Origin of the sequence: Streptomyces sp. NPDC127119, from assembly GCF_042677425.1 — a bacterium.
In the GTDB taxonomy this organism is placed as follows: domain Bacteria; phylum Actinomycetota; class Actinomycetes; order Streptomycetales; family Streptomycetaceae; genus Streptomyces.
Map to the genome: position 1 here is coordinate 1 of NZ_JBHXTO010000060.1, position 50,337 is coordinate 50,337.

At 71.8% G+C, this 50,337-nt stretch carries 47 protein-coding genes and 1 pseudogene; 26 read left to right on the top strand and 22 right to left on the bottom strand.

Features of this window, described 5'->3' with window-relative positions:
- Positions 1-32: 32 nt before the first annotated feature.
- Together ACFVH5_RS24055 and ACFVH5_RS24060 are read right to left on the bottom strand one after the other, a co-directional pair.
- The gene (locus ACFVH5_RS24055) at positions 33-809 is read right to left on the bottom strand and encodes an ABC transporter permease (RefSeq protein WP_385835747.1); all 777 of its coding nucleotides are present in this window, start codon (positions 807-809) and stop codon (positions 33-35) included.
- Positions 806-1,807, bottom strand: a complete 1,002-nt coding sequence (locus ACFVH5_RS24060; RefSeq protein ID WP_385835748.1) for an ABC transporter substrate-binding protein — start codon at positions 1,805-1,807, stop codon at positions 806-808. The genes ACFVH5_RS24055 and ACFVH5_RS24060 overlap by 4 nt, the downstream gene beginning before the upstream one ends.
- Positions 1,808-1,962: 155 nt before the next feature.
- Between ACFVH5_RS24060 and ACFVH5_RS24065 the strand changes: the two genes are divergently transcribed.
- On the top strand, positions 1,963-2,520 hold the full coding sequence (locus ACFVH5_RS24065; RefSeq protein ID WP_385835750.1) for a hypothetical protein: 558 nt from the start codon (positions 1,963-1,965) through the stop codon (positions 2,518-2,520).
- Positions 2,521-2,552: 32 nt separating this feature from the next.
- Positions 2,553-4,046 (top strand): hypothetical protein, encoded by a 1,494-nt coding sequence (locus tag ACFVH5_RS24070; RefSeq protein ID WP_385835752.1) that lies wholly within the window; start codon positions 2,553-2,555, stop codon positions 4,044-4,046.
- A 112-nt stretch (positions 4,047-4,158) separates the two neighbouring features.
- Here ACFVH5_RS24070 and ACFVH5_RS24075 read toward each other — a convergent pair whose 3' ends face one another.
- A complete protein-coding gene (locus tag ACFVH5_RS24075) occupies positions 4,159-4,836 on the bottom strand; it encodes an AIM24 family protein (protein WP_385835754.1) in 678 nt (225 codons plus the stop codon).
- Positions 4,837-5,152: 316 nt separating this feature from the next.
- Positions 5,153-5,758 carry a TetR/AcrR family transcriptional regulator gene (locus ACFVH5_RS24080; protein ID WP_385835756.1) on the bottom strand — a complete coding sequence of 202 codons (606 nt, stop codon included), beginning with the start codon at positions 5,756-5,758 and terminating at the stop codon, positions 5,153-5,155.
- Between the two features lie 138 nt (positions 5,759-5,896).
- Here ACFVH5_RS24080 and ACFVH5_RS24085 point away from each other — a divergent pair, with 138 nt between their 5' ends.
- Positions 5,897-6,892, top strand: coding sequence for an NADP-dependent oxidoreductase (locus tag ACFVH5_RS24085; RefSeq protein ID WP_385835802.1), 996 nt, complete (start codon positions 5,897-5,899; stop codon positions 6,890-6,892).
- A gap of 93 nt (positions 6,893-6,985) precedes the next feature.
- Here the strand turns inward: ACFVH5_RS24085 and ACFVH5_RS24090 are convergent.
- A pseudogene (locus ACFVH5_RS24090) lies at positions 6,986-8,766 on the bottom strand (ABC transporter ATP-binding protein).
- A gap of 101 nt (positions 8,767-8,867) precedes the next feature.
- Between ACFVH5_RS24090 and ACFVH5_RS24095 the strand changes: the two are divergent.
- Positions 8,868-9,569 carry a TetR/AcrR family transcriptional regulator gene (locus ACFVH5_RS24095; protein ID WP_385835757.1) on the top strand — a complete coding sequence of 234 codons (702 nt, stop codon included), beginning with the start codon at positions 8,868-8,870 and terminating at the stop codon, positions 9,567-9,569.
- Here ACFVH5_RS24095 and ACFVH5_RS24100 read toward each other — a convergent pair.
- The 3 genes from ACFVH5_RS24100 to ACFVH5_RS24110 all read right to left on the bottom strand — a co-directional run bounded on the left by ACFVH5_RS24100 (position 9,545) and on the right by ACFVH5_RS24110 (position 14,094).
- Positions 9,545-11,248 (bottom strand): hypothetical protein, encoded by a 1,704-nt coding sequence (locus tag ACFVH5_RS24100; RefSeq protein ID WP_385835759.1) that lies wholly within the window; start codon positions 11,246-11,248, stop codon positions 9,545-9,547. The genes ACFVH5_RS24095 and ACFVH5_RS24100 overlap by 25 nt on opposite strands.
- Positions 11,248-13,128 (bottom strand): flavin-containing monooxygenase, encoded by a 1,881-nt coding sequence (locus ACFVH5_RS24105; RefSeq protein WP_385835760.1) that lies wholly within the window; start codon positions 13,126-13,128, stop codon positions 11,248-11,250. Before ACFVH5_RS24105 ends, ACFVH5_RS24100 begins: the two co-directional genes overlap by 1 nt.
- Positions 13,129-13,296: 168 nt before the next feature.
- Positions 13,297-14,094 (bottom strand): response regulator transcription factor, encoded by a 798-nt coding sequence (locus ACFVH5_RS24110; RefSeq protein ID WP_385835761.1) that lies wholly within the window; start codon positions 14,092-14,094, stop codon positions 13,297-13,299.
- A 110-nt stretch (positions 14,095-14,204) separates the two neighbouring features.
- On the opposite strand from ACFVH5_RS24110, the gene ACFVH5_RS24115 reads away from it, so the two are divergent.
- A complete protein-coding gene (locus ACFVH5_RS24115) occupies positions 14,205-14,651 on the top strand; it encodes a MarR family winged helix-turn-helix transcriptional regulator (protein ID WP_385835762.1) in 447 nt (148 codons plus the stop codon).
- A 140-nt stretch (positions 14,652-14,791) separates the two neighbouring features.
- On the opposite strand, the gene ACFVH5_RS24120 is transcribed toward ACFVH5_RS24115, so the two are convergent.
- From ACFVH5_RS24120 to ACFVH5_RS24135, 4 genes are all read right to left on the bottom strand, one after another.
- Complete coding sequence (locus ACFVH5_RS24120; protein WP_385835804.1) at positions 14,792-15,544, bottom strand: DUF1775 domain-containing protein; 753 nt, start codon at positions 15,542-15,544, stop codon at positions 14,792-14,794.
- Positions 15,478-16,221, bottom strand: a complete 744-nt coding sequence (locus ACFVH5_RS24125) for a hypothetical protein (protein WP_385835763.1) — start codon at positions 16,219-16,221, stop codon at positions 15,478-15,480. Before ACFVH5_RS24125 ends, ACFVH5_RS24120 begins: the two co-directional genes overlap by 67 nt.
- Before the next feature lie 325 nt (positions 16,222-16,546).
- Positions 16,547-17,017 (bottom strand): hypothetical protein, encoded by a 471-nt coding sequence (locus tag ACFVH5_RS24130; RefSeq protein ID WP_384809956.1) that lies wholly within the window; start codon positions 17,015-17,017, stop codon positions 16,547-16,549.
- Entirely contained in the window at positions 16,995-17,645 is a 651-nt protein-coding gene (locus tag ACFVH5_RS24135; RefSeq protein WP_385835764.1) for an ATP-binding protein, read from the bottom strand. The genes ACFVH5_RS24130 and ACFVH5_RS24135 overlap by 23 nt, the downstream gene beginning before the upstream one ends.
- A 308-nt stretch (positions 17,646-17,953) precedes the next feature.
- Here ACFVH5_RS24135 and ACFVH5_RS24140 point away from each other — a divergent pair, with 308 nt between their 5' ends.
- The 9 genes from ACFVH5_RS24140 (at position 17,954) to ACFVH5_RS24180 (ending at position 26,786) form a co-directional block, all read left to right on the top strand.
- Positions 17,954-18,829: a helix-turn-helix domain-containing protein gene (locus ACFVH5_RS24140; protein WP_385835766.1), complete on the top strand. Its 876-nt coding sequence runs from the start codon at positions 17,954-17,956 to the stop codon at positions 18,827-18,829.
- 1 nt (position 18,830) lies between these two features.
- The gene (locus ACFVH5_RS24145; protein WP_107021994.1) at positions 18,831-19,067 is read left to right on the top strand and encodes a DUF397 domain-containing protein; all 237 of its coding nucleotides are present in this window, start codon (positions 18,831-18,833) and stop codon (positions 19,065-19,067) included.
- Between the two features lie 70 nt (positions 19,068-19,137).
- Complete coding sequence (locus ACFVH5_RS24150; RefSeq protein ID WP_385835767.1) at positions 19,138-19,956, top strand: SAM-dependent methyltransferase; 819 nt, start codon at positions 19,138-19,140, stop codon at positions 19,954-19,956.
- A 351-nt stretch (positions 19,957-20,307) separates the two neighbouring features.
- A complete protein-coding gene (locus ACFVH5_RS24155) occupies positions 20,308-21,324 on the top strand; it encodes a substrate-binding domain-containing protein (RefSeq protein ID WP_385835768.1) in 1,017 nt (338 codons plus the stop codon).
- Positions 21,325-21,563: 239 nt separating this feature from the next.
- On the top strand, positions 21,564-24,077 hold the full coding sequence (locus tag ACFVH5_RS24160; RefSeq protein ID WP_385835770.1) for a nitrate- and nitrite sensing domain-containing protein: 2,514 nt from the start codon (positions 21,564-21,566) through the stop codon (positions 24,075-24,077).
- An 11-nt stretch (positions 24,078-24,088) separates the two neighbouring features.
- A complete protein-coding gene (locus tag ACFVH5_RS24165) occupies positions 24,089-24,514 on the top strand; it encodes a roadblock/LC7 domain-containing protein (protein WP_107021990.1) in 426 nt (141 codons plus the stop codon).
- Between the two features lies 1 nt (position 24,515).
- Entirely contained in the window at positions 24,516-24,872 is a 357-nt protein-coding gene (locus ACFVH5_RS24170; RefSeq protein ID WP_385835771.1) for a DUF742 domain-containing protein, read from the top strand.
- The gene (locus ACFVH5_RS24175) at positions 24,859-25,473 is read left to right on the top strand and encodes an ATP/GTP-binding protein (protein ID WP_385835773.1); all 615 of its coding nucleotides are present in this window, start codon (positions 24,859-24,861) and stop codon (positions 25,471-25,473) included. The genes ACFVH5_RS24170 and ACFVH5_RS24175 overlap by 14 nt, the downstream gene beginning before the upstream one ends.
- A gap of 269 nt (positions 25,474-25,742) precedes the next feature.
- Positions 25,743-26,786 (top strand): YbhN family protein, encoded by a 1,044-nt coding sequence (locus ACFVH5_RS24180; protein ID WP_385835775.1) that lies wholly within the window; start codon positions 25,743-25,745, stop codon positions 26,784-26,786.
- A gap of 24 nt (positions 26,787-26,810) precedes the next feature.
- Here the strand turns inward: ACFVH5_RS24180 and ACFVH5_RS24185 are convergent, their stop codons facing one another.
- On the bottom strand, positions 26,811-27,266 hold the full coding sequence (locus ACFVH5_RS24185) for an RpiB/LacA/LacB family sugar-phosphate isomerase (protein WP_385835776.1): 456 nt from the start codon (positions 27,264-27,266) through the stop codon (positions 26,811-26,813).
- Positions 27,267-27,338: 72 nt separating this feature from the next.
- Positions 27,339-28,187 (bottom strand): LysR family transcriptional regulator, encoded by an 849-nt coding sequence (locus tag ACFVH5_RS24190; protein ID WP_385835777.1) that lies wholly within the window; start codon positions 28,185-28,187, stop codon positions 27,339-27,341.
- A 105-nt stretch (positions 28,188-28,292) separates the two neighbouring features.
- On the opposite strand from ACFVH5_RS24190, the gene ACFVH5_RS24195 reads away from it, so the two are divergent.
- On the top strand, positions 28,293-28,667 hold the full coding sequence (locus ACFVH5_RS24195; protein ID WP_385835778.1) for a DoxX family protein: 375 nt from the start codon (positions 28,293-28,295) through the stop codon (positions 28,665-28,667).
- Positions 28,668-28,673: 6 nt separating this feature from the next.
- On the opposite strand, the gene ACFVH5_RS24200 is transcribed toward ACFVH5_RS24195, so the two are convergent.
- Positions 28,674-29,666: an ion transporter gene (locus tag ACFVH5_RS24200; protein ID WP_385835779.1), complete on the bottom strand. Its 993-nt coding sequence runs from the start codon at positions 29,664-29,666 to the stop codon at positions 28,674-28,676.
- A gap of 127 nt (positions 29,667-29,793) precedes the next feature.
- On the opposite strand from ACFVH5_RS24200, the gene ACFVH5_RS24205 reads away from it, so the two are divergent.
- Positions 29,794-30,249, top strand: coding sequence for a tellurite resistance TerB family protein (locus tag ACFVH5_RS24205; protein ID WP_107021983.1), 456 nt, complete (start codon positions 29,794-29,796; stop codon positions 30,247-30,249).
- Positions 30,250-30,358: 109 nt separating this feature from the next.
- On the opposite strand, the gene ACFVH5_RS24210 is transcribed toward ACFVH5_RS24205, so the two are convergent.
- From ACFVH5_RS24210 to ACFVH5_RS24220, 3 genes are all read right to left on the bottom strand, one after another.
- Positions 30,359-31,693 carry an LCP family protein gene (locus tag ACFVH5_RS24210; protein WP_384810043.1) on the bottom strand — a complete coding sequence of 445 codons (1,335 nt, stop codon included), beginning with the start codon at positions 31,691-31,693 and terminating at the stop codon, positions 30,359-30,361.
- A 251-nt stretch (positions 31,694-31,944) separates the two neighbouring features.
- Positions 31,945-32,877 (bottom strand): M56 family metallopeptidase, encoded by a 933-nt coding sequence (locus ACFVH5_RS24215; RefSeq protein WP_384809979.1) that lies wholly within the window; start codon positions 32,875-32,877, stop codon positions 31,945-31,947.
- A gap of 6 nt (positions 32,878-32,883) precedes the next feature.
- The gene (locus ACFVH5_RS24220) at positions 32,884-33,273 is read right to left on the bottom strand and encodes a BlaI/MecI/CopY family transcriptional regulator (protein ID WP_384809981.1); all 390 of its coding nucleotides are present in this window, start codon (positions 33,271-33,273) and stop codon (positions 32,884-32,886) included.
- Between the two features lie 1,039 nt (positions 33,274-34,312).
- Here ACFVH5_RS24220 and ACFVH5_RS24225 point away from each other — a divergent pair.
- Both ACFVH5_RS24225 and ACFVH5_RS24230 read left to right on the top strand, forming a co-directional pair.
- Positions 34,313-34,888 (top strand): TerD family protein, encoded by a 576-nt coding sequence (locus ACFVH5_RS24225; protein ID WP_384809983.1) that lies wholly within the window; start codon positions 34,313-34,315, stop codon positions 34,886-34,888.
- A 146-nt stretch (positions 34,889-35,034) separates the two neighbouring features.
- Positions 35,035-37,935 (top strand): NACHT domain-containing protein, encoded by a 2,901-nt coding sequence (locus ACFVH5_RS24230; RefSeq protein WP_385835783.1) that lies wholly within the window; start codon positions 35,035-35,037, stop codon positions 37,933-37,935.
- 16 nt (positions 37,936-37,951) lie between these two features.
- Here ACFVH5_RS24230 and msrB read toward each other — a convergent pair whose 3' ends face one another.
- The 4 genes from msrB to ACFVH5_RS24250 all read right to left on the bottom strand — a co-directional run bounded on the left by msrB (position 37,952) and on the right by ACFVH5_RS24250 (position 41,609).
- Positions 37,952-38,359 (bottom strand): peptide-methionine (R)-S-oxide reductase MsrB, encoded by a 408-nt coding sequence (gene msrB / locus ACFVH5_RS24235; protein ID WP_384809985.1) that lies wholly within the window; start codon positions 38,357-38,359, stop codon positions 37,952-37,954.
- A 29-nt stretch (positions 38,360-38,388) separates the two neighbouring features.
- On the bottom strand, positions 38,389-39,789 hold the full coding sequence (gene murC / locus ACFVH5_RS24240) for a UDP-N-acetylmuramate--L-alanine ligase (RefSeq protein ID WP_385835785.1): 1,401 nt from the start codon (positions 39,787-39,789) through the stop codon (positions 38,389-38,391).
- A gap of 338 nt (positions 39,790-40,127) precedes the next feature.
- Entirely contained in the window at positions 40,128-40,601 is a 474-nt protein-coding gene (locus ACFVH5_RS24245) for an indole-3-glycerol phosphate synthase (RefSeq protein ID WP_385835786.1), read from the bottom strand.
- 153 nt (positions 40,602-40,754) lie between these two features.
- The gene (locus tag ACFVH5_RS24250; RefSeq protein WP_385835788.1) at positions 40,755-41,609 is read right to left on the bottom strand and encodes a pyrimidine reductase family protein; all 855 of its coding nucleotides are present in this window, start codon (positions 41,607-41,609) and stop codon (positions 40,755-40,757) included.
- A gap of 37 nt (positions 41,610-41,646) precedes the next feature.
- Between ACFVH5_RS24250 and zapE the strand changes: the two genes are divergently transcribed.
- From zapE to ACFVH5_RS24290, 8 genes are all read left to right on the top strand, one after another.
- Positions 41,647-42,750 carry a cell division protein ZapE gene (zapE, locus tag ACFVH5_RS24255; protein WP_385835789.1) on the top strand — a complete coding sequence of 368 codons (1,104 nt, stop codon included), beginning with the start codon at positions 41,647-41,649 and terminating at the stop codon, positions 42,748-42,750.
- 231 nt (positions 42,751-42,981) lie between these two features.
- Complete coding sequence (locus tag ACFVH5_RS24260; protein ID WP_385835791.1) at positions 42,982-43,380, top strand: hypothetical protein; 399 nt, start codon at positions 42,982-42,984, stop codon at positions 43,378-43,380.
- A 169-nt stretch (positions 43,381-43,549) separates the two neighbouring features.
- Entirely contained in the window at positions 43,550-44,140 is a 591-nt protein-coding gene (locus tag ACFVH5_RS24265; protein ID WP_385835792.1) for a carbonic anhydrase, read from the top strand.
- On the top strand, positions 44,137-45,651 hold the full coding sequence (locus tag ACFVH5_RS24270) for a SulP family inorganic anion transporter (protein ID WP_385835793.1): 1,515 nt from the start codon (positions 44,137-44,139) through the stop codon (positions 45,649-45,651). The genes ACFVH5_RS24265 and ACFVH5_RS24270 overlap by 4 nt, the downstream gene beginning before the upstream one ends.
- A 190-nt stretch (positions 45,652-45,841) precedes the next feature.
- Positions 45,842-47,203, top strand: coding sequence for a PhoX family protein (locus ACFVH5_RS24275; RefSeq protein ID WP_385835795.1), 1,362 nt, complete (start codon positions 45,842-45,844; stop codon positions 47,201-47,203).
- A 126-nt stretch (positions 47,204-47,329) separates the two neighbouring features.
- Complete coding sequence (locus tag ACFVH5_RS24280; protein WP_385835797.1) at positions 47,330-48,292, top strand: PPK2 family polyphosphate kinase; 963 nt, start codon at positions 47,330-47,332, stop codon at positions 48,290-48,292.
- Between the two features lie 108 nt (positions 48,293-48,400).
- The gene (locus ACFVH5_RS24285) at positions 48,401-49,252 is read left to right on the top strand and encodes a polysaccharide deacetylase family protein (protein ID WP_385835798.1); all 852 of its coding nucleotides are present in this window, start codon (positions 48,401-48,403) and stop codon (positions 49,250-49,252) included.
- Positions 49,253-49,369: 117 nt separating this feature from the next.
- Complete coding sequence (locus ACFVH5_RS24290; RefSeq protein WP_385835800.1) at positions 49,370-50,230, top strand: aldo/keto reductase; 861 nt, start codon at positions 49,370-49,372, stop codon at positions 50,228-50,230.
- Positions 50,231-50,337: the final 107 nt, after the last annotated feature.

The window sequence follows — 50,337 nt, forward strand, 5'->3', positions numbered from 1 at the left end:
GGGTTTGGGGGCCAGCGCCCCCGAGAAGATGCTCATCGCTCACCCCGATGCTCCGGCGTCCAAGGGAACAATCGCCTCTCCCCCCACACCAGCACGCTGTTGATGACCAGCCCCAGGGCCCCCGCCCACACCACCCCCGCCAGCACGTCCCGCGTGCCGTCCGTCGCCAGGCCCGCCTGGGCGATGAAGATGCCGAGCCCTTCCCCGAACCCCGCCAGGATCTCCGTGGCGACCGCCAGGATGAGGGCGACGGCCGCGGAGATGCGCACGCCGGCCGCGATGAAGGGCGCGGTGGCGGGGAGTTCGACGCGCAGGAGGACCGACAGGCGGCCGAAGCCGAACGCGCGCAGGGTGTCCTTGGCCAGCGGGTCGGTCTCGCCGAGGCCGTAGACGGTGTTGAAGAGGATCGGCCAGACGGACGCGTACGTGATGAGGGCGACCTTCGTCTCCGTACCGGACCCCAGCAGCAGGGACACCAGCGGGATCAGTGCGACGGACGGCAGCGGGCGCAGGAACTCGACGACGGCGCGCACCGCCTCGTCGACGACGGGCACGCTGCCGAGGAGAAGGCCCAGCGGTACGGCGATCGCGCAGGCGAGGCCCAGGCCGAGGGCCCAGGCGCGCACGGTGGCGCCGATCCCGTCGAGGAAGAGCGGGTCGCCCGCCAACTCCACCGCCCGTGTGAGGACTTCGGAGACGGGTGGGAGGTAGTCGCGTCGTACCAGGCCCGCCCTGCCGACGGCCTCGCACAGGCCGAGGGCGAGCAGCACACCGAGCGCGCCGAGGAGCAGTTCCTGTCGGCGCCTCACTCGACCAGCAACGTTCCCGGATCGATCGGCTTCTCCAACAGGCCCTGTTCCTGCATGAGTTCGGTGAGGCGGCGCAGTTCGGCCGCGTCCGAGGTCGCCGGGTAGGCGGGCAGCCGGATCGATTCGGCCTGGGCCGCGGTCACCTTGGTGTATTCGGGCAGTTCCTCGCGGACGGCGTCCGGGTCCTGGATGGCGATCTGCGCCGCAGCGGCGATCGCCCGCCGGAAGGCCGCCGCGGTCTTCGGGTTCTTGGAGGCGTAGTCGCCGGTCGTGACGTATCCGCTGATCGGGATGTTCTCGACGGGGGCTGAGCCGCCGTCGACGAGGACGCGGGCGTTGAGCTGCTTCTGGATGGCGCTGTTGAAGGGTTCGACGGCGTGCACGGCGTCGACCTGGCCCTTCTCCAGGGCGACTCCCATCTGGGGGAAGGCGATCTGCCGGTACTCGGGGAGGCCGGCGCCCTGTTGGCCGAGGATGGCGTTCAGGGTCAGCGACTGAATGTTGTTGAGGATGTTGACGGCGACCTTCTTGCCCTTGAGGTCGGCGACGCTGCGGATGTCGGAGTCCTCGGGCACGAGTACGTCCATCATGTGCGGCGCGACGCGGGCCCCTTCGGCGAGGATGCGCAGGTCCAGCGTGCCTTTCTCGTGGGCCTGGAGGAAGGTGACGTAGTTCGCGCTCGCGATCACGTCGACCTGGCCCTTGGAGAGGGCGGGCAGTGCCTGGATGGACTGCTGGACGGGCTGGATGCGTACGTCCAGTCCCTCCTTTTTGAACAGCCCCCGGTCCCGGGCGAGATAGAGGGGCGCGTCGTCCGCCAGGGGCAGCGCGGCGACGGTGACGCTCGACCGCTCCAGCCCCTTTCCGTTCCCGTCCTTGCCTGCGTCCGTGTCGTCGGAGTCGCCGCCGCACGCCACGACGGTCATCACCAGGGCGACCGCGAAGGTGATCAGCTTGCCCGTGCTTCCCGCGCGGGAACGGTCTTGGAGCGTCGGCATGGGCGCATGATGACCTGCCGATTGACATGATCACTACACATCTTTGCGCCGTTCCCGGCACTTGCGACCCACGAGGCGCGGGTTGACGATCCGTTGACCTTCAACTTAGGTTTGCCTTACCTAAGTGGTTCTCGCCTCCGAAAGGCCAACTACCCATGAGATCCGCCCTGTTCTCCCGTGCCGCCCGTATCGCCGCCGTCGGGGCCACCGCCGCCGCGCTGACGGTCGGGCTCGCCACCTCCGCCTCGGCCGCCACCGCCACGCGGTCCGTGACGGTGAGCGGTACGACGTACAACCTGTCGCTGACGGCCCCCGACAGCCTGTCCGCCGCCGGGCAGAACGTCACCGTCTCCGGCAGCGGCTACAACACGCTCCAGGGTGTCTACGTCGGTCTGTGTGTGATCCCCGAGGGTGTCGAGCCGGGCAACCCGTCGACGTACACCTCCCGGCCGACCCCCTGCCTGGGCGGCGCCGACCAGTCCGGTACGACGGGTGCCTCGCACTGGGTGTCCAACCTCGGCGGCGGCACGGTCGCCAACAGCTCCGCCTACGGCACCGGCGGCTCGTTCGGCGTGAGCGTGCACGTGAACCCGAACATCGCCGCCGGCACCGTCTGCGGCACGGACGTCGACTGCGCGATCGTGACGCGCGCCGACCACACGGGCAGCAGCAACCGCTCGTACGACGTCTACCTCCCGGTCACCTTCTCGTGACCGCGCCCCTCAGAACCCGGGGGCGGAGCGATGTGCTCCGCCCCCGGGCGGCGGGCGCCCTGGCCGGCATCACGGCGGTGGTCCTCTCGGTCGTCGCGGTCGGCACGCCCGCGGCCGGCGCCGACGACCCGCCCGCGGCCGACGGGTACGAGCAGACGGCCCGCCTCACCACCGTCGGCAAACCGCTCGACCTGCTGCTGCACCCCGGGTCGGACAAGCTGTACGTCGGCTCCGACACCGTCGCCGGTACACCGGACGGCAGCCTGGCCGGGGTCTACGCCGTCGACCCGGCCTCCGGCACCGTGCTCAGCTGGGTGAAGACATCTCCCGGCAGCACGGGCGCGCCCGCCCAACTGCCGGGCAAACGCCTCGCCGGACCGCTGCCGGGCGACGGGGTGCACTACCTCGTCGGACTGCGCGGGATCGCCGCCGCAAAGGACGGAGACGCGTCGGGAAGCGGCGGCTGGCTCACCGGTACATCGATCACGCAGGCCAAGTCCGGTGCGAAAGCCGGCACGGTGGTGATCGTACGCGGGACGAAACTGGAGGAGGTCGCCGTCGGCGGGACGACGGTGACCGTGGAGCGTTCCCTCACCCTGCCGGCCACCGGCGGCCCGCTCGCCGTGGACACCGCGGCCGGGCAGATCTGGGTGACGGACAACACCAACGGCGTGCTGCGCAGGGTCGGTTCGGCCGACTTCGCGCCGGACGGCAAGGAGATCGCGCTCGGCGCCGGAGCGGCGGTGTCCTTCCTGGAGTGGGACACCGGGCGCGGGGTGCTGTGGGCGGGGCGCGGGACCGTACTGGAGGCGTACGACATCGCCTCCGGGAAACTGGCCGCCTCCTTCGACGCGAAACCGGGCGACACCATCGCCGATGTCGCCGTGGACCCGCGCTCCGACCGGGCGTTCGCGGTGTGGCAGGACTGGGGCAACCCGCCGGAGGAGGGGGACGGCGTGGGGCAGCTCGCGGTGTACGACACGGCGACGCTCAAGGATCTCGACCTGGGCGCCGAACTGCCGGGTGTCAACGGCCAGTTGGGCAGTTCGTCCGTCGCGGTGACTCCGGGTGGCGACGCGGTGTTCGTGGCGAGTCCCTCGGACGCCTCGCTCACCGTGTTCAAGGCGCCGGTGCCGCCGACCCCCTCGCCGACACCGACCCCGACGGACCCGGAGTCCCCGCCGCCGTCGCCCGATCCGACGCCCGGCGACACGGACCCCGCCCCCGACCCGAGTGACGAACCGACCGACCCGTCCGACTCGGGCACCACGGTTCCCGTCGACGGTCCCGCGGACGACGACAACAGCGCGGGCGGCACGGTCGACATCGGTGACACGAGCGGCGGAGCGGGTACGACCGGTGGCTCGGTGAGCGGTGGCTCGTTCGGCACCACCGGCGACGGGTCGCTCGCCTCGACCGGCTCCGACCTGCTCCTGCCCGCCGCCGCGGGCACCGCCGCCCTGCTCGCCGCCGGCACCGCCGCGATCCTGTGGCGCCGGCGGACGAACGGACGGCTGGAGCCCTGAGGGCGGACGGGCCATGGAGGGCAGGGGCGCAGTTCCCCGCCCTCCATGAGCGCGGGGAACTGCGCGGCCGGCCCCCACCGGCCCGCGGACGGAGGCTGTCGGGTCGGCCGTGTCAGTGCTGCTGAGCCTTCTGCGGTGTGGCCTCGCTCGGCCGCACGACGACGAATCCCTCCCCCTGGAGCATCAACTGCACGGCCTCGCCCGAGCCGCCGCGGATCATCGAGCCGATGGACTGCGAACGGTGCAGCGAGGTCTGGAGGTTGGCCGTCCAACCCACCACCGCGTCCGTGTCGACGTACACCGGCCACTGCGGTGAGACCGGGATGACCAGCGGGTTGCCGTCGCAGACCAGTCCGAGCCTGCCCTGTCCGGTGAAGACGCTGTTGAACAGGCCGCCGCCGGACATGCCCGCGCCCTTCACCGTCTTGATCTCGTACTTCAACGAGGCGTCGAAGCACAGGATGTTGCGGCCGTTGACGGTGAAGACGTCATCGGGGTCGATGTCGATGATGAAGCAGTTCTGCGCCTCGTGCGCGAACCACGCCTCCCCCTGCCCGCGCACCGCCATGAGCGGCAGGCCCTCGCCGGTCATCGCACGCTTGAGCATGCCGCCGACGCCCTGGCCCTTGCGCTCGAACTGCAGACTGCCGCGGTAGGCGATCATCGCGCCCTGCCGGGCCAGCATCTCGCCGTTGACGGCGTACCTGATCGACTTGGCGTTCTGCACGCTCATGCCCGCGGTGGCGGCCGGCTGCACCATGTACTCGCTGGAAAACAGATCACCCTTCATCCGGGCATCCTGTCCCGCGAGGCTTCGGTTGCACCATCCCTCAACAGGAGAAAAGGCGCCGCCGAAAGTATGCGCCCGCCCGGCGAAAGGCAGGGGCGGCCGACACCCGCTCGCGTCGGCCGCCCCTGCGGGGCCTTTCGGCCCCACCCTGTGGGGGGTGGCATCGGTTCCCGGTCAACCGTCCACCGGCTGTGCGCGGCGACCGTTCAAGGTGTTACCCACGGTTCGGACGTGGCCCGAACGACGATAGGCGGCATCCCCGCCCCCCGATACGGGGAAAACCCTCGATCCCGCGACCCGGAACCCTGGCCCTCCCCTAGGGCCTGCCCTCCGCGGCGCCGCCGCCCGCCGCCGAGCCCGTCACCGAACCCGTTGCTGCGCCCGTCAGGATCGCGCCCGCGACCACGTCGAAGAGATGGTCGGCGCGTGACGCGAGCGAGGGCTGGTCGCCGAGCCAGGCGAGCGCCGCGATCAGCGCGAACAGATCGGTGCCGTCGAGGTCGCCGCGCGCCGCGCCCACGGCCTGGGCGCGGGTGAGGAGCCGCGCCCCGGCCGCGCGCAGGGTGACGCACGAGGCGTGGAGCGCGGACCCGGTGTCCTCGATGGCGGCGGCCATCAGCACGGTCACACCCCGGTACTCGGTGGTCCATCCGACGCAGTCGCGCAGCCACGAGACGAGAGCGTCCTCGGGCGCGTCCGACGTTTCGAGGGCGTCCGCCTTCGCGGTCAGCTCCTCGAAACTCGTGTGGAGCAGGGCTTCGAGGAGCGCCTCGCGCGTCGGGAAGTGCCGGAGCAGCGTCGCGAGCCCGACGTCCGCCTTGCGTGCGATGTCGCGCAGCGACACGTCGACACCCTGCTCGGCGATGGCGGCACCCGCCACCGCGAGCACATGGTCGCGGTTCTTCCTGGCGTCGGCGCGCACCTGTCCCCCTTGACTATCCGGACCAGTGGTCCATATATTCGGATCAGTGGTCCAGTTATCTGGATCGCTGATCCGGATAAGTCTATCCCGCGACATGGACAGGGGAAAATGATGCCTGCGCGTACGACCGCACACACGATGAGGGCGATCCGGCTGCATGAGCACGGCGGCCCCGAGGTGCTGCGCCACGACGAGGTGCCGGTGCCCGTGCCGGGGCCGGGCGAGGTACTCGTCCGTGTGCACGCGGTCGGCGTCAATCCGCCGGACTGGTATCTGCGCGGCGGACTGACCAGCGTGCCCGGGGAGCCGGATTCGACGATCAGCCTGCCGGTGATCCCGGGGACGGACGTCTCGGGCGTCGTCGAAGCCGTCGCCGCGGACGTGGCCGGCCTCGCCGTGGGCGACGAGGTCTTCGGGCTGCTGCGGTTCCCCGGTTTCGACGGCCGCGCGTACGCCGAGTACGTGGCCGCCCGTGCCTCGGACCTCGCACGCAAGCCGGCCGGAATCGACCATGTGCACGCCGCGGGGGCGCCCATGGCCGGGCTGACGGCGTGGCAGTTCCTGATCGAGGTCGGGCACGATCATCCGTCGCCCTTCCAGGAGGCGCGGCACCGTCCGACGGCGCTCGGCGCGGGCACGACGGTGGTCGTCAACGGCGCCGCGGGCGGCGTGGGGCACTTCGCGGTGCAGCTGGCGAAGTGGAAGGGGGCGGACGTCGTCGCGGTGGCATCGGGCGCGCACGCATCATTTCTGGGCGAGCTGGGCGCCGACCGGTTCATCGACTACACCACGAGCCGTCCCGAGGAACTCGTCCACGACGCCGACCTCGTCCTCGACACCGTCGGCGGTCCCCACAGCAGCCGCTTCCTGCGCACACTCAAGCGCGGCGGCGCCCTCTTCCCGGTGTTCCTCGGCGAGTTCGACGACGAGGAGGTCGCGAAGCTGGGCGTCACGGTCTCGACCGCGCAGGTCCGCTCGGACAACGTGCAACTCGCCGAACTGGGGCGCCTGCTCGACGCGGGCACGGTGCGCGTCGCGATCGACAGCACGTACCCGCTCGCGGATGCCCGCGCCGCGCACGAACGCGCCGCCCGAGGCCACATCCGGGGCAAGATCGTGCTCACGGTGGCCTAGAGGGACCCCGATCCCGATCCCGGGAGCCGACCGGACGGCCGCCGTCGCCGGTACGAGCACACCCGGCCCGTACGTGCCGGGCCCCGGGGTGCCTCAGACGCTCTCCGGCGCGCGGGCGTCGTCGTCGGCCGCGAGGAACTGCGTGGCGGCGAGTTCGGCGTACAGCGGGTCGCCCGCGACGAGTTCGCGGTGGGTGCCCACGGCCCGTACGCACCCGGCGTCCATGACCACGATGCGGTCGGCCATGGTGACGGTGGACAGCCGGTGGGCGACGACCAGGACCGTGGTGGTCAGGGCGACATCGGCGACCGTGTCGCGCAGCGCGGCCTCGTTGACCGCGTCGAGCTGGCTGGTGGCCTCGTCGAGGAGCAGCAGCCGGGGCCTTCGCAGCAGGGCGCGGGCGATGGCGACGCGCTGGCGCTCACCGCCGGAGAGCTTGGTGCCGCGGTGGCCGACGAGCGTGTCCACGCCCTTCGGCAGCTTCTCGACGAGGCTGTCGAGCCGGGTCGTCCTGAGCGCGCGGAGCAGTTCCTCCTCGTCGGCGTCGGGGTTGCCGAGCAGGAGGTTGTCGCGGAGGCTGCCGGAGAGGACGGGTGCGTCCTGCTCGACATAGCCGATGGCCGACCGGAGCCCGGAGACGTCCCACGCGGTGAGGTCGCGGCCGTCCAGCGCGATGGTTCCCCGGTCGGGGTCGTAGAACCGCTCGATGAGTGAGAACACGGTGGTCTTGCCCGCGCCCGACGGCCCCACGAAGGCGGTCATCCCGCGCGGGGGTACGGCGAAGGTCACGCCGTGGTGGACGTACGGCAGGTCCTCGGCGTACCGGAAGCGGACGTCGTCGAAGGCTAGGGAGGCCGGTTCGGCGCCGGGGCCGGGCAGCGGCGCGGGCTCGGTGACCGGTTCGGCGGGCAGCCCGCGCGCCTCCTCGATACGGGCCAGGGCGGCCGAGCCCGTCTGGTACTGGGCGACCGCGCCGACGACCTGCTGGATCGGCGACATCAGGAAGAAGACGTACAGGAGGAAGGCGACGAGTGTGCCGATGTCGACGGCCCCGGTCGCGACCCGCGCGCCGCCCACGGCGAGGACGGTGATGAACGCGATCTGCATCGAGAGCCCGGCCGTGTTCCCCGCGAGCGCCGACCACTTGGCGGCCCGCACGCTCTGCCGCCAGGACTCCTCGGCCGCCGCGTGCACGATCCGCTCCTCGCGGTGCTCGGCGCCGGACGCCTTGATGGTCCGCAGCGCGCCCAGGGTCCGCTCCAGCGAGGCGCCCATCGCCCCGACCGCGTCCTGGGCCCGCCGGCTGGCCCGGTTGATGCGCGGCACGATCACGCCGATCACCGTGCCCGCGCCGACGACCACGCCCAGGGTGACGGCCGTCAGCACCGGGTCGACGAACCCCATCATCACGAGCGTGGCGAGCAGGGTGAGCCCGTGCCGAACCCCACCAGCGAGTCGGTGGTGACCTCCCGCAGCAGGGTGGTGTCCGAGGTGATCCGGGCCATCAGGTCCCCGGGCTCGCTCTTGTCGACGGCGGATATCCGCAGCCGCAGCAGATGCGAGACGAGCCCCCGCCGCGCCCCGAGCACGACGGACTCGGCCGTGTACCGCAGCACGTACGAACCCAGCGCGCCGATCATGGCGTTGGCGACGACGAGCCCCGACATGGCCAGCAGCGCGCCGGTGATCGCCCGGTCCCGGCCCAGGTCGTCGATCAGCGACCTGGCCACCAGCGGCAGCGCGAGCCCGGCGGCCCCGGTCAGCAACGACAGCACGGCACCGAGCAACAGCGTCCAGCGGTACGGGCGTACGTAGGCGAGGAGCAGCCGCCACGACGGTGTGGCTGCCGGGTCGGGCGGCTGGGACTGCGGCACGGTACTCCCCCTGGAGTGGACGGTTCGATGAAGTATCGCCGATGCCACGGACAGAGCCGCAGTCCGTTCGCGCCGGGCGGAGGCGACGTAACGTGACGCGGATGAGTGCAGTTGCCCCCGAAGAGCCGGCCTGGCGCCGGCGTGCCGTCGAGCGGTCCACGCGCGGCGCCGGCCGGCCCACGCCCACCGCCCGGGTGCGCGCGGTCCAGCGTGCGCAGCGGTTCGTGGACTCGGCGCACGCGCTCGTCGACGAGAAGGAGACGATGGAGTTCACCGTCCAGGAGGTCGTGGACCGCTCCCGGCAGACCCTGCGCAGCTTCTACGAGCACTTCGACGGCAAGCACGAACTGCAGCTGGCCGTGTTCGAGGACGCGCTCTCCCGGTCGGCGGCCGAGATCCGGTCGGCCGCCGCCTCCGTGGACGATCCCCTGGACGCGCTGCGCCTGGCCGTCGGGACGCTGTACGAGCAGGCGCACCCCGGAACCGGCGTCCGGCGTGCGCTGTTCAGCGACTTCGGGCCGCGGCTGCTGCTGACGCACCCTGCGCAGGTGGCGACCGCGCACCTCCCGCTGCTCGCGGTGTTCACGGAGCTGGTGGAGCGGGCCGCCCGCGCCGACGTGGTCCCCGCCGGGGCGCCCGGCCGTCGGGCGGGGCTCGTCGTGCAGACCGTCATGTCCGCCGCGCGGGCCCACCGCGTGCCCGCCGACGGCGACATGGCCACGGCGACGGCGAACGCCGAGGAGGTCTGGCGGTTCTGCCTGGGCGGGCTGGGCGGCCCCTACGACGTCCGCCCGGCCCCCTGACCGCCACCGCCACTGTCACCGCCATCGGTGGCGGTCAGCCGCAGCACGCTCCCCTCGCCGTTCGCCGAGACCAGCAGGGTGCCGTCAGGAGCCACGGCGAGACCGGCGAAGGCGCGGGGCGAACCGGGCATGCCCTCGGCGAACAGCGCGGGGTCGGCGCGGGTGATGCCCGGCGGCAGACCGACCGGGAGGCTCTCGGCGTCGATCCGGCTCTCCCCCGTACTGAGCGAGACCGCCCGCAGACACCGGTCCCGCGTGTCCACCGTGAACAACTCGCCGCCGCGCACGGCGAGACCCTGCGGCGCGCCCAGCCCTTCGGCCAAGGTCACGGCAACCGCCTCGCCGTCACCACCCTCGCCGTCGCCATCGCCTTCGCCGTCGATGCGGAGCACCGCCCCGAGCCGGTCGTCGCTGACGTAGCAGCGGCCTTCGGCGTCGAAGGCGACGTCCACGGGATGCCGTAGCCCTGCGGCCACTGTGGTCACGGCGTCCGTCCCGTCGATGCGTACGACCCGGCCCGCGCCCGTCTCGGCGACCACGAGCGACCCGTCCGGTGCGACGGCGATCCCGGTGGGCCGGTCCAGCCCCCGTACCCGTACGCGTGTGGTCCTGCGCACGGGGTCGTACGTACGGATGTCGCCGTACTGCGAGGCGAAGTGCAGGAGCCCGTCGTCGGCGGTGACGCCGTGCACGAAGGTCTGGAGTTCATGGGTGAGCACGCCGCTTGAGTCGCCCGCACCGGAGTCGCCGGGGCTCGCGAGGCGGTAGTGGTCGGCCGCGTACACCGTGCCCCGCAGGTCGACCGTGACCCCGAAGGGGCCGCTGAGGCCCCGGGGGACGATCTCCCGCGTGCGGCCGTCCTCGTGCATCTCGGTGACGCCGCCGCTGCCGAAGCTGGAGACGTACATGCGGTTCTCCGCGTCGAAGGCCGCGTTGTCCAGTCCGACGACACCGCTGACGACGACCGAACGCGCCCCGGTGGCCAGGTCGACACGGGTCACGATGCCGGCCGGACCGCGGGAGAGGACGACGAGGACGCCTCCCTTGTCGAAGCGGACCGCGACCGGGTCGTCGACGTGCTCGGCGAACAGTTCGGGCAGGCCCCCGTCGGGCGGGATCCGCCAGACCTGGTTGCCGATCATGTGCGGGTAGTAGAGGAAGCCGTCCGGGCCGAGCTGCATCGCGTTGCCGAGGGCCAGTCCGTCGGTCAGGACCACCGGCTCGCCGCCGTCCGGGAAGAGTTCCAGCAGGCGGCCGTTCATCCTCATCTCGTTGACGAAGAGCCGGTCGCCCACGCAGGTGATGCCGTTGGGCACCCGCACCTCGTCCGAGACGAGGGTGTACGCGCCGTCGGGGGTACGCCGCCACACGCGTCCCGGCGTCAGATCGGCGATGTACATCGAGCCGTCCGCCCCGAAGGCGAGGTCGTCGGGTGCCTGGACCGGGCCGTCCTGCTCCACGACGACGTCCACGTCCCCGGAGGCGGGGTCGACCGCGCTGATCCGGCCGGCCAGGAACTGTGCCACGTACAGCCGTCCGTCGGGGCCGAAGGTGACGCCGTTCGAACCCCACAGCCGGTTCGGCGGGTTCAGCCGGTCGGTGTGCCAGCGGCGGCTCGTGACCCGCTGCCCGCCGGTGTCGTCGAAGCGGCTGGGGCCCGTCGTCGTCACCGGCCGCATCACCGGCCGCCTTCGCCGTCGACGAGGACGTCGTCCATGCCGCCGTCCGCGCGCCAGCGCCTGAGCAGTTCGTGGAAGGCGACGGGACCGTCGCCGTACGACTCGCTGCGCTGCCGGGGCCTGCCCTCGTTGTTGTAGTAGCCGGGGGTGCACTCGGCCTGGAAGACGTAGAGGTCCGCGGCCTTCTCGCGGATCGTGGCGACCCAGGCGGTCTCGGCCTCGACGGTCGGCTCCACGTACCGCGCCCGGCGTTCGCGTGCCTCGGCGACCACCTCGGCGACGTGGGTGGCCTGTTCGTCGAGGATGTGGACGTAGTTCACGGCACTGGCGTTCTGCAGCGGGCCGAGCTGGAAGAGGTTGGGGAAGCCGTTGCTGTAGAAGCCGTGGAGCGTGCTGGCCCCCTGCCGCCAGTCGTCGGGCAGCCGGGCGCCGCCCCTGCCGTGCACCGGGAGGCGGCCGGAGAGGATGCCCGAGACGCCGACCTCGAAGCCGGTCGCGAAGATGACGCAGTCGACCTCGTACTCGGTACCGCCGACCACGACGGCGTTCTCGGTGATGCGCTCGACGCCGCCGTGGTCGGCGGTGTCCACCAGCGTCACGTTGGGCCGGTTGAACGTGTCCAGGTAGTGGTCGCTGAACGTGGGCCGCTTGCACATGTACCGGTACCAGGGCTTGAGCGCCTCGGCCGTCGACGGGTCCTCGACGACCGAGTCCACCCGGGTCCGGATCTCGTTCATCTTCTGGAAGTCGGCCAGTTCGTTCAGGCGCTCCCGTTCCTCCGTGGGGAGGTCCGCGTAGTTGTTGGTCGGGATGAGGTTCTGCAGCAGCCGGGCGCTGCTGGTCCAGCCGTCGTCCACGAGGTCGTCCCCGGCGGGTGAACCGGTGACGGTCCGCAGGAAGTTGTCCCTGCGGTGCCGCTGCCAGCCCGGTTCGAGCGACTTGGCCCACTGGGGGTCCGTGGGCCGCTGGCCGCGCACGTCCACGGAGGACGGCGTGCGCTGGAACACGTACAACTGCTGTGCGTCGCGGCCTAGATGGGGCACGACCTGGATGGCGGTCGCGCCGGTGCCGATCACCGCCACCCGCTTGTCGGCGAGCCGGTCGAGGTTCCCCGTCGCGTCGCCGCCGGTGTACGCGTAGTCCCAGCGGCTGGTGTGGAACGTGTGGCCCGTGAAGGTCTCGATGCCCGGGATGCCGGGGAGTTTGGCCTGGCTGAGCGTGCCGCTGGAGATCACCACATGGCGGGCCCGTACGCGGTCGCCGCGGTCGGTGGAGACGATCCACTCCGACTCGGCCTCGTCCCAGCGCAGTTCGGTGACCAGGGTGCGGAAGCAGGCTCCGTCGTACAGGTCGAAGCGGCGTGCGATCGCCCGCGCGTGCTGCCGGATCTCCTCGCCCGGGGCGTACTTCCACTCGGGGACGCAACCGACCTCTTCGAGCAGCGGCATGTAGACGTACGACTCGATGTCGCAGTGGATTCCCGGGTAGCGGTTCCAGTACCAGGTGCCGCCGAAGTCACCGGCCTTCTCGATGACGCGGATCGACCCGACGCCCGCCTGGCGCAGCCGCGCACCGGCCAGCAGACCGCCGAAGCCGCCGCCGATGACGACCGCCTCGACCCGGTCGTGCAGGGGCTCCCGGGTGAACTCGGCGCTCTCCACGTACGGATCGTCCGCGTAGAAGCCGAACTCGCCCGCGATACGCCGGTACTGCGCGTTTCCCTCGGGGCGGACACGGCGCTCGCGCTCGGCACGGTAGCGGGCGCGGAGGGCGTCCGGGTCGAACCCGAGCCCGTCCGGCACGGAACCGGGACCGGGGTCGGCACCAGGGGCGGCACCGGGGTCGGGTGTGTCGGACGAGGTGTGGGGGGTGGGGGGCATACCTGTCCTTCTGATGTGTGGGGGGGGACGGCGACCTCTGTGATCACATGCAACCGGAGCGGACTGACAGCTCACAGCCGGTGACCTGACGGGAAGCTGACGTGACCCGGATCACATTCTCTCGCCACGAGGCCACGAGAAGGGCAAGGGGCGCGGGAGGGGCAGGACTCAGTGACCGAGCCGGTAGCCGAAACCCCGGCGCGTATGGATCAGCGGGGGCTGCTCCTGGTCCACCTTCTGGCGCACGCGCGAGACGAGCTTCTCGATCGCGTTGCCCGCCCTGGCCTCCCCCCAGACATGGAGGCAGATCTGTTCCTTCGACAGCACGCGCTCCGCGTTGACCAGCAGATGACGCAGCAGCCGGTACTCGGCGGGGGTCAGGTCGAGCGCCCGCCGGCCGCGCCAGGCCTGGCAGGTGGCGTCGTTGAGTGCGAGATCGCCGTAGCACGGCCCCTGGCTCACCGGCTCACGGCCGCGCAGTAACACATGGGCCCTGGCGAGGACTTCGGAGATCCGGAACGGCAAGGTGACGTAGTCCGCCTGCCCCAGGCCGAGTTCGGGCACCAGGGCCCCCAGCGTCTCGTACGGGGCAAGAAAAAGGACCGGCGGACGGTCGGCCGGGCGGAACCGGCGGCTCTCCCCCAGGCTTTCGACGTCCGGGACCGTCACGTCGAACAGGACCAGGTCGAAGCGGCCCTCCGCCAGCCGCAGCATCCCCTGGGCGCCGGTACGCGCGACGGTCACCCGGTAGTCGGCCAACTCCAGGGTGGTCGTCAGCAGATCGGCGACCGCCGGATCGTGGACCACGACCAGCAGGTGCTGCCCCGCCCCGCGCGCGGGCACGGAGACGGACACGTCGGCGCCGGTCACGTACTCCCCGACGGCGCCGCCCACTCCGTACACCCGGTCCATCTCGTCCATCCCGCGCATCGCACGCACCCCGTCCACGAAGAGCATATGCATCATGCACAATACGTGTCGGATGCATATTTGATGTCATGTCTGATGCCCCTGGCCGCGGGACCGGACGCAAGGCCGGGGCGAGAGTCAGCTCCGGGGAAGGACCGGCGACCGACATGGACAAGCCCACGCACTTGATCGAGTTCGAGACGATGCTGCTCGGGCGGCACCTGTATCTGAACTCGCCCCGGGCCGGCGGTCGCCTCGAACGCAGCGCGTACATCGTGCTCAGCCGCATCCGGATGGAGGGCCCGATGTCCATCGGCCAGCTCAGCGACGCCTTCGGCCTGGACGCCTCCACGCTCAACCGGCAGACCGCGGCCATGCTGCGCGCCCACCTCGTCGAACGCATCGCGGACCCCGAAGGCGGGATCGCCCGCAAGTTCCGTATCACCGCGGAGGGTGAGCGCCGGCTCGACATCCACCGCCGGGAGAGCGTCCAGGGGCTGGAGAGGGTGATGGCCGGATGGGACCCGGAGGAGGTCGCCGCCTTCGCCGCGTATCTCAAGCGGTTCAACACGGACATCGAGAACCTGGACGAGCGGCCCTGGCCGCGTCCCTGACGCCGCACGTCCACCGGCTCCTGACTCCAGCCCTGAACCGGCCCCCGGCTCCGCCCCCGGACCCGCCCTGCCGCTCCGCCCGCGCCCCCGCCCCGCACCCGGCCCGTGGGGCGTTGCGCGTCCCACGGGCCGGGGGAGGGTCAGGCGCCGGTGGCGGAGGCGCGGCGCCTGGTCAGCCACCACGCCCCGCCGCCGAGGACGAGCACCACGGCGATCGCGCCGCCGACGAGCAGCCCCGTGGAGGAGCCGTCGTCGTCCTTCTTGTCCGCGGCCTCGGCGGCCGTGGTCGCGGACGCGGACGACGTCGCTTCGGCCGACGGTGTCGGGCTGGGGGTCGGACTCGCGCTCGGGCCGGGGGCGATGGGGGTCGCGCCCGGCGCCGCGGCCTTCAGCTTCAGGAGCGGGGCGGGCTGTTCCCCCTCCTCCCCGTCCTTGGGCAGTTCGATCCAGCGGGAGATCTCACCGTCGCTGTAGGTCTCCACGGTCTTGAACGCCACTTCGTCGGCGTCCGGGAGCTGCCTGACCTTCACCCGGTACTCGGCGTCGACCCCGGTCTTGAGCGCCGGACCGCCGACCACGTAACCGTCCGCGGTGGCCTTGAGGCTCCAGCCCTTGGGTGCCTTGTCGAGCGACACGTCGGCCGGTGCGATCCCCTTCGGCAGGACGACCCGCATCTCACGGAAGCCCGCGGAGGCGGACTCCGCCTCGGAGACGAAGGTGAGGGTGACGTTCTCGGCGAGGGCCTGCGCCTTGTCGGCCTCGACCTCCGCGTGCGCGGCGGCGGGTCCCGCGAGCGCGAGGACGGCCGTCAGCGCGGCGGCGCCGGTCAGCCCGGCACGGCGAAGGTTCGTGGACACGGACGAGGACTTGGTGAACGTCGTGGGCTTGGGCATGGACGTGGACACGGAGGAACTCCTTGCTGGTGGAACCGGGCGGGCCTCACAGGCCGGACCCGGGTGAAGGGGACGGGCGGGACGGGCGTACGTCCCGGAGGTCCTCTGCGCACCAGCGTGTGTTCCAGTGTGGCAGTCCGCGGTCCCGCCGGGCGGTCGAGGGAACGGGTGGGCGGCGCGGGCGGCGGCTCGTGGACGGCGGCACCACCGGCCGGCAGGAGCCGGGACAGCAGCGACACCGCGAGCGCCCGCAGCGTACGGCCGGCGACCAGGACCGCCGCGACCGCCGCGTCGGCCCGGTGGAGCAGCCAGGCGACCAGGAGGGCCGCGCAGACGTGGGCGGCCGTCATCGCCCCGGCCGCGTGCTGCCAGGCGTGGCCGCCGCCGCCCGCGGCCATCGCGGAACGGCCGGCGTGGGCCATGTGCTCCGTACCGGTGTGGCCCGTGCCGCGGTGGCCGCCTCCGGCGACCGTACTCAGCGCCAGATGCATCGCGCCCTGTGCGGCGAGCGTGCACCCGGCAACCGCGAGCAGTCCCGGGCGGCGGCGGGCGAGGGGGCGTACGGCGACGAACTGCGCGACGGCGAGGGCGGCCACGAACCGCCATGGCACCTGTCCGCCGTCGACCGCGTGATGGCCGACGGCCGCGAGCACACTGCCGACCAGAGCGAACGTCACGGCCCGGACCACGGCCGCCGCGGAACCCGGCCCGGGGCCGACGGCCCGGACCTCGCCCCGCGTCACCCGGTCACCCGGCACTCGCCCGCCGTCCTCCCCCGCGCCCGTCACGTCGCCGAGCGTCGCGTCGCGTCACATCATTTCGTGTCACGGCGCGGCGCGTACGGCGTTCACCTCGTCGCGTACGTCCGCGTCCATGTGGGAGGCGGGCCGGAAGTCGGGGCGCAGCCCCGCTTCCAGGGGCGCGGGGAACTGCGCGACCAGCCCCTGCCGGCCCGCGGACGAACCACCGGGCCCGTCCGGTGTTCCACGCCGGGGAGGCCGCTCAGGCCCCTGCGGCGAGGGACCAGCTCGGGACGCGGCCCGCCAGGCGACACGCGAGGAAGTACAGGGGGATCGGCGGGGTGTAGGGCGAGTCGCCCTCGGGGCTGTGGATCAGCCGGGGTTTCGCGGAGAACCGGCCGCGGCGGGCCCGGGTCCACGACGGGTCGGCCCGGCGGGCGCCGACCGTGTAGGTGACGGAGGGCGGCCAGCTGACGCCGATGTGGGATCCGGCGGGGACGACCCACCACCAGCGCCCGCCGTCCGCGGAGCCGTCGTCGGACTCGTCGGCGAAGACACAGCCGATACGGGGCAGACAGTCCAGGATGCGTTCGCCGTGCTCCCTGGACGTGCCCACCACGTCACACCCCAGACCGGTGCGCAACTGTGCGGGTATGACCAGGCGGATCGGGCGCTGGGACGGGGACGTCACGGTCGTACGCGACCACGGTTCAGGGGCGTGCTGCAGTTCCATGAGGCAGAGATCCTTCGGCCGAGTGGGGGGCGGGCCGGGTGAGGTGCGGGGTGGACACGAGCCCGGAGGAGGCGTGTGCCCGTCTGTCCGACGGCAGGGGGGACGGCGGGGGGACCGTCGTCGGGCGCGCCGGCAGGACGGCCCAGACCACGCGTCCGCAGCCGTGCGCGGTGTCGCGCGTGCCCCAGTCGGTGCTGAGCATGCCGACCAGCATGAGTCCGCGGCCGCCCTGGTCGTCGAGTCGGGCGGTGCGCTGGGCGGGGATCGACAGACCACGGTTCTGGTCCTCGACCTCCAGCTGGATCCGCTGTCCGTCGGAGCGCAGTCTGCACACGATCCGCTCGCTCGCCGTGTGCGTCAGCGCGTTGGTGACCAGCTCGGACGTCACCAGGACAGCGTTGTCACATGCCTCGGGATCCGTGCCCCACGCGCGGAGCAGTTCGGTCACGTTCCGGCGGGCCAGGCCGACCGAGGCGGGGGTCGGGGGCAGGCCGAACACGCCTGACCTGTCGGGTGTCCTGTCGGTTGACCTGTCGGGTGTCCTGTCGAGCGCGCCGTCTGTCGCGCTCTCCGTGTGTTCGTCCGCGGGCAGTCGGCCCAATGGCTTGGGGAGAGAGGGCGGAGCCATCGCCGTTCGCCTTTCGTCTGCCTTCGCACCGGGGGTCAGACCGGTGCCGGTACCGCACGGATCCGCTGCGCCGCGGGGTGCGAACACCCCGTTGCGGACAGTGACGGTGCGCGTGCCGTTCTCCCCCAACTTGGCCGCGCCGTCAGGTCGTTCACCGGGCCGTGACGGTACGCCCTACTGTGACACCTGCCAACATCACCTCGCAACCGGCAAGTTGAAAATTGCAATTCAGCAGGTGCATGCTTCCTCTGTCGAACGGGTGATCGTGACAGACTGCGACCTCGAAGCCCGCTGTGAGGGGGTAAGGCGTGACCGCTGAGACCGACTGGGGTGGCGCGCCCTCCGTCCTGCGCATGATCCTCGGCAGACAGCTGGAGGAACTGCGCACCCGGGCCGGGCTGACGTTCGAGCAGGCCGGTGCGGCGCTCGGAGTCAGTCACTCCACGATCCGCCGTATGGAGGCCGCCAAGGTGGCCCGGCTGCGGCTCCCCGACGCGGAGAAGCTGCTCCAGATCTACGGCGTGACCGACCAGCAGGAGATCGACACCTTCCTGAAGTCGGTCCGTGAGGCGAACAAGCGCGGCTGGTGGCACACCTACCGCGATGTGCTGCCGGACTGGTTCTCCGCGTATCTGAGCCTGGAGCAGGCGGCACTGCAGATCCGCGCCTACGAGGCACAGTTCGTGCACGGGCTGCTGCAGACCGAGGAGTACGCGCGCGCCCTGCTGAGCGCCGGCAACCCGCACGCCTCGGTGGACGCGACGGACCGCCGCGTGGCCCTGCGCATGCGGCGCCAGGAACTGCTCACCAAGCCCTCGCCGCCGCGTGTGTGGATCGTGATGGACGAGACGGTGCTGCGGTGGCCGGTGGGCGGCCCCGAGGTGATGCGCGCCCAGATCGACCATCTGATCGCGCTCAACGCACTGCCCCACGTGACGTTGCAGATCATGCCGTTCGCGAACGGTCCGCACCCGGCCATGCGGGCCGGCGCGTTCCACCTCTTCCGGTTCCGGGCGCGCGAGCTGCCCGACATCGTCTATCTCAGCGGCCTGGTGGGCGCTGTGTACCTGGACAAGGACGACGACGTCGTGGTCTACCGCGAGGCCCTGGACCGGCTGGGCGCCCAGTCGGCGCCCGCCAGAAAGACCGAGGCCCTCCTCGGTGCGATCCGCAAGGAGCTCTGACGTGCACCACCACATACGCAACGGCATTCCGTCCCGCGAACTCGGCAACCGCGGCTGGTACAAGCCGTGGAGCGACGACGCGGGCGGCGCCTGCGTCGAGGCGAAGAAGCTCGGCGACGGCCGGGTCGCACTGCGCCAGTCCACCGACCCCGACGGTCCCGCGCTGGTCTTCACCCCTCGTGAGATGACAAGTTTCCTGGCGGGCGTGAAGGCCGGCCGCGCCGACTTCCTGCTCTGACCGCTGTTCCGAAACTCCTGCTGCTGCTTGAGCGTTCACCGTGAACCGACGACATGATGGGAGATCGGCGTTGCCCGACAACGACGGATGGCCTGCCGACCGGATCGACACCGAGAGCGCGCACTCGGCTCGCATCTACGACTACATCCTCGGAGGCAAGGACTACTACCCCGCCGACAAGGAGGCGGGTGACGCCATGGTGCGGGAGTGGCCCGCCATGCCCGTGCACATGCGGGCCAACCGCGACTGGATGAACCGCGCGGTGCGCTGGCTCGCCGAGAGCGCGGGGATACGCCAGTTCCTGGACATCGGGACGGGCATCCCCACCTCCCCGAACCTCCATGAGATCGCCCAGTCGGTGGCGCCCGAGTCCCGTGTGGTCTACGTGGACAACGACCCCATCGTCCTCACCCTGTCCCAGGGGCTGCTCGCCAGCACCCCCGAGGGCAGGACGTCGTACATCGAGGCCGACTTCCAGCACCCGGAGGCCGTCCTGGGCTCCGCGGAGTTCCTGGAGACCCTGGACCTCGACAAGCCGGTCGCGCTGACCGTCATCGCGATCGTCCACTTCGTGCTGGACGAGGACGACGCGGTCGGTATCGTCCGGCGCCTGCTGGACACGCTGCCCTCGGGCAGTTACCTGGCGATGACCATCGGCACGGCGGAGTTCGCGCCGGACGAGGTCGGCCGGGTCGCCCGTGAGTACGCGGCGCGCGGTATGCCGATGCGGCTGCGGACGATCGGGGAGGCCGAGGAGTTCTTCGACGGTCTTGAGCTGGTCGAGCCCGGGATCGTCCAGGTGCACAAGTGGCACCCGGACGGCCAGGGCGAGGAGGGTGTCCGGGACGAGGACATCGCGATGTACGGGGCGATCGCCCTCAAGGGGTGACGCTGTCGCTGTGAGCAGGTGCGAATCCGGCGTGCAGCCGGGGCTGACCGATCCCGGGTGAAGCCGGCCTGCGGAACCGGCCTGCGGACCGTCCTACGGCATCCGCGGGCCGGTGGGGGCCGGCCGCGCGGTTCCCCGCGCCCCTTCGGGGGCGTCCCTCGTCCCTCATCTCCACCTCAAATCAAAAGCGCACAACTCGGGCCATGCGGTCACTCACTTGACGACCGGGCGTCACACACGGTTGGCTCCGGCCAGCGAAAGTCGGACAGTCGGCACCTCGTCCCGCCGCCCGTCACAGCGACTTGACGCCCCCATCCGCTTGTCGGCCGCACAGCGAGGTGCTGTTCCCCCATGACCCACACTCCCTCCCGCCCCCTTTCCACCAGATCCGCGCGCGGCACCGCTGCCCTCGCCGCCTGCGCCGCCGTCTCCCTGCTCGCGTCCGGCTGTACCGGCTCGGACGGGGCCGACTCTGACGCCACCACGGCGGGCAAGGCGGGCGGCTCCGGGATCAAGGTCGCCCTGATCACCCACAGCGCCCCGGACGACGCGTTCTGGGAGCGGGTGCGCAAGGGCGCCGAGGCCGCCGCCGCCAAGGACGGCATCGATCTGGCGTACCAGAGCGACCCCGACGCCGCGGGACAGGCCAAGCTGGTGCGCGAGGCGGTCGCCGACAAGGTCGACGGCATCGCGGTGACCCTCGCCAAGCCCGAGGCGATGAAGGGCGCGGTGGCCGCCGCCAGGGCGGCCGGCATCCCGGTGGTCGGCCTGAACTCCGGTATCGACGCCTGGAAGCCGGGCGGCCTGATGCAGTACTTCGGCCAGGACGAGAGCGTCGCGGGCCGGGCCGTCGGCGACAAGCTGGACTCGCTGCGCGCCAAGCACGCCCTGTGCGTCATCCACGAGCGCGGCAACGTGGCCGTGGAGGCCCGCTGCGCCGGTGTGAAGAAGACCTTCGGCGGCCGTACCGACCTGGTCTACGTGGACGGCACCGACGAGGACGCCCTGATCGAGTCCGTCGCCGCCGCGCTGCGCCAGGACCCGACCATCGACGAAGTCGTGATGAACGGCGCCCAGTTCGCCCTCGCGGCCGTGAAGTCGGTGAAGGAGGCCGGCAGCAAGGCGAAGATCGCCACGTTCGACCTCAACAACGACATCGTCAAGTCCGTGCAGAGCGGGGACGTCCAGTTCGCCGTGGACCAGCAGCCATACCTGCAGGGATACCTCGCCGTGGACGCGTTCTGGCTGTACGAGACCAACGGCAACGTCAGCGGCGGCGGGGAGGAACCGGTGCTCACGGGACCGGCGTTCGTCACCAAGCAGAACGTCGCCTCGGTGGCCAAGTACGCGGCCAACGGGACCCGCTGAACCCCCTGCGGGACCGCCCGGACGGAGATCGCCTTATAACGGCGATGACAAGGTTTGGGGTACTCACGGTGCGTACGGTCACTTGTACGGATAGCATCCTGCGGACCCCCTGTGTGTACAGGACACGCGCTCACCCCGCGCGGCCGTCCCCTGCCCTGCCGACGATCCGACACCCCCCGCGACCGCCCGAACTCCCCCGCGACTGACCCCTGCTCACCGCTGATCGCTCTAGGACGACGATGTCTCCACGGACAGGCGCCCGCCGCCGTCTCGGCTCCATACGTCTCTCGCTGATCCTGCTGGCCCTGGTTCCCAGCGTCACCCTCGCCGCCATGTGGGGTGTGACGACGATCCAGATGTTTTCCGAGGGCCTGCGGCTGCGGGACCAGACCGGCCTCAGCCGGTCGACCGGGGCCATGGGTACCGACGCGACGCTGGCGCTGCAGAAGGAACGCAGCCTGTCGGCCGTGCTGCTGGCCTCGCCCGACAGCTCCCGCAGCGCCCTCGACGCGCAGCGGGAACGCACCGACAAGGCCATCGCGACGCTGGTCGGCCAGTCCGACCGGATCCGCGAGGCACCCACCCGTATCCGCGACCGGATGTACTCGGTCATCGCGTCGGTGGGCAGCCTGGAGTACTACCGGGGGCAGGTGGACAACCCCACCGACATCACCCCCGAGCAGGCGCTGGACCAGTACACGTCGATCATCGACGACCAGATCCACGCGTTCCAGGAGATCTCGCAGGTCGACGACGGCGAACTCACCTCGCAGGCGGGCCCGCTCGTCGCCCTGGAGCACTCGGCGGAGCTGGTCTCCCAGGAGGACGCCCAGCTGCACCTGGTGTGGCCGGCGGGCAGGCTCGACGACGAGTCGTGGAGCCACTTCACCCAACTGGTCAACGCCCGGCGCTTCCTCGTCGAGGACCAGCTCATCCCGTCGCTGCGCGGCTCGGTCAAGACACAGACCGAGCGGATCCTCCAGGGCTCCGACTGGAAGTCCCTGGAGACCGTCGAGGAGCAGGTGCTCGCGGCGCGCGCGAAGGGCGGCGACGGCGGACGGATCGACCTCCCGAACGCGGAGAAGCGCTGGACCACGGCGTACGACAAGCTCCGGCTGCAGTACTCCACCCTGATCCAGCAGGAGACGTCGGCGCTGCTGCAGCGCAGTGACGACCAGGCCGAGGCGCTGCTGATCAAGGCCGCCGCGCTGAGCGCCGCCGGACTCGTCGCCCTGCTCGTGTGCGTCTTCATGTCGTGGCGCATCACCCGCTCCCTGTCCCGGCGGCTGCGCGGACTGCGGATCGCCACCCTCGGTCTGGCCGAGGAGCGGCTGCCCGACGTGGTGGCGCGCCTCGACCGCGGCGAGACGGTCGACGTGGAGTCCGCGACGCCCGAGCTGGACTACGGCCGCGACGAACTCGGCCAGGTGGCGCAGGCGTTCAACACCGCGCAGCGCACGGCGGTCAACACCGCGGTGGAACTCGCCGACACCCGGCGCGGTTTCCAGAAGGTCATCCTCGGCATCGCCCGGCAGAGCCAGAACCTGGTCAACCTCCAGCTCACCAAGCTCGACGCGCTGGAACGCCAGCACCAGGACCCGGAGATCCTCAAGGGCCTGTACGAACTCGACTCCACGGCGAGCCAGTTGCGCCGCTACGAGGAGAACCTGGTCATCATCAGCGGTGAACGGCCCGGCCGCAGCTGGACCGAGCCGGTCGCCCTGATCGACATCCTGCGCAGCTCGGTCGGCGAGGTCGCCGAGTACCAGCGCGTGGAGGTGCAGACCGACGAGGAGGTCTTCCTCGCGCCGCCCGCGGTGGCCGACGTCATCCACCTGCTCGCCGAACTCATCGACAACGCGACCACGTACTCCCCCGCGCCCAGCCCCGTCGGGGTGCGGGCCGGGCTGGTGGCCAAGGGCCTCGCGGTGGAGATCGAGGACCGCGGGCTCGGCATGTCCGAGGACGACTACGCGTCGTTCAACGCCCAGTTGGCGGTGCCCCCGCAGTTCGACGTGGTGGCCCTCGCCGACGACCTGCGGCTCGGCATGTTCGTGATCGCCCGGCTCGCCAACCGGCACGGCATCACCGTCACGCTGCGCCCCTCGCCGTACGGCGGCACGACCGCGATCGTGCTGGTCCCCTACGAGATCGTGGTGCGCGAGTCCCCGGAGTCCGTCGCCGGGAGCACGCGGGGAGCCGACGAGGCGCGCAGGCCGGCCGGGGAACCGGTCCGGGCCGCCGTCGCCGTCGCCACGAGGAGCGCGACCGCGCGGGACTTCGAGAACAGCGAGAACGCCGGGAGCGCCGAGGACGGCACGCCGGACGGCCCCGCGCACGAGCGCCCGAGGGAGGCGCAGCCCGTCGCCCACGCGCGGAGCGCCGAGGTGCCCGCGGCACGGGCCGGTACCGTCAGGCCCCGTCCGGACGCGGACCGTGCCGATACGGGCCACGCCGGTGCGGGCCGTTCCGTACCGGGCGGCCTCCCGGCACGCGACGGCCTCAGGGCGCTGCCGCGCCGGGTGCCGCAGACCAGCCTGGCCGCCGAGTTGCGTGAGGACTCCGCGGCCGACGAGACCGACAGCTCCCTGGACGACTTCACCGCGGAACGCGCGGCCTCCTCCCTTGCCGGATTCCAGCGCGGAACACTCCAGGCACGTGACAACGACGCGGATCCGTCGTACGACCAAGGGGAAGAAGCCGCGCCCGAAGGCGCTTCCGTCACCTCGACTCCGCCCGCTGACCGCTCATGAAGGACAGAGAAATGACACGCCCCATCCCTGCCACGCACAGTCAGCTCGACCAGCTGCTCACCGGACTGGTGGACCGGGTCGCCGAGGTGAACCAAGCCGTCGTGCTCTCCGAGGACGGACTGGTCGTCAGCAGGTCCACGGGGTTCCTGCGGGACGACGCCGAGCGGCTGGCGGCGACCGCGTCCGGTCTGATGAGCCTCAGCAAGGGCGTCAGCATGGACTTCCGCGGCGGGCCCGTGCGGCAGGCGCTCATCGAGATGGCCAACAGCTATCTGATCCTCACCACGGCGGGCCCCGGTGCCCATCTGGCCGTGCTCACCAACCGGGGCGCGGACGTCGGTGTGGTCGCGTACCAGATGAACATGCTGGTGAAGAAGATCGGCGAGCATCTCAGCGCGGCTCCGCGAGCCGGCGTCGCCACCGACTCCGGCGAGTGAAGTGAACGGAGGCGACTCGGCGGGCCGTCTCGTCCGGCCGTTCACGCTGACCGGCGGGCGCACCCGGCCCAGCCGCGCCGACTTCACCCTCATCACGTCGGTGACCACGGTGGATCCGCCGCCCGCCCGGGGCGCGCGGACGCAGCCCGAGCACGCGCGGATCCTGCGGCTGTGCGCGAAGCCCCTCGTGGTGGCGGAACTGGCCGCCCAGCTCGATCTGCCGGTGAGCGTGGTCTGCATCATGCTCTGCGATCTGCTGGAGGCGGGCCGGATCACCGCCCGGGCACCGCGTGAGATCTCCCGCACCTCGGACCTGGACCTGCTGCAGAAAGTGAGGGACGGCCTTGGCCGGCTCTAGCCCCGTCATCCAGGGGACCTCAGCACCCGACACGGTGAAGATCCTGATCGCCGGCGGATTCGGCGTGGGCAAGACCACCATGGTCGGCTCGGTCAGCGAGATCGTGCCGCTGCGCACCGAGGAACCGCTCACCGCGGCCGGCCTCGGCGTCGACGACCTGGGCGGCATCCCGGAGAAGCACGCCACCACGGTGGCCCTGGACTTCGGGCGGATCACGCTCAGCCAGGAACTCGTGCTGTATCTCTTCGGCACGCCCGGGCAGCAGCGGTTCTGGTTCATGTGGAACGACCTGGCCATCGGCGCCCTGGGGGCCGTGGTGCTGGTCGACGTCCGCCGCCCGGAGTCCAGCTTCGCCGCCATCGACTTCTTCGAGCGGCGCGGTATCCCGTTCGTCGTCGGCGTGAACGGTTTCCACGGCGAGCATCCGTACGAGCCGGAGGAGATCCGGGAGGCCCTGGCGCTGCCGGAGAACGCGCACGTGCTGCTGTGCGACGCCCGGGACCGGGACTCGTGCCGGGACGTACTGATCGCGCTGATCGACCAGTTGATAGCGACCTCGGCGCAGAGCGACGGAAGCGGACGGCCCGGCGGCCCGGCCTGAGAGCGGGCGGGCCGGGCGGCGCAGGGGTGAGCAAGGCAGGGGTGAGCAGGGCAGGAGCGGGCCGGGCAGCGGGTGGGCTTGAGACCTGGTGGGCGTGGGCACAACAAAGAAGCCGGAGCCGTGTGCGCGACGGCGGGCCGTCCACGCCCCGTCGGCTTGCGGACACCATGGCGTCACACCGGGTGGGCATGTTTCGGCCGTCCCCTCCTGCCTCGCCGTGACCGTCCGCCCGCCCCGCGCGGGTATGACGCGGAAGGACGACGTGCGCCGTGTCCTCGCTCCCGCTCGAATCCGTCCCCCGGGCGCTCCCCACGCCCGCCGCCGCTCCACCGCTCTCTGCCGTTCCCTCCCCCGATCCGGCTCCCTCGCGTCTCCCCGCGGTCGGGCGCCCGGTCCGCTGGGCGCTGACCCTGCTCCCACTGGCGCTGATCGCGGTGTGGGCGGCGGCCGACTGGCGGACCGTCCGCGACGGAACCGCCCGGCTGGCCGCCGCCGACCCCTGGTGGCTGCTCGCCGCGGTCCTGTGCACCTGCCTGGGCTGGGTGGCCGCCGCCTGCGTACGCCAGGGCGCCGTTCCGGACCGGCTGCCGCCGGGACTGCTGCTCGCCTCGCAGTTCGCCGCCGGTGCCGCCAACCATGTGCTCCCGGCGAGCATCGGCGCCCACGCCGTCACCCTGCGCTTCCTCCAGGGCCGGGGCATACCCCTGGCCCGGGCCACCGCCTCGCTCGCGCTGTACTCCCTGGTCAGACCGATCGCCAAGACGATGGTGCTGCTGGTCTTCGTGGTGGCCCACCCGGACCTGCTCCACCTCGGTGAACTGGTCCCGGACGAACGGACCATGGTCCTGGTCGCCGGGTCCGTCGCCGCCGGGTTCGGTACGGCCGTGCTGCTCGTGACGACCGTACGTCCGCTGCGCCGCCCGGCCGTGGACTGCGTACGCACCGCCCTGACCGACGTACGGCTGCTGCACCGGCGGCCCGCCCGGATCGTCGCCCTCTGGGGCGGGGCGGCGGCGACCCCGCTGCTGCAGGGGAGCGTGATCGCCACGGTCGGCTTCTCGCTCGGGCTCCCGCTGTCCTGGACGCAGGTCGTCCTCGCCCTGCTGCTGGCCAGTACGGCGGTCGGAGCCGTCCCCGCGCCCGGCGGGATCGGCCCCGTGGACGCGGCGCTGGTGTTCACCATGGTCGCGTTCGGCGCCCCCGTGGGCGTCGCGGCGGCGACCGTCGTCGGCTATCGCGTCCTGACGGTCTGGATACCGCTGCTGCCGGGCGCGCTGGTGCTGTCGGCGCTGGTGCACCGCAGGGTGCTGTGAACGGCGGAGGTCGTCCCGCCCCGGCTACGAGCCGGTTCGGCCGCGATCGATCTCCGCCACATGGGACACGTTCTCGCGGTCGTCGGCGTCCGTGCTGGGCTCGGCGCCGAACCACGCGTCGAGGATCTCCTCGAGCAGCGGTCCGGACGTCAGCCGCAGCCCGAGGGCCAGCACGTTGGCGTCGTTCCAGCGGCGGGCGCCCTCGGCCGTGTAGGCGTCCGTGCACAGTGCGGCCCGTACGCCCGTCACCTTGTTCGCGGCGAGCGACGCGCCCGTGCCGGTCCAGCAGCACACGACCGCCTGGTCCGCCCGCCCGGCGGCGACATCGCGGGCCGCCGCCTCCGAACACACCGCCCACCGCGCGTCGCCCCCGGGCGACAACGCCCCGTACGCCCGCACCTCGTGGCCGCGCTCGCGCAGTTCCGCGACCAGCGCGCGGGCCACGGGTTCGTCCATGTCCGAGGAGACGGAGATCCGCATGCGCCGGAGACTACCGGGCGGGACCGCCGGACATCCATCGTCCGTCACCTGCCGGCCGGCACCCGACACCCGTCATCCGTAGGCGGCGACCGCGGTCCGGACGAACGAGCCGAGTACGGGGTTCGTGTCGCCCTGGTTCCAGGCCAGCACCACGCGGCTCGGTGGCATGTCGATCAGCGGTACCACCGTGAGCCCCCGCGCCGGCGCGTGGCCGAGGAGCGTCATACCGACCGTGCCGTTCCACAGCACGGCCTGCTGACACTCCTGCACCGCCCGCACCACGGGCCCCTCACGGGGTTCCCCGCCGCTCCAGTACGACTGCCAGAACGGATCGGTGCCCGCCGGGAACCGGAACCAGCGGCGGCCGGTCAGGTCGGCCAGCTTCAGGCTCTCCCGGCGGGCCAGCGGATCGTCGGCGCGCAGCAGCGCCCCCACGGGGTCGGCCCGCAGTTCGCGCACGGCCAGCCCGGTCTCGTCGAACGGCCCGCGGGTCAGGGCGATGTCGACCGCTCCGGCACGCAGTCCGCAGGTCGGATCGGTGAGGTCCGTCTCGCGGACGCGGACCTCGACGTGCGGGTGCAGCCGGCGGTGGGCGGCGGCCAGCCTGAGCGCGCCCGGGTCCGTGCTGTCCCCGAGGATGCCGACGGTGAGGAGCGCGGCACCGGCCGCCGCGGCCACGCGTTCGCGGATCCGGTCGGCCCGGTCGAGCAGGTCGCGCGCCTCGTCGAGCAGCAGGGCCCCGGCCGGAGTGAGCGCGACCCCGGCGGAGGACCGGTCGAACAGCGCGGCGCCCAGCTCGCTCTCCAGCCGCCGGATCGCCCGGCTCAGCGGCGGCTGGCTCATGTGGAGCCGGGTGGCGGCCCGGCCGAAGTGGAGTTCCTCGGCGACCGCCACGAAGTAGCGCAGCGTGCGTAGCTCCATGGGCGCCACGATAGCCAGACCGGTACCTCCACTGATACCCGTACGGTATCGAGGTGCCGGAACGGGTCTTGGACAGCCGGGGTGCCCCCGCAGTGTGATCAAGGCATGACTGACGCACTCGAACTCACCTACTGGATCCTCGCCGGCCTGCTCGCCCTCTTCTACCTCTACGGGGGCGGGGTGAAGGTGGTCAGGAGCCGTGAGGGGCTGCGCCCGATGATGGCCTGGGTGGACAGCACGCCGATGCCGGCCGTCAGGGCGATCGGCGCGATCGAGGTGCTGGGCGCGATCGGGCTGGTCCTTCCGCCGCTGACCGGCATCGCGCCCTGGCTGGCCCTGGCCGCGGCCATCGGGTTCGTGGTCCTCCAGATCGGCGCGACCGGGGTGCACCTGAAGCTCGGGGACCGGCGGATCGCCCTCAACATCGCGCTTCTCCTCACCGCCGCGGTGACCGTCTGGCCGGCGGCGGTCCGGCTGTGAGCGCGTTCACCCCGGATGCGGCTCGCGGGTGCGGGGGTCGCGGTCCGAGGGGATGCCCTCCGCCCCGTGCGGTGGGGGCGTGAAGACCCGCTGAAGGCTCGCTTCGAGGTCGTCGAGGGCCTGCCGCGCGGTCACGATCCGCTCGCGCAGCTCGCGTTCGGCCTCGATCCCCGCACGCTGCAACGGCACCGGCACCGGCACCGGCACCGCAGGGAGTACGCCGGCCGCGCCTCGCGCCTCCTCCTGCTCGCGTTCCAGGTCGCGGGCCTCGTCGAGGGAGCTGATGACGACCCCGATGAGCACGTTGACGAGGACGAAGGAGGCGAGCAGCACGTAGGAGGCGTAATAGACGATGCTCCAGCGGGAGATCTCCAGGCCCGCGCGGACCGAGTCGCCCAGGCCGTCCAGGGTCATCAGGAGGAAGAGGGTGAGGACGGCGCGGCCGAGGGAGCCGAAGTGCTCGGGGTCGCTCTCGGCGAAGGCGACCCAGCCGACCATCGCGTACACGTAGAGCAGCAGGGCGCCGACGATCAGGAAGCTCAGGGTGCCGGGCAGGCTGCGGCCCACGGCGACGAGGAAGACGCGCAGCTGGGGCAGGAACCTGGCCGTGCGCAGGACGCGGGCCAGGCGCAGCAGCCGCAGGATCGTGCCGTTCTCGCGGACGACGGGCAGGAACGCGGAGAACACGACGGCCAGGTCGAACAGGTTCCACGGGTCGCGGAAGAAGTCCCGCGGGCGGTCCGCGTGGGCGCCCGCGCGCAGCAGGATCTCCACCGTGAAGGCCGCCAGGAAGCAGTGCTCGACGAGCTTCAGCTGCCCGTGCCAGCGGTGGACGACGCCCGTGTAGGTCTCGATGCCGAGGATCAGCGCGTTGGCGATGATCAGCGCGAAGACCGCGACGGCGAACCAGCGGGCCTCGGTGACACCGCGGCAGCGTGCGGCCAGGGCGGCCCGGGAACGGCGGCTGCCGGGTAAGTGTGTGGCCGCGTCTTCCGTCATCGCGCGCTTACAGCTCCCTCTTCGTGAAGTCGTACACCCCCGCCAATTTCTACACTACTGTAGAAATAAGCGATGCCCGAGCCGTTCCAGGCCGACCGGGCACACCTCTCACACGTACGGAGATCTCATGGCCCTGTGGGACCGCATCAAGGATTCCGCGTCGACGATGCAGAACCAGCTGGTGGCGAAGAAGAACGACCTCAAGAGCGGCGCCTTCCGCGACGCCTCCATGGCGATGTGCGCGCTGGTCGCCGCCGCCGACGGCACGATCGACCCGTCCGAGCGCCGCCGGGTGGCCCAGCTCATCGCCACCAACGAGGTGCTGCAGAACTTCCCCGCCGACGACCTCCAGCGCCGCTTCGACGCCAACCTCGACAAGCTCGTCGCGGACTTCGACTTCGGCAAGGTCAGCGTGCTGCAGGAGATCGCCAAGGCCAAGAAGAAGCCCGCCGAGGCGCGTGCCGTGGTCCAGATCGGCATCGTCATCGGCGGCGCCGACGGCGACTTCGACAAGACCGAGCAGGCCGTCGTCCGCGAGGCGTGCTTCACCCTCGACCTGCCGCCGCACGAGTTCGACCTCTGAGAACCACCGCTGCCGGACGTACGGCGGGACGGGCGGGACCGACGTGGCGGACGGGACGGGCGGGGCGGGCGGGGCGACTGCCTCGGCCGCCCCGCTCGTTCCGCAGGGGTCACAGGATGCCGTCGGGGTCGAGGCCGGTTCCCACCGTCAGGGTCACCACGCCCGCGGCGGCGTCCGACCCCTGCGCGGCCCGCGTGTCGGGCAGCCGCGACGCCAGTACCTTCGCCTGCGCGCCCATCCCCTGCGGATAGGTGGCCGTGGTGGCGCGGGTCGTCTCCGGGGCGTTGCCCGTGCCGACGACCGTGAACCCGGCCAGGCGCAGTTTCGCGGCGACGACGGCGGCCCGCCCCGAGACGCCGGTGCCGTTGAGGACCTGGACGCGGACACCGGACGCGTATATCAAGTCGTCCTTGGCCTCGGCCTGGAGTGCCTTCTTGTCGACCTCCTTGTCCTTGGCCAGGGAGGTGAACAGGTCGTCGGCCTGCGGATACTGCCACACGACGTTGGCCTTGTCGGCGGCCACGTCCGCCTCACGCGGGTAGTTGGGCACGGTGAGGAAGGTCAGCTTCTTGCTGGGGATGCCCTTCACTTCGGACGCGAGACCGTACAGCGGCTTGATACCGGCCAGGTCCTCGTCCGTGGTCAGGGACTTCGTGGCCGACTGCAGGAAGTCGTACAGCGAGGTCGGGCTGGTCAGCTTCGACTGCGCCTTCTTGGCCAGCGCCTCCATGAACTCCTGCTGGCGGCCGATGCGCCCGAGGTCGGACCCGTCACCGACGCTGTACCGGGCGCGTACGTAGCCGAGCGCCTCCTCGTCCTTGACGGTCTGGCAGCCGGCCTCCAGGTCCAGGTGGGCCTTCTCGTCGTGGATGGCCTGCTCGGGGCAGACCTCGATGCCGTCCAGGGCGTTGACCATGCCCTTGAAGCCCTGGAAGTCGACGGACATGAAGTGGTCGATACGCAGTCCGGTGTTGGCCTCGACCGTCTTGATGGTGCAGGCTGCGGCTCCCGCGACCTCGCCGCCGATACCGCCGATCGCGAACGCCTCGTTGATCTTGGCGTGGTGCGGGGTCGAGGTGCTGTCGTCACCCTTCTCGCACGCGGATATCTGCACCCAGGAGTCGCGCGGGAACGACACCACGGTCGCCCATTTCCGGTTGGCCGGGACGTGCATCACCATCAGGGTGTCCGACTGCATGGTGGTCAGGCCCTTGCCGTACTTCCCGTTGTCCCCGTCACGGCTGTCCGAGCCGACGACGAGGATGTTCTTCGACCCCGGGCTGAGGTTCTCGGGACGGTCCCCGCCGAGCTTGTTGTCGATGTCGGCGGCGCCGATGTTGCCGTTCAGGTCCTGGTATATCCAGGCGCCGACCCCCGCCGAGGCGAGGACGAGCACCGCGAACACCCCCGCCGTCCAGGCGACGATCCGGCCCCGCCGTGTCAGTCTCGTCGGCTTCGCCGCCCGCGCCGAACCCGTCCCCCGCGCCGACCTGCTTCCGGCCGGAGCGTGCCGCCGCTGTCCCCTACCGCCCACAGGCGCCCCTTTCCCGCGCTCGGCCGCACTCTCCGGCCGGCCCCTGACTCATGAGCGCCCAGCGCCCCCGTTACTCCGAACGGCGAAACTCTACATTCATGTAGAGATACGAACGGGAGGCGGGTACGACTCACCCCGCCGACCGGCCGCCCGGCCCCCGCTCACAGCGGTGTCGCCGCGTGCAGGATGAGAACCATCGTCACCGCGGAGTTCGCGGAGGACAGCGCGGACACCGCGGTCCCGGCCGCCGCGCCCCAGGCGGCGAGGCCCACCGAGGTGAACACCGACGGCCAGGTGCGCGGCACGGGCGCGGGGCCGAGCAGCGCGGCGACCCTGCGCGGCACCGGGCCCGGCGCGGCGAGGCCCGCGAGCGTGGGCACCGGGGTGCCGCGGGAGACCAGGGCGGCCTTGCCGATCGCGCAGGCCACGGCCCGGCGGCTGCCGACGACCTGTGCGGCCTCCTCGTCGGCCCACCGTTCCGCCGTGTAGGACACGGCGGTGCACAGCGGACGCAGGAACGGGTTGGCGCGCGCGGCCAGTTGGGCGGCGAGCAGGAACCTGTGGTGATGGGCGGCGAGGTGGGCGCGCTCGTGGGCGAACAGGGCGCGCCGCTCGGACGGTTCGAGACAGGAGAGGAGCGCGGTGGTCACCACCACCCGGTCCCGCCGCCCGCCGGGGAGGGCGTACGCGTACGGCACCTCGTCGGGCAGGACCGCCACCTCGGTGCCGGGCAGGTCGGCGAGCGCCAGGTGGGCGCGCCGGCGGACCCGCTGGTGCCGCCACAGCGTGCGCCCGCAGACCAGCAGCACCGCGAGGAGCGCCGGGATCGCCAGCTTCCCGGCGATCTCGTCGTACGGCACGGCCTCGCGCACCTCGGGATCGGACCAGCCGTCGGGCAGCGGGTTGCCGGGCAGCTGGGCCGTGCCCACCACCATCAGCAGCCCCAGGCAGACCGTGCTGCACACCGCCATGACCACGGCGAGGCCGGTCAGCAGGCGAGTGGCGGTCCGCGGATACAGCCGCAGCTCGGCGAGCCGGGCGATCGGCCATGCCGTCAACGGCAGGACCAGCGGCAGAAAGACGAACACCCCCATGAGGCTTCAGTCTTCCCTCTCCGCCTCGGGGTGGGCCAGCAGTTCACGCAGCAGTCGCTCGTCGTTCGGCTCCAGCGACGTCACGAAGCTCGCGAGTACGGCTTCCCGGTTCCGTTCGCCGTCGAGGACCCGGCGCATCCGGCGGGCGGCCAGACCCGCCTCGTCCGACGCCGGGGTCCACGCGAAGGACCGGCCGACGCGCTCACGCGTCACCGCTCCCTTGGCCAGCAGCCGGGTCAGGATGGTGATGACGGTCGTATAGGCGAGGTCGCCACCCAGCCGCTCCTGCACCCAGCCCGCCGTCGCGGGCCCGTCCGCGGCGCGCAGGGCCGCCAGGATCTGGGCCTCCAGCTCGCCCTGTCCCCGCCGCGGGGGACGCTGCCGCTGGTCCGTCACGCCCGGTCTCCCTTCCGCCGACTCCGAAACACGGGTGGTCCATCGTATCGACGCCGAACGACCACGCATGACGCCGATGCGCCGAGGCGGGGCGACCACCCACGACGCCCATGCGCCGAGGCAGGGCGGCCGACCCTGACATCCACGCGTCGGCGCCGGGCCGCCGACCCTGACTCCCACACTCGCCGCCACGCTCTGCCGGGCGTCGCCCAGCCGCCTCGCCCGGTTCTCCGACCGGCATGCGGGGGGCGCGGGCGTCGCTGCGGGCGGGGCGCGGGCGGCGCTGCGGCTGGGGATTCGCCGGGCACGGTCCCGACGCTGCGACCGGGGCTGCGACCGGCGCGCGGCTGAGGCGCGGGCGGGGCAGGGGTCAGCGCTGCGGCCGGGGATTCGCCGGGCATGCTCCCGAGGCTGCGACCGGGGCACGGGCGGGACACGGACGGGGCTGCGGCCGGGGTGCGTAGGGCGCGCGCCCGACGCTGCGGCCAGCGCTCCGACAGGCGCACACCGACGCCACGACCGGCGCTCCGACCGCCGCGCGACCCACGCTCCGACAGGCAGCCCGACGGGCCAGCGCCCGATACCGCGCTCCGACAGGCAGCCCAGCGGGCCCGCGCCCGATGCCGCCGCCGACACTCCACCTGGCACACGCCCCACACCTCACCCGGAAGCCCGACCGGCGCGCGCCCGCCATCTCGCCAGGAAGCCCAACCGGCGCCCGCCCCCGCCGCGCCCGGCACTCCGACCCTCATACGGCCGAGGCTTCGCCGGGCGACGTACCCGACGCTGCGGTCGGGGCTCCGAGTGGCGCGCCCGGCGCCAATCGGGGGCCGGAGACCGCACCCCACCCGCCCCGGAGGGGCCTCCGTGCCCCTCCAGCCCCACCCTTCACCGCCGTACGGCACGGCGAAGTCGTGACGAAGGCGCCGCCTCTTCCGCTTTTTCTACAGTGTTGTAGATTTTATAGCGGGGTCCCGGACGGGTCCCCGTCCCTCACGCATCGAGCACACATCGAGCACGCATCGAGAAGGAGTACGCAGTGGGAGTTTCCCTGGCCAAAGGCGGCAATGTCTCGCTCAGCAAGGAGGCGCCCGGCCTGACCGCCGTGCTCATCGGCCTCGGCTGGGACGTACGGACCACGACCGGCGCCGACTACGACCTCGACGCCTCGGCCCTGCTGCTCAACGCCTCCGGCAAGGTCCTGTCCGACCAGCACTTCGTCTTCTACAACAACCTCACGAGCCCGGACGGTTCGGTCGAGCACACCGGTGACAACCTCACCGGCGAGGGCGAGGGCGACGACGAGTCCGTCAAGGTGAACCTCGCGACCGTGCCGGCCGAGGTCGACCGGATCGTCTTCCCGGTCTCCATCCACGACGCCCATGCCCGCGGCCAGAGTTTCGGCCAGGTCCGGGGCGCCTTCATCCGCGTCGTCAACCAGGCGGGCGGCGCCGAGATCGCGCGCTACGACCTGTCCGAGGACGCCGCCACCGAGACGGCGATGGTCTTCGGCGAGCTGTACCGCCACGGCACCGAGTGGAAGTTCCGCGCGGTCGGCCAGGGATACGCCTCCGGGCTCTCCGGCATCGCCTCCGACTTCGGCGTCAACGTCTGACGAAGCCTCGGCGTCCGACACGGACCGCCCGCCCCCGGGCCTGATCCCCGGGGGCGGGCCCGGTACGACCCCCGCCGGACGGGGCCCCGCCGCGCCACCCGGGCGTATTCTCCGAACAGGCACTGGCAGGCGCGAGGGGGAGCGCTATGCGGCATGTGCGGTACGTGGTCTGGGGCGGCGCGTTCGTGGCGACATCGGCGGTGCTCGCCATCGCCGTCGTCAACGGGGAACTCGGCGACACCACGATCCTGACCACCGTCCTCGGATTCGGGATCGCCGCGACGGGGCTCGCCCTGAATCTGGTGCGTACCTCCACCGACGGCGGACCACGCCCTTCACCGGCCGAGGTCCTGGGCGCACGCGTCGAGCAACTGGCCGCGGCGGTCGAACAGCAGTGGCAGTCCGAGTGGCGGCTGCGACGCCTGCAGGACCCGGAGCCCATCGCGGTGCACTGGTCCTCCGCGGAACCCTGGCTGGCCGATCCGCGGGAGCCCGGCACGGACGGGCCCGAACCCCCGGACGACCGCCTGGAGAACATCGCGGCCACGCTGGACCGCGTGGCGTCGCGGCGACTCGTCGTCCTGGGCGAGCCGGGCAGCGGCAAGACCGTACTCGCCGTCCGGTTCACGCTGGACGTCCTCGCGTCACGGGACGCGGGGGCGCCCGTGCCCGTGGTGGTGTCGATGTCGGACTGGCGCCCGCACAGCGAGAGCCTCGACACCTGGCTGGCGCGCTACATCGCTGGCCACTACCCCGGTGCGTCCTGGGCCCGTGAACTCCTCGACGCCGGCCGGGTGATCCCCGTACTCGACGGGCTCGACGAGATGGCCCCTCCGCTGCGCACCGCGGCGGTACGCCGGCTGAACACGGACCTCGACGACGGCCGTCCGCTGCTCATGACCTGCCGCTCGGCCGTGTACGCCGACGTCGTGCGATCCAGTGACGTCTTCACCTCGGCGGCCGTCGTGGAGCTGCGGCCCCTCGGTTTCGAGACGGCGGCGGCCCATCTGCTGCGTACCGCCCGCCCCGTCCGCGGCCCCGGCGGCACCCGCACCACCGCCTGGCACCCGGTGATCGACCGCCTGCGCGCCGATCCCGACGCCCACCCCTGCGCGGCGTTACGAGCCGTACTGCGCACGCCGCTGATGGTGACCCTCGCGAGGACCGCGTACGACGACACCGACGCGGACCCGGCCGAGCTGCTCGACGACGGCAGGTGGGACGACCGGGCGCAACGGGAAGCTCAGCTGGAGGCGCATCTGCTGGACGCCTTCGTACCGGCCGCCTTCCGGGACGAAGGCGGCCGGGTGGACACGGCACTCGACACCCTCGGCTTCCTGGCCCGCCACCTGGAACGACAGGGATCACGCGAACTCGCCTGGTGGGAACTGCGCCGCGAACTGCCTCTGCCACTGCGGACGATGGGGCCCCTGCTGGTCGTCGGAGCCCTCGCCACGGCGGTCATCCTGCTGACGACGGGATCGGAGCGCGGCTGGGCGGTCCTCATCACAGCCGGCTTCCTGGTTCCCCTCTGTGCCGGGCAGGCCTTGTTCCTGCGGAGCGACAGCGGTCCCGCAGGCGGGCTCGGACCGGACGGATCCACGAGGACCGGGCGCGGACGCGTACCCCGTGAACTCGTCTGGGTGCTGGTGGGAGCCGTACCGCTCGGACTCGTCGTCGGTATGACAGGAAGCCTCACCCTGAATAGCTACGCCCTCCCGGTGCAGCGGTGGCAGTGGCTGGGAAACAGCGCTCTGGCCATGACCGGGGGCCTGGGCCTGGCAACCGCCATCGGAGTTCTCGGTATGCTGGGGAGACCGATCCCCACCACCCTTCCGCTCACGACCGGACAGGGCGGGCGCTCCTGGCAACGACACGCCCTGGCGATCCTGGTCGTGGTGGCTGCTGCGGCGATCGGCGTTCTGGTACCGGCCGCGCTGATGCTTCCCTTCCGTATCAGCGCGCTCTGCGCCACGGCTCTGGGGATCGCGGTGACCGTCGTGCTCTGGCGGAACCCCGGCACGGCGGGCCGAACGCTCTCCCCGCCCCGGGCAACCGCCGGTCGCCGGGCACGCCCGCGCGGCCGGCTACTTCCTGTCGTGGGGCGCGGCATGGCCAAAGGGCTGGCGGCGGGATTTCTGCTCGGTCTGGCGTTCGGCGTCACCAACGGCTCCACCGTGGCCGTCCGGGCCGCCGCGGACCGGGACGACCACCCCGCGGGCGGTTCGTGGCACACGTCTGCCGACGGCGGGAGTGTGCTCGTGGCCCATGGTTGGAGCCACCGGGAACTCGCGGACGGCACGCGCGTCGTGTCCACGCCCGGTCCTGTCCGCTGGGCCGTGGAACGAGACACCGACGGTGGCGTCTACTCGATGACCATGACCACACTTGCCGAGGGCTGCACCGGTGTGTGCGAGACCTTCGACGGTCCGGTCGAACTGCGCGAGCATCCTGGTCGAGGAGACCTCCTGGCCAAACTGCCCGACGGCACCTTCGCCCAGGACTGGGACCTGCAGGACGGACTGCCGTCGGGCACCCGACGCTGGCTGCAGTGGAGCGCCCCCGAAGCACTCCTCGGCCGGGCCGTGGGCGAGGGACTCGCCTTCGGAATCTCCCTCGGCCTGGTCAGCGGCCTGACGGTCGCGCTCCACCGCTGGCTGGTCACCCCCACCGACATCGCCCGGGCCGGTACGCCCCTGGACGGTCTGCGCGCGGACCGGGCGACGGCCGTGAGCCGAGGCGTCCTCCTGTTCCTGATCGCCTCCGCCAACGCGGCCCTCGTGTTCCGGTCCTGGTTCGATACGGCGTTCGCCGATGGGTCGCTCGTCATCTGGCTGGTCACCGCGCCCCTCGCCATCGCTCTGAGCGCCTGGGGCTGGCTGCTCGTCACCCGGTTGTGGCTGTGCGGTACGGGACGGTTGCCGTGGCGTCTGATGCGGTTCCTCGAAGACGCCCACCGCAGAGGAGTACTCCGGCAGGCGGGCGCCCTGTACGAGTTCCGGCACGCCCGCCTTCAGGAACGGCTGGCCACGAGGCTCGACGAATGAGCCTCGTGAGCCCTCGTCAGCCCTCGGCCGGTGTCAGCTTCAGCGAGATCGAGTTGATGCAGTACCGCTGGTCGGTCGGCGTCGCGTAGCCCTCGCCCTCGAAGACGTGCCCGAGGTGCGATCCGCACCGGGAGCACCGGACCTCGGTCCGCGACATCCCGTGGGAGCGGTCCTCGATCAGCTCGACCGCGTCGGAGTCCTTCGGATCGTAGAAGGACGGCCAGCCGCAGTGCGACTCGAACTTCTCCGTGGAGGTGAAGAGCTCGGCTCCGCACGCCCGACAGGAGTAGACGCCCGTCGTCTTGGTGTCGGTGTACTCACCGCGGAACGCCGGCTCCGTGCCGGCCTGGCGCAGGACGGTGTACTCGGCCGGGCTCAGCTCCGCACGCCACTGCTCGTCCGGCTTCTCGATGTCGTACGACATGAAAGCTCAACCCCTCTACTCAGGTACCGCTACTTCGACAGGCGGGTCAGGATCTCGGGTCCGAGGTCCGTCACGTCTCCCGCGCCCATGGTGAGAACGAGATCACCGGGCTTCGCCATTCCCGCCACCACCGCGGGCACCTGTGACATGTCGTGCACGGGCGTCACGTCCGCGCCCGCCGCCCACGCCGCGTCGATGATCAGCTCGCTCGTCACGCCCGGGATCGGGTCCTCGCGGGCCGGGTAGATGTCCAGGACCAGCGAGGCGTCCGCGAGGGAGAGGGCCTGGCCCATCTCCTTGCCCAGTTCCTGGGTGCGCGAGAAGAGGTGGGGCTGGAAGACGACCAGGATGCGCGAGTCGCCCGCCGCCGCCCGCATCGCCTCCAGGTCCGCGGTCATCTCCGTCGGGTGGTGCGCGTACGAGTCGATGACCTGCACGCCCGCTTCCTCGCCCTTGAGCTGGAGGCGCCGCTTCACACCCGTGTACGAGGCGAGGGCGGGGGCCAGCTCGGCCGCGGGGATGCCCAGGGCCACGCCCGCCGCCAGCGCCGCCACCGCGTTGTGCGCGTAGTGGCGGCCGGGCACCGAAACGGTGAAGGTGAGCGTGGAGCCGTTCAGCTCGACGGTCACCTCGCTCTTCAAGCCCTGCGGGACCACGGACAGCACGCGTACGTCGGCGTCCTCGGACTCTCCGTACGTGACCACCTCGATGGTGTCCCTGACGGCGTCCGGCAGCCGCCGGGTCAGCTCGCGCGCGCCCTCCTGGTCGGCGGCGATCACCAGGGTCCCGCCCGGCACGATCTTGCCGGCGAACGTCTCGAAGGACTCGTAGATCTCGTCCATGGACGCGTAGTTGGCGTGGTGGTCCAGTTCCACGTTCAGCACGATCGCCACCTCGGGCGCGTACTTGTGGAAGCTGCGGTCCGATTCATCCGCCTCGGCGACGAAGATCTCGCCGTCGCCGTGCAGGGCGTTGGAGCCGGGGACGTCGAGGTCGCCGCCGATCGCGTACGACGGGGTCAGGCCCAGCGTCGAGAGGGAGACCGCCAGCATCGACGTCGTGGTCGTCTTGCCGTGCGTGCCGGCCACGGCGATGGGGCGCAGGCCGTCCATCAGGCGGGCGAGGGCGTCCGAGCGGTGGACGACCGGGATGCCCAGTTCGGCGGCGCGGGCCAGTTCCGGGTTGTCCGCGCGGATCGCCGAGGAGACGACCACGCAGGTGGCGTCCGCCGCGAGGTGGTCCGCGGCGTGTCCGAGGTGGACGGTGGCGCCCAGCGCGCGCAGTGCCTCGGCGGTCGCGGAGTCCTTCGCGTCGCTGCCCGCCACCGCGGCCCCGCGCTGCGCGAGGATCTTCGCGATCCCCGACATCCCGGCTCCGCCGATGCCGATGAAGTGCGGTCGATCCATGGCGGTAGGAAGGCCGGGTGCCATACGTGTTTCTCCCAGGATGCGGCTGTGACGATGAGCGCCCCCACCCTATTCGCTACGCCCACCCGAGGTGGGGGCCGGTCGCGCAGTTCCCCGCGCCCCTGAGCGGGCCGGGGCACAGCCCCTCCCCGAGGGGCGCGGGGAACGGCGCAATCGTTTGGGCCCGCCCCCACCGTCCCGCAGACGGGCGCGGTTCTTCAGGGGCGCGGGGAACTGCGCAATCGTTAGGGCCCACCCCCACCATCCCGCACACGAACACGGTTTTCAGGGGCGCGGGGAACGGCGCGAGCAACCCCCACCGAACCCTCGCGTCCAGGGGCGCGAGCCAGCCGCAGCCGAACTCACACCTTGCTGTGCGAGAACAGCTTCAGAACCGGCACCCCCACCTTGTGCCGCGCCCGCGACGCCCAGTCCCGGTGGAAGAACTCCTCCACATAGTGCGGATCGGTCAGCACGATGACCTCGTCCGCCCCCACCTCGTCGACGAGCGCCTTCAACGCGTCCAGCGGATGCGCCTCGATCAGCCGCCCCTGCGCCGCACTGCCGGTGGCCCGCAGCGCCACCAGCGACACCTCCAGGGCCCGCTGTCCCTGCCCGACCGCCTCCGCGCCCTCGGGCGTCTCGTTCTCGCGGGCCGCCTCGTCCAGCTCGCCGAGCGCCACGTCGTCGATCGCGCGCAGGAGCCGGTCCGCCTGGTCGCCGCGGGGCTGGAGCAGTACGTGGAAGCCCACGCCCTCTTCCCCGTGCAAGGTCGTGACGAATTCCACGTCCGCGGAGGTGAGGGCCTTCTCGATCATCAATACGCTCGTGAACACGACAAACGCCCTTCATCGTCCGTGGGCCGTTCGTAGACCCCTGCGGAAACCATCCTGCCCCGTGACCGCACGGGGACTGCGATTTTCAGTGTGCCCGGCGAAAGCTAACCGGAACAGCCGATTCCACTACTTTGCCCGGACCCGGTTCCTTGATCAGGTCCGGCGGTAACGGCTGAAGAGAAACCCGTCCTCCTCCAGCAAGGACGTCAGTTCGAACCGGCTCGGCACCGCGACGGACGGGCCGCCGGCGATCCGCTGGGCGTCCCCGGCGGTGAGCATCGGGGACACCGTCAGACACAGCTCGTCGAGGACATCGGCCGCGACCAGCTGGCCGAGCAGCCGGGGCCCGCCCTCCGTCAGGAGCCGGTACAGGCCCAGGTCGGCGAGCGCCCGGACGGCCCGCGCGGGGTCCACGCCCGTGCCGTCGCCCGCGATCACGACCCGCGCGCCGGCCTTCTCGGCCGCGGCGATCCGGTCGGGCGCCGCCGCGGCCCCGGTGAGCACCAGTGTGGGAAGCAGTGGCGAGGTGAAGAGCGGAAGCGAGAAGTCCAGGTCGAGACTCGCGCTCACCACGGCGATCGCGGGCGCCGGGCCCTGTCCCGCCGCGGCCCGGCGCGCGGCGAAGTCGTCGCGGGCCCGCGCGGGCCGGTAACCCTCCTGCCGTACCGTTTCCGCACCGACGATCACGACGTCCGCGAGTCCGCGCAGCGTGCCGAAGATCCGCATGTCGGCGGCGCTGGAGATGGGCTGCGAACGCCCGTCGTGCTGGGCGGCCCCGTCGAGCGTGGAGACCATGTTGGCCCGCAGCCACGCACCGGGTCCCGCGACGCCCGCACCGGGTCCCGCGACGCCCGAGCCGGGTCCCGCGACGCCCACCGGGTAGGCGTACGCGTCGGCCAGTTCATCGAGCCCCCATTCCCGGGCCGCGGTCGCCGCGCCCGGTGTACCCGGTACCCCGTCCGAGGCCGGGGCTGCTGTCTCGTCGGTCACAGGGAACAGGCGTCGCATGTCGTGCAGTCTGGCACGGGACGTAGAGTGGGGAACCGTGTCAACCTCCACCACCGCCTCCGGATTCGGCCCGATGGCCGACGCGACCCCGTCGTCCCTCTGCTCCCGCGAGCCGCGCGTCCCCGCGGACCGGCTGGTCGCCGAGATGGTGCCGCCGCCGCGCTTCGACTCGGTCCGCTTCGACACGTACATCCCGGATCCGAACCAGCCGAGCCAGACCGAGGCCGTGCGCGTCCTGGCCGATTTCGCGGCGGGTCTCGGCGGGGCACCGGCCGACGCGGGCAAGCGCGGCTTCCTCGGGCTCGGCTTCGGCAGGAAGCCCGCGAAGGCCCCGGCGGGCCCCCGCGGTGTCTACCTGGACGGCGGTTACGGCGTCGGCAAGACCCATCTGCTCGCCTCCCTCTGGCACGCGACCCCGGCGGAGCCCGCGCTCAAGGCCTTCGGCACGTTCGTGGAGCTGACGAACCTGGTCGGCGCCCTCGGTTTCCAGCAGACCGTCCGGACGCTGAGCGGCCACCGGCTGCTCTGCATCGACGAGTTCGAGCTGGACGACCCCGGTGACACCGTCCTCGTGTCCAGCCTGCTCGCCCGGCTGGTCGAGGCGGGGGTGGCGCTCGCCGCGACCTCCAACACGCTGCCGGGCAAGCTCGGCGAGGGCCGGTTCGCCTCGGTCGACTTCCTGCGCGAGATCCAGGGCCTGTCCGCCCACTTCAGGTCGCTGCGCATCGACGGCGACGACTACCGCCACCGCGGACTGCCCGAGGCCCCGGCCCCGTACGCGGACGAGCAGGTCACGAAGGCCGCGTACGCGACGCCGGGCGCCTCGCTCGACGACTTCCCGCATCTGCTCGACCACTTGGCCCGGGTGCACCCCAGCCGGTACGGCGCGCTGACGGACGGGATCGCGGTGGTCTGCCTCACGGACGTCCAGCCGGTTCCGGACCAGTCCACCGCGCTGCGGCTCGTGGTCCTCGCCGACCGGCTGTACGACCGCGAGGTGCCGGTGCTCGCCTCGGGGATGCCGTTCGACCGGCTGTTCAGCGAGGAGATGCTGAACGGCGGCTACCGCAAGAAGTACTTCCGCGCGATCTCCCGGCTCACGGCACTGGCGCGGGACGCCAAGGGACTCGTACAGGACTGATCGTCCCGCCGCCCGCACCTGACGGTCGCCCGCCTCTGACCGTCGCCCGTCCCTGCGCCGCTCGGCGACCTGCCTGCCGCTCGGCGATTTCCGGCCTGCCACCGGCGCTCTTCGGCCCTCTTCAGGCTCTCTTCAGGGTGAAACGTTAAGTTAACCCAGCAAACAACTTCCCGCGTTAACGTTCGTGTCAGCAAGGGAATACCCGACCTGGAACCGGCCGAGAGGGGGCCCATGCGACGAGGTACGACGGTCCGGACACTGTTCGCCGTTCTCGCCGCCGTCCTGCTGGCCCTGCAGCTCTCCGCCACCACCACAGCGTTCGCACCCGCGTTCGCATCCGCGCACACACCCCGGCTCACCGGACTCGCGGACGGCCCCGAAGCCAGGGCCGAGTTCGTCACCTGTGGCGACACCTCGCACGCGCACGGACCGACCGGTCCCCTGCGCACCCGCGACCGCATCCGGGTCGCGGATCACGTCGCCCCCGCCGCCGCGCGCCTCCTGCTCTGCAAGGACGTCGCGGTCGTCCACGAGGACCCGTCGCACACCGCGGCCACCGCGGCGCACCACCGTACGACGAGATCCTCGACGGCCCACTCCTCGGCGGCACTCCAGGTCTTCCGCTGCTGAGAGCACCGGCTCAGACCTGAACACCGGGCACGAAGCGACTCCGACCTGACCCACCCCTCACCACGCCACGTCCGCCGAGCGCGTCGACGTGGGGTCATGTCGCCGTACCCGCATGCGCTCCGTTTTTGTACGCCGACGCGCCCTCACGCGCGCCAGGAGGAACTGACACATGCAGCCCCTGATCGATCACGCACGCTCCTTCCGCAAGCAGTCCGCGGACCGCCCGGAGGAGTTCGCCCGACTCGCCGAAGGCCAGTCCCCGCAGGTCCTGTTCATCACCTGCTCCGACTCGCGGGTCGTCCCGGCCCTGATCACCGGAGCCCGGCCCGGTGAACTCTTCGAACTGCGCACCGCGGGCAACATCGTCCCCCCGCACACCTCTTCGCAGCCCACCAGCGAGGCCGCCACCGTCGAGTACGCGGTGGAGGTGCTCGGAGTGACGGACGTCGTCGTCTGCGGCCACTCCCACTGCGGTGCCGTCGGCGCGCTGGTACGCGGCGACGATCTGACCGCCGTACCCGCCGTCCGCGACTGGCTCGCGCACTCGACCCCGCGGCCCGACGGCGCGGTCGAGGACCCGACCGTCACCGAGGCCGTGCAGAACCACGTCCTGACCCAACTGCTGCGACTGCGCTCGTACCCGTGCGTGGAACGGCGGCTGACGGGCGGTCAACTGCGCCTGCACGGCTGGTTCTACGAGGTCCACACCGGGTCCGTCCTCGCGCACGACATCCGCTCCGACTCCTTCGAGGCCCTGTGAGCGCCGCGACGGGCACCCCCGCGGCCGACGGCGGGACGGACCCTGGCCGTCACCCTCGATTCCCCTTCCTGCGGCAGGACTTCGCCGCCTCGCTCGTCGTCTTCCTGGTGGCCCTGCCACTCTGCGTTGGTGTGGCCGTGGCGTCGGGCGTGCCCGCCGAACTCGGCCTGATCACCGGCATCGTGGGCGGTCTGGTCACCGGGTTCCTGCCCGGCAGCAGCCTGCAGGTCTCGGGCCCGGCCGCGGGTCTGACCGTGCTGGTCTTCGAGGCGGTGCGCGAGTACGGACTGGCCGTGCTCGGTGTCATCGTGCTGGCCACCGGTCTCATCCAACTCGCCATGGGCGCAATGAAGTTGGGGCGCTACTTCCGAGCCATCTCGGTGGCCGTCGTGGAAGGCATGCTGGCGGGCATCGGCCTGGTCCTGATCGCCGGCCAGCTCTACTCGGTGGCCGGCGCCGAGGCCCCGGCCTCGGGTCTCGACAAGCTCGCCGGGCTGCCGGGTCTGGTCGCCGACTCCGCCGGATCCACCACCGCGCTGACGTCCTTCGGGCTCGGCGCCGCCACCGTCGCCGTACTCGTGCTGTGGAAGCACCTGCCGGCGAAGGTCCGTACGGTGCCGGGGGCGCTGGCCGCCGTGGCGCTCGCCACGCTCGCGACCCTGGTGTTCGACCTGCCGGTGGCGACGGTGGAGGTACGGGGACTGCTCGACTCCGTCCAGCTGCCGGGGCTCGAAGCCGTCGGCGGGCTGGCGAGCGTGGGCGTGCTCGGCACGATCCTGGCGTTCGTGCTGATCGCGTCGGCGGAGTCGCTGTTCAGCGCCGCCGCCGTGGACCGGCTGCACGACGGGCCGCGCACCGAGTACGACAAGGAACTGATGGCGCAGGGCGCGGGCAACACGGTCTGCGGGCTGCTCGGCGCGCTGCCGATGACCGCCGTGATCGTGCGCAGCTCGGCGAACGTGGCCGCGGGCGCCCGCACGAAGGCGTCCCGGGTGCTGCACGGGGTGTGGCTGCTGCTGTTCGCGGCGCTGCTGCCGTCCGTGCTCGCCTACATCCCGCTGCCCGCGCTCGCGGGCGTCCTGGTGCACGCGGGCTGGAAGCTGATCCCGCTGCGCTCGATCGTGGCGCTGTGGCGCGGGCACCGGGGCGAGGCACTGATCCTGGTGGTCACGGCCGTGTCGATCGTCGCGGTGAACATGTTCGAGGGTGTGCTGATCGGGCTCGCGCTCGCCGTCGCCAAGACCGCCTGGGAGGCCTCGCACATCAAGCTGGAGGTCATAGACAAGGGGGCGGGGCCGGTACAGGCGTACCTGTCGGGCAACGCCACCTTCCTGCGGCTGCCGAAGATACTGGACGACCTGGAGGCGCTGCCGAAGGACCGTCCGGTGACGGTGGACCTGTCCGGGCTGCACCACCTGGACCACGCGTGCCGGACGGCACTGGAGAACTGGTCGCAGCGGCACAGCGAGAAGGGCACCGAGCCGGTGAAGGTCACGACGCCGGCTCCGTAGGTGCCGGAACCGTTCGCTCCGGGGTCCGGTGCGGGACTCCCCACGAGTCCCGCACCGGGCCCTTCGGGCTGTCCGGGTCGTCCGACGGTCCGTGAGAACGCCACGCTACGCGCGTGGTTCACGTGATCGTGACCACGTGATACACACAAGCGGGTCACGTACTCCTGTCCGCCAACAGGAAGGTTGCCCCATGTCCGCAACACGACGCGAAGTGCTGGCCCGCTCCGGAGCCCTGGGAGTGGGCATCGCCTTCACCGGTGCCGTCTCGGAACTCTTCACGGGTACGGCCGCCGCACTGGGCCACTCCGGATACGGCCCCCTGCTCCCCGACCCGGACGGTCTGCTGGACCTGCCGAAAGGTTTCCGTTACCGGGTGCTGTCCCGCGAGGGCGACGACCTGCGCTCCGGCGAGGGCCAGGTGCCGAGCAACCACGACGGCATGTCCGCCTTCGGCGGCAGACACGGCCGTGTCCACCTGGTCCGCAACCACGAGAACCGCGTCACCGGCAAGATCGGCGTCCCCACCGTCGACGGCCTCACCTACGACCCGATGGGCAAGGGCGGCTGTACGGCCCTGACCCTCGACCAGCGCGGCAACGTGGTCGGCGAGCGGGTCGCGATCGCCGGTACGGCCGTCAACTGCGCGGGTGGGCACACCCCTTGGGGTACCTGGCTGACCTGCGAGGAGACCGAGGACAGGGCCGGCACGAACGGCTACACCAAGGACCACGGTTTCATCTTCGAGGTCGACCCGGTGGACCCCCACCGCACCGGGGCGGTACCGCTGACCGCGATGGGCCGCTTCCAGCACGAGGCGATCGCCGTCGACCCCGAGCGTGGCGTCGTCTACGAGACCGAGGACGCCTTCCTCAAGCCCTTCGGCCTCTTCTACCGCTTCCTGCCCCACAAGCCCGAGGGCGGCCTCGGTTCGCTCCGCGCGGGCGGCCGTCTCCAGGCGATGCGCGTACCGGGCGTCCCCGACCTCTCCTCGATCCAGGAGACGGGGGCGAGCTTCGACCGCATCGAGTGGGTCGACGTACCGGACCCGCTGGCCACCGAGACCCCCATCCGCGACCAGGACTTCGGCCCCAGGGGCATCACCCACGCGCAGAAGCTGGAGGGCTGCTACTGGGGCGGCTCGTCCGTCTACTTCGTGTCCTCCTTCGCGCACAGCAGCGAGGGCTCCGCGGCCGACCACTACGGCCAGATCTGGCGGTACGACCCCGGTGCCCGCCGGCTCACACTGGTGATCGTCTTCGGTCCCGACACCGACGTACAGCTGCCCGGCGAGTCCCCCGACAACATCTGCCTCGCCCCCAGCGGCGGCCTGATGGTCTGCGAGGACGGCGGGGGCGCGCAGCACGTGTACGGCGTGACCCGGCGCGGCGAGGTGTACCCGATGGCCCGCAACCGGCAGAACATCGGCACGCCGGACGCCCCGGAGTGGGGCGAGTTCGCGGGCGTCACCTTCGCGCCGGACGGCCGGACGATGTACGTGAACTGCTACACGCCGGGGACGACGTTCGCGGTGACGGGGCCCTGGAGCAGGTAGTGACCTGCGCTCCGGAGGGCACCCGGCGGCCGTGAAGGTCGCCGGGTCCGGGGGCGGGTGCGCCGCGGGTAGCGGCCCCCGCCCCCGCGGCGCAGGATCGAGAGAACCGCCCCGAAGGGATGCGCGATGGCCAAGAAGGACAGCAAGGACAGGAAGGGCACGAAGGGCAGCGGGTCCGGGGAGGCCGGGCGGGACACGAAGGACGGCACGGCCGGGGCACACCGGGCCGGGGAGAGCGCCGTCGCCGTCCGCGACGCACTGCGCCTGCCGGTCGGCGAACGGATCTCCCTCTCCTCGTACGACGCCTCGGCGACCCCCGGCGGGGCGACGGCGCCCCGGTCCAAGTCCGACGGCCTCGCCGCCATCACCCGGATGACGGAACCCCTCGCCGGACTGCAGGAACGCCTCTGGGCGGCGAGCACCGCCGGTGACCACCGCCGGGTCCTCCTGGTCCTCCAGGGCATGGACACCAGCGGCAAGGGCGGCACGGTCAAACACGTCATCGGGCTCTTCAACCCCGTCGGCTGCCGGGTCCGCGGCTTCAAGGCGCCGACCCCGGAGGAACTGGAGCACGACTTCCTCTGGCGGATCAGGAGGCAGCTCCCCCACCACGGCGAGCTGGGCATCTTCGACCGTTCCTACTACGAGGACGTCCTCGTCGGCCGCGTCCGGGAGCTGGCCCCGCGCACCGAGATCGAGTCCCGGTACGACCGGATCAACGACTTCGAGCGGGCCCTCGCCGACGACGGCACGACCGTCGTGAAGTGCTTCCTGCACATCTCGTTCGAGGAACAGCGCCTGCGGCTGCTGCGCAGGCTCGCCAACCCGGACAAGCACTGGAAGTTCAGCCCGTCGGACATCGACGACCGGGCCCTGTGGCCCGCCTACCAGGAGGCGTACGAGATCGCCCTCGAACGCTGTTCCACGGACACCGCCCCCTGGTATCTGATCCCCGCCGACCGCAAGTGGTACCGGAACTGGGCGATCAGCCGGCTGCTGCTGGAACACCTGACGGCGCTGGACCCGCAGTATCCGCAGCCGGACTTCGATGTGGAGGCGTGCCGGAAACGGCTGCAGGAGGAGGGCTGAGCCGGGCCGGGTTGAGTTGAGTTGAGTTGAGCCGGGCTGAGCCGAGCTGGACGACACTTGATGGCCATATAACCGGTTTTTCCCATTCATACGGTTAATGTCGCCCGCGTGAACACCTTCCTGTTCCTGAAGAGGGCCACCGCCGCCTGCGTGCTGACGACCGCGGGCGCGGTCGCCCTCACCGCGTGCGGCGCTCCCGACGCCCCCCGCGCCGCCGCCACGCTCCCCGCACCCACCGCCAGCGCGCCCTCCCTGCCGCCGACGCTCGCCCCGGGCCCGGGCGGACTGACCCCCGTCTTCATGAAGGCGGCCGGGGCGCGCGACAGGACGGTCGCCCTGACCTTCGACGCCGACATGACGGCCGACCAGGGGCCACGGGCCGCCGCCGGGGAGCGTTTCGACAACCCGCGGCTGATCGGAACCCTGCGCCGGCTGAAGGTGTCGGCGACCGTGTTCATGACGGGGCGGTGGGCCGAGGAGTACCCCCGGCAGGCGCGGGCCATCGGGCGCGATCCGCTCTTCGAGGTCGCGAACCACTCCTACAGCCATCACGCCTTCACCGCGGACTGCTACGGGCTGCCGACCGTTCCCGCGTCGGGGATGCGGGCGGACGTGGAGCGGGCGTTCACCGCGTTCCGCACGGCGGGGATCAAGCATCCGATGCCGTACTTCCGCTTCCCTGGCGGCTGTTACGACAAGCGGGCGCTCAAGGCACTGAGCGGCACCGGTGTGACAGCCGTGCAGTGGGACGTGGTGAGCGGGGACGCGTTCGCGACGGACGCGGGGGCGGTGGCACGACAGGTGCTGGACGGCGTACGGCCCGGTTCCGTGGTCGTCATGCACTGCACGCGCAGCGCGGCTCCGGCGACGGAGGAGGCCCTGCGCACGATCGTTCCCGAGCTGCGGAAGCGCGGCTACCGCTTCGTGAAGGTGTCGGAGCTGATCCGGCCGGACGCCTGAGACCGGACCGCGATTCATCGCCCGGCGCTCTCAAAGCGATCGCATTCTGTTGTTGGACGGCAAAAACGTCACGGTGGACCCTTGGACGTACCGAATGATTCCCCAGGAGGAGCCTCCATGCAGACACGCACCATCGGTGACGTCCGGGTCGGAGCGATCGGTCTGGGCGGGATGCCGATGTCCATCGAGGGGCGCCCGGACGAAGCGCGTTCGGTCGCGGCCGTGCACGCGGCGCTGGACGAGGGTGTGACGCTCTTCGACACCGCGGACGCCTACCACCGGGACGCCCACGAGGTCGGGCACAACGAGTCGCTGATCGCCCGCGCGGTGGCCTCGTACGGCGGCGACACCTCGGACGTGCTGATCGCGACGAAGGGCGGCCATCTGCGTCCGGGCGACGGCTCATGGACGCTGAACGGCTCGCCGGAGTACCTGAAGAAGGCGTGCGACGCGTCGCTCGAACGGCTCGGTGTCGAGGCCATCGGGCTCTACCAGTTCCACCGGCCGGACCCGAAGGTCCCCTACGCGGAGTCGGTCGGCGCGATCCGCGATCTGCTCGACGCGGGGAAGATCCGGTTCGCGGGTGTCTCCAACGCGGACCCCGACCGGATCCGGCTGGCGAACGAGATTCTCGGCGGGCGACTGGTGAGCGTGCAGAACCAGTTCTCGCCGGCCTTCCGCTCCAGCGAGCCGGAGCTGGAGCTGTGCGCGGAGCTCGGCATCGCGTTCCTGCCGTGGAGTCCGCTGGGCGGGATCTCGAAGGCGGGTGAACTGGGTTCGCGTTACGCCGTGTTCGCGGAGGTGGGGGATGCGCACGGGGTGAGTCCGCAGCAGGTGTGTCTGGCGTGGATCCTCGCGAAGGCGCCGGTGACGATCCCGATCCCGGGGTCCTCCCGCCCGGAGACGATCCGCGACTCCGTCGCCGCGGCGAGCCTGTCCCTGTCCCCGGAGGAACTGTCCCGCCTGGACGCGGCGTAAAAGATTGCGCAGTTCCCCGCGCCCCCGTCCGGGGGCGCGGGGAACTGCGCGACCCGCCACGACGTACCCGCACCTCACCACCCCCCGGCACCACCCCCCCCCCACCA

Bases quoted from the DNA above. Each gene is read 5' to 3' on its own strand.
- ACFVH5_RS24060 (WP_385835748.1), bottom strand. From the start codon at position 1,807: ATGCCGACGCTCCAAGACCGTTCCCGCGCGGGAAGCACGGGCAAGCTG.
- ACFVH5_RS24065 (WP_385835750.1), top strand. From the start codon at position 1,963: ATGAGATCCGCCCTGTTCTCCCGTGCCGCCCGTATCGCCGCCGTCGGG.
- ACFVH5_RS24075 (WP_385835754.1), bottom strand. From the start codon at position 4,836: ATGAAGGGTGATCTGTTTTCCAGCGAGTACATGGTGCAGCCGGCCGCC.
- ACFVH5_RS24085 (WP_385835802.1), top strand. From the start codon at position 5,897: ATGAGGGCGATCCGGCTGCATGAGCACGGCGGCCCCGAGGTGCTGCGC.
- ACFVH5_RS24095 (WP_385835757.1), top strand. From the start codon at position 8,868: ATGAGTGCAGTTGCCCCCGAAGAGCCGGCCTGGCGCCGGCGTGCCGTC.
- ACFVH5_RS24100 (WP_385835759.1), bottom strand. From the start codon at position 11,248: ATGCGGCCGGTGACGACGACGGGCCCCAGCCGCTTCGACGACACCGGC.
- ACFVH5_RS24105 (WP_385835760.1), bottom strand. From the start codon at position 13,128: ATGCCCCCCACCCCCCACACCTCGTCCGACACACCCGACCCCGGTGCC.
- ACFVH5_RS24110 (WP_385835761.1), bottom strand. From the start codon at position 14,094: ATGATGCATATGCTCTTCGTGGACGGGGTGCGTGCGATGCGCGGGATG.
- ACFVH5_RS24115 (WP_385835762.1), top strand. From the start codon at position 14,205: ATGGACAAGCCCACGCACTTGATCGAGTTCGAGACGATGCTGCTCGGG.
- ACFVH5_RS24120 (WP_385835804.1), bottom strand. From the start codon at position 15,544: ATGCCCAAGCCCACGACGTTCACCAAGTCCTCGTCCGTGTCCACGAAC.
- ACFVH5_RS24130 (WP_384809956.1), bottom strand. From the start codon at position 17,017: ATGGAACTGCAGCACGCCCCTGAACCGTGGTCGCGTACGACCGTGACG.
- ACFVH5_RS24135 (WP_385835764.1), bottom strand. From the start codon at position 17,645: ATGGCTCCGCCCTCTCTCCCCAAGCCATTGGGCCGACTGCCCGCGGAC.
- ACFVH5_RS24155 (WP_385835768.1), top strand. From the start codon at position 20,308: ATGACCCACACTCCCTCCCGCCCCCTTTCCACCAGATCCGCGCGCGGC.
- ACFVH5_RS24160 (WP_385835770.1), top strand. From the start codon at position 21,564: ATGTCTCCACGGACAGGCGCCCGCCGCCGTCTCGGCTCCATACGTCTC.
- ACFVH5_RS24165 (WP_107021990.1), top strand. From the start codon at position 24,089: ATGACACGCCCCATCCCTGCCACGCACAGTCAGCTCGACCAGCTGCTC.
- ACFVH5_RS24185 (WP_385835776.1), bottom strand. From the start codon at position 27,266: ATGCGGATCTCCGTCTCCTCGGACATGGACGAACCCGTGGCCCGCGCG.
- ACFVH5_RS24190 (WP_385835777.1), bottom strand. From the start codon at position 28,187: ATGGAGCTACGCACGCTGCGCTACTTCGTGGCGGTCGCCGAGGAACTC.
- ACFVH5_RS24195 (WP_385835778.1), top strand. From the start codon at position 28,293: ATGACTGACGCACTCGAACTCACCTACTGGATCCTCGCCGGCCTGCTC.
- ACFVH5_RS24200 (WP_385835779.1), bottom strand. From the start codon at position 29,666: ATGACGGAAGACGCGGCCACACACTTACCCGGCAGCCGCCGTTCCCGG.
- ACFVH5_RS24205 (WP_107021983.1), top strand. From the start codon at position 29,794: ATGGCCCTGTGGGACCGCATCAAGGATTCCGCGTCGACGATGCAGAAC.
- ACFVH5_RS24215 (WP_384809979.1), bottom strand. From the start codon at position 32,877: ATGGGGGTGTTCGTCTTTCTGCCGCTGGTCCTGCCGTTGACGGCATGG.
- ACFVH5_RS24230 (WP_385835783.1), top strand. From the start codon at position 35,035: ATGCGGCATGTGCGGTACGTGGTCTGGGGCGGCGCGTTCGTGGCGACA.
- msrB (WP_384809985.1), bottom strand. From the start codon at position 38,359: ATGTCGTACGACATCGAGAAGCCGGACGAGCAGTGGCGTGCGGAGCTG.
- murC (WP_385835785.1), bottom strand. From the start codon at position 39,789: ATGGCACCCGGCCTTCCTACCGCCATGGATCGACCGCACTTCATCGGC.
- ACFVH5_RS24250 (WP_385835788.1), bottom strand. From the start codon at position 41,609: ATGCGACGCCTGTTCCCTGTGACCGACGAGACAGCAGCCCCGGCCTCG.
- ACFVH5_RS24260 (WP_385835791.1), top strand. From the start codon at position 42,982: ATGCGACGAGGTACGACGGTCCGGACACTGTTCGCCGTTCTCGCCGCC.
- ACFVH5_RS24265 (WP_385835792.1), top strand. From the start codon at position 43,550: ATGCAGCCCCTGATCGATCACGCACGCTCCTTCCGCAAGCAGTCCGCG.
- ACFVH5_RS24275 (WP_385835795.1), top strand. From the start codon at position 45,842: ATGTCCGCAACACGACGCGAAGTGCTGGCCCGCTCCGGAGCCCTGGGA.
- ACFVH5_RS24280 (WP_385835797.1), top strand. From the start codon at position 47,330: ATGGCCAAGAAGGACAGCAAGGACAGGAAGGGCACGAAGGGCAGCGGG.
- ACFVH5_RS24290 (WP_385835800.1), top strand. From the start codon at position 49,370: ATGCAGACACGCACCATCGGTGACGTCCGGGTCGGAGCGATCGGTCTG.